The sequence below is a fragment of the Pedobacter mendelii genome (genome assembly GCF_014635725.1).
Taxonomy (GTDB): Bacteria; Bacteroidota; Bacteroidia; order Sphingobacteriales; family Sphingobacteriaceae; genus Pedobacter; species Pedobacter mendelii.
Map to the genome: position 1 here is coordinate 692,057 of NZ_BMDJ01000001.1, position 57,671 is coordinate 749,727.

General features: G+C 35.0%; 52 protein-coding genes (2 of these 52 running past the window's edge). 25 read left to right on the top strand and 27 right to left on the bottom strand.

Going from position 1 to position 57,671, the window contains the following annotated elements:
* The 9 genes from IEV50_RS03145 to IEV50_RS03185 all read left to right on the top strand — a co-directional run.
* Positions 1-867, top strand: partial view of a tagaturonate reductase gene (locus IEV50_RS03145; RefSeq protein WP_188411780.1) — the 3' portion only. Its footprint begins 645 nt before the window's first position; 867 of the gene's 1,512 nt are visible here — the last part of the coding sequence; its start codon lies off the left edge, out of view; its stop codon occupies positions 865-867.
* Positions 868-869: 2 nt separating this feature from the next.
* Entirely contained in the window at positions 870-2,516 is a 1,647-nt protein-coding gene (locus IEV50_RS03150; protein WP_188411781.1) for a UxaA family hydrolase, read from the top strand.
* 78 nt (positions 2,517-2,594) lie between these two features.
* The gene (gene uxaC / locus IEV50_RS03155) at positions 2,595-3,995 is read left to right on the top strand and encodes a glucuronate isomerase (RefSeq protein ID WP_188411782.1); all 1,401 of its coding nucleotides are present in this window, start codon (positions 2,595-2,597) and stop codon (positions 3,993-3,995) included.
* Positions 3,996-4,124: 129 nt separating this feature from the next.
* Entirely contained in the window at positions 4,125-5,174 is a 1,050-nt protein-coding gene (locus IEV50_RS03160; protein WP_188411783.1) for a sugar kinase, read from the top strand.
* Positions 5,171-5,833, top strand: a complete 663-nt coding sequence (locus tag IEV50_RS03165) for a bifunctional 4-hydroxy-2-oxoglutarate aldolase/2-dehydro-3-deoxy-phosphogluconate aldolase (protein ID WP_188411784.1) — start codon at positions 5,171-5,173, stop codon at positions 5,831-5,833. The genes IEV50_RS03160 and IEV50_RS03165 overlap by 4 nt, the downstream gene beginning before the upstream one ends.
* 19 nt (positions 5,834-5,852) lie before the next feature.
* Positions 5,853-7,292 carry an MFS transporter gene (locus tag IEV50_RS03170; protein WP_188411785.1) on the top strand — a complete coding sequence of 480 codons (1,440 nt, stop codon included), beginning with the start codon at positions 5,853-5,855 and terminating at the stop codon, positions 7,290-7,292.
* A 116-nt stretch (positions 7,293-7,408) separates the two neighbouring features.
* The gene (locus tag IEV50_RS03175; RefSeq protein WP_188411786.1) at positions 7,409-9,034 is read left to right on the top strand and encodes an NADP-dependent glyceraldehyde-3-phosphate dehydrogenase; all 1,626 of its coding nucleotides are present in this window, start codon (positions 7,409-7,411) and stop codon (positions 9,032-9,034) included.
* A gap of 137 nt (positions 9,035-9,171) precedes the next feature.
* The gene (locus IEV50_RS03180) at positions 9,172-10,179 is read left to right on the top strand and encodes a LacI family DNA-binding transcriptional regulator (RefSeq protein ID WP_188411787.1); all 1,008 of its coding nucleotides are present in this window, start codon (positions 9,172-9,174) and stop codon (positions 10,177-10,179) included.
* 104 nt (positions 10,180-10,283) lie between these two features.
* On the top strand, positions 10,284-11,468 hold the full coding sequence (locus tag IEV50_RS03185; RefSeq protein ID WP_188411788.1) for a class I SAM-dependent rRNA methyltransferase: 1,185 nt from the start codon (positions 10,284-10,286) through the stop codon (positions 11,466-11,468).
* An 85-nt stretch (positions 11,469-11,553) separates the two neighbouring features.
* On the opposite strand, the gene IEV50_RS03190 is transcribed toward IEV50_RS03185, so the two are convergent.
* A complete protein-coding gene (locus tag IEV50_RS03190; protein ID WP_229746599.1) occupies positions 11,554-11,799 on the bottom strand; it encodes a DUF6814 family protein in 246 nt (81 codons plus the stop codon).
* 15 nt (positions 11,800-11,814) lie between these two features.
* Positions 11,815-13,338: an MFS transporter gene (locus IEV50_RS03195; protein WP_188411790.1), complete on the bottom strand. Its 1,524-nt coding sequence runs from the start codon at positions 13,336-13,338 to the stop codon at positions 11,815-11,817.
* Between the two features lie 132 nt (positions 13,339-13,470).
* On the opposite strand from IEV50_RS03195, the gene IEV50_RS03200 reads away from it, so the two are divergent.
* Entirely contained in the window at positions 13,471-14,361 is an 891-nt protein-coding gene (locus IEV50_RS03200; RefSeq protein ID WP_188411791.1) for a bestrophin family protein, read from the top strand.
* On the opposite strand, the gene IEV50_RS03205 is transcribed toward IEV50_RS03200, so the two are convergent.
* The 5 genes from IEV50_RS03205 to IEV50_RS03225 all read right to left on the bottom strand — a co-directional run bounded on the left by IEV50_RS03205 (position 14,362) and on the right by IEV50_RS03225 (position 18,394).
* Positions 14,362-15,138 carry a TerC family protein gene (locus tag IEV50_RS03205; RefSeq protein ID WP_188411792.1) on the bottom strand — a complete coding sequence of 259 codons (777 nt, stop codon included), beginning with the start codon at positions 15,136-15,138 and terminating at the stop codon, positions 14,362-14,364.
* An 83-nt stretch (positions 15,139-15,221) separates the two neighbouring features.
* Positions 15,222-15,779 carry a TlpA family protein disulfide reductase gene (locus IEV50_RS03210; RefSeq protein WP_188411793.1) on the bottom strand — a complete coding sequence of 186 codons (558 nt, stop codon included), beginning with the start codon at positions 15,777-15,779 and terminating at the stop codon, positions 15,222-15,224.
* A 69-nt stretch (positions 15,780-15,848) separates the two neighbouring features.
* Positions 15,849-17,150: a hypothetical protein gene (locus IEV50_RS03215; protein WP_229746600.1), complete on the bottom strand. Its 1,302-nt coding sequence runs from the start codon at positions 17,148-17,150 to the stop codon at positions 15,849-15,851.
* A 166-nt stretch (positions 17,151-17,316) separates the two neighbouring features.
* The gene (locus tag IEV50_RS03220) at positions 17,317-17,844 is read right to left on the bottom strand and encodes a hypothetical protein (RefSeq protein ID WP_229746601.1); all 528 of its coding nucleotides are present in this window, start codon (positions 17,842-17,844) and stop codon (positions 17,317-17,319) included.
* On the bottom strand, positions 17,837-18,394 hold the full coding sequence (locus IEV50_RS03225; protein WP_229746602.1) for an RNA polymerase sigma factor: 558 nt from the start codon (positions 18,392-18,394) through the stop codon (positions 17,837-17,839). The genes IEV50_RS03220 and IEV50_RS03225 overlap by 8 nt, the downstream gene beginning before the upstream one ends.
* A gap of 227 nt (positions 18,395-18,621) precedes the next feature.
* Between IEV50_RS03225 and IEV50_RS03230 the strand changes: the two genes are divergently transcribed.
* Positions 18,622-19,014: a nuclear transport factor 2 family protein gene (locus IEV50_RS03230; protein WP_188411794.1), complete on the top strand. Its 393-nt coding sequence runs from the start codon at positions 18,622-18,624 to the stop codon at positions 19,012-19,014.
* 7 nt (positions 19,015-19,021) lie between these two features.
* Here IEV50_RS03230 and IEV50_RS03235 read toward each other — a convergent pair whose 3' ends face one another.
* Both IEV50_RS03235 and IEV50_RS03240 read right to left on the bottom strand, forming a co-directional pair.
* Complete coding sequence (locus tag IEV50_RS03235; protein WP_123207667.1) at positions 19,022-19,378, bottom strand: helix-turn-helix domain-containing protein; 357 nt, start codon at positions 19,376-19,378, stop codon at positions 19,022-19,024.
* Positions 19,378-19,704 carry a type II toxin-antitoxin system HigB family toxin gene (locus IEV50_RS03240; RefSeq protein WP_188411795.1) on the bottom strand — a complete coding sequence of 109 codons (327 nt, stop codon included), beginning with the start codon at positions 19,702-19,704 and terminating at the stop codon, positions 19,378-19,380. The genes IEV50_RS03235 and IEV50_RS03240 overlap by 1 nt, the downstream gene beginning before the upstream one ends.
* Before the next feature lie 133 nt (positions 19,705-19,837).
* Here IEV50_RS03240 and aspS point away from each other — a divergent pair, with 133 nt between their 5' ends.
* Positions 19,838-21,583, top strand: a complete 1,746-nt coding sequence (aspS, locus tag IEV50_RS03245; RefSeq protein ID WP_188411796.1) for an aspartate--tRNA ligase — start codon at positions 19,838-19,840, stop codon at positions 21,581-21,583.
* A 163-nt stretch (positions 21,584-21,746) separates the two neighbouring features.
* On the opposite strand, the gene IEV50_RS03250 is transcribed toward aspS, so the two are convergent.
* The 7 genes from IEV50_RS03250 to IEV50_RS03280 form a co-directional block, all read right to left on the bottom strand.
* Positions 21,747-22,157: a hypothetical protein gene (locus tag IEV50_RS03250; protein WP_229746603.1), complete on the bottom strand. Its 411-nt coding sequence runs from the start codon at positions 22,155-22,157 to the stop codon at positions 21,747-21,749.
* 13 nt (positions 22,158-22,170) lie between these two features.
* Complete coding sequence (locus IEV50_RS03255) at positions 22,171-22,551, bottom strand: phage holin family protein (RefSeq protein ID WP_188411798.1); 381 nt, start codon at positions 22,549-22,551, stop codon at positions 22,171-22,173.
* Between the two features lie 46 nt (positions 22,552-22,597).
* Complete coding sequence (locus IEV50_RS03260; protein ID WP_188411799.1) at positions 22,598-22,864, bottom strand: YtxH domain-containing protein; 267 nt, start codon at positions 22,862-22,864, stop codon at positions 22,598-22,600.
* A 64-nt stretch (positions 22,865-22,928) separates the two neighbouring features.
* Positions 22,929-23,978, bottom strand: coding sequence for an AI-2E family transporter (locus tag IEV50_RS03265; protein ID WP_188411800.1), 1,050 nt, complete (start codon positions 23,976-23,978; stop codon positions 22,929-22,931).
* Between the two features lie 54 nt (positions 23,979-24,032).
* A complete protein-coding gene (locus tag IEV50_RS03270; protein WP_188411801.1) occupies positions 24,033-25,448 on the bottom strand; it encodes a sigma-54-dependent transcriptional regulator in 1,416 nt (471 codons plus the stop codon).
* Between the two features lie 102 nt (positions 25,449-25,550).
* Positions 25,551-26,330, bottom strand: coding sequence for an enoyl-CoA hydratase/isomerase family protein (locus IEV50_RS03275; RefSeq protein WP_188411802.1), 780 nt, complete (start codon positions 26,328-26,330; stop codon positions 25,551-25,553).
* Positions 26,331-26,333: 3 nt separating this feature from the next.
* Entirely contained in the window at positions 26,334-26,753 is a 420-nt protein-coding gene (locus IEV50_RS03280) for a cobalamin B12-binding domain-containing protein (protein WP_188411803.1), read from the bottom strand.
* Between the two features lie 161 nt (positions 26,754-26,914).
* Here IEV50_RS03280 and IEV50_RS03285 point away from each other — a divergent pair, with 161 nt between their 5' ends.
* Positions 26,915-28,570 (top strand): glutamine--tRNA ligase/YqeY domain fusion protein, encoded by a 1,656-nt coding sequence (locus tag IEV50_RS03285; protein WP_188411804.1) that lies wholly within the window; start codon positions 26,915-26,917, stop codon positions 28,568-28,570.
* A gap of 161 nt (positions 28,571-28,731) precedes the next feature.
* Here the strand turns inward: IEV50_RS03285 and IEV50_RS03290 are convergent, their stop codons facing one another.
* A complete protein-coding gene (locus IEV50_RS03290; RefSeq protein WP_188411805.1) occupies positions 28,732-29,565 on the bottom strand; it encodes an N-acetylmuramoyl-L-alanine amidase in 834 nt (277 codons plus the stop codon).
* Between the two features lie 114 nt (positions 29,566-29,679).
* Between IEV50_RS03290 and IEV50_RS03295 the strand changes: the two genes are divergently transcribed.
* Both IEV50_RS03295 and IEV50_RS03300 read left to right on the top strand, forming a co-directional pair.
* Positions 29,680-31,362 (top strand): DUF8614 domain-containing protein, encoded by a 1,683-nt coding sequence (locus IEV50_RS03295; RefSeq protein ID WP_188411806.1) that lies wholly within the window; start codon positions 29,680-29,682, stop codon positions 31,360-31,362.
* A gap of 266 nt (positions 31,363-31,628) precedes the next feature.
* Positions 31,629-34,070, top strand: coding sequence for a TonB-dependent receptor (locus IEV50_RS03300; RefSeq protein WP_188411807.1), 2,442 nt, complete (start codon positions 31,629-31,631; stop codon positions 34,068-34,070).
* Positions 34,071-34,650: 580 nt separating this feature from the next.
* On the opposite strand, the gene carB is transcribed toward IEV50_RS03300, so the two are convergent.
* Complete coding sequence (gene carB, locus IEV50_RS03305; protein ID WP_188411808.1) at positions 34,651-37,488, bottom strand: carbamoyl-phosphate synthase large subunit; 2,838 nt, start codon at positions 37,486-37,488, stop codon at positions 34,651-34,653.
* 209 nt (positions 37,489-37,697) lie between these two features.
* Positions 37,698-38,018: a carboxypeptidase regulatory-like domain-containing protein gene (locus tag IEV50_RS03310; RefSeq protein WP_188411809.1), complete on the bottom strand. Its 321-nt coding sequence runs from the start codon at positions 38,016-38,018 to the stop codon at positions 37,698-37,700.
* 452 nt (positions 38,019-38,470) lie between these two features.
* Here IEV50_RS03310 and pnuC point away from each other — a divergent pair, with 452 nt between their 5' ends.
* The 6 genes from pnuC (at position 38,471) to IEV50_RS03340 (ending at position 44,591) form a co-directional block, all read left to right on the top strand.
* Complete coding sequence (pnuC, locus tag IEV50_RS03315; RefSeq protein WP_188411810.1) at positions 38,471-39,088, top strand: nicotinamide riboside transporter PnuC; 618 nt, start codon at positions 38,471-38,473, stop codon at positions 39,086-39,088.
* Positions 39,072-39,602: an AAA family ATPase gene (locus tag IEV50_RS03320; protein ID WP_188411811.1), complete on the top strand. Its 531-nt coding sequence runs from the start codon at positions 39,072-39,074 to the stop codon at positions 39,600-39,602. Before pnuC ends, IEV50_RS03320 begins: the two co-directional genes overlap by 17 nt.
* A 550-nt stretch (positions 39,603-40,152) precedes the next feature.
* Complete coding sequence (locus IEV50_RS03325; protein WP_308785470.1) at positions 40,153-42,594, top strand: TonB-dependent receptor; 2,442 nt, start codon at positions 40,153-40,155, stop codon at positions 42,592-42,594.
* 234 nt (positions 42,595-42,828) lie between these two features.
* Positions 42,829-43,467, top strand: a complete 639-nt coding sequence (locus IEV50_RS03330; RefSeq protein ID WP_188411812.1) for a thiamine phosphate synthase — start codon at positions 42,829-42,831, stop codon at positions 43,465-43,467.
* A 72-nt stretch (positions 43,468-43,539) separates the two neighbouring features.
* On the top strand, positions 43,540-44,100 hold the full coding sequence (locus IEV50_RS03335) for a thiamine pyrophosphokinase (protein WP_188411813.1): 561 nt from the start codon (positions 43,540-43,542) through the stop codon (positions 44,098-44,100).
* Positions 44,097-44,591, top strand: a complete 495-nt coding sequence (locus IEV50_RS03340; protein ID WP_188411814.1) for a GNAT family N-acetyltransferase — start codon at positions 44,097-44,099, stop codon at positions 44,589-44,591. The genes IEV50_RS03335 and IEV50_RS03340 overlap by 4 nt, the downstream gene beginning before the upstream one ends.
* A gap of 141 nt (positions 44,592-44,732) precedes the next feature.
* Here IEV50_RS03340 and IEV50_RS03345 read toward each other — a convergent pair whose 3' ends face one another.
* The 3 genes from IEV50_RS03345 to IEV50_RS03355 all read right to left on the bottom strand — a co-directional run bounded on the left by IEV50_RS03345 (position 44,733) and on the right by IEV50_RS03355 (position 49,809).
* Positions 44,733-46,040 (bottom strand): M20/M25/M40 family metallo-hydrolase, encoded by a 1,308-nt coding sequence (locus IEV50_RS03345; protein WP_188411815.1) that lies wholly within the window; start codon positions 46,038-46,040, stop codon positions 44,733-44,735.
* 294 nt (positions 46,041-46,334) lie between these two features.
* Complete coding sequence (locus IEV50_RS03350) at positions 46,335-48,167, bottom strand: M61 family metallopeptidase (protein ID WP_188411816.1); 1,833 nt, start codon at positions 48,165-48,167, stop codon at positions 46,335-46,337.
* A gap of 517 nt (positions 48,168-48,684) precedes the next feature.
* On the bottom strand, positions 48,685-49,809 hold the full coding sequence (locus tag IEV50_RS03355) for a DUF4407 domain-containing protein (protein WP_188411817.1): 1,125 nt from the start codon (positions 49,807-49,809) through the stop codon (positions 48,685-48,687).
* Positions 49,810-50,044: 235 nt separating this feature from the next.
* Between IEV50_RS03355 and IEV50_RS03360 the strand changes: the two genes are divergently transcribed.
* Together IEV50_RS03360 and IEV50_RS19570 are read left to right on the top strand one after the other, a co-directional pair.
* Positions 50,045-50,362: a rhodanese-like domain-containing protein gene (locus IEV50_RS03360; protein WP_188411818.1), complete on the top strand. Its 318-nt coding sequence runs from the start codon at positions 50,045-50,047 to the stop codon at positions 50,360-50,362.
* A gap of 106 nt (positions 50,363-50,468) precedes the next feature.
* Positions 50,469-50,666: a DUF6358 family protein gene (locus IEV50_RS19570; RefSeq protein WP_229746604.1), complete on the top strand. Its 198-nt coding sequence runs from the start codon at positions 50,469-50,471 to the stop codon at positions 50,664-50,666.
* Here the strand turns inward: IEV50_RS19570 and IEV50_RS03365 are convergent.
* Complete coding sequence (locus tag IEV50_RS03365; RefSeq protein ID WP_188411878.1) at positions 50,632-51,675, bottom strand: dipeptide epimerase; 1,044 nt, start codon at positions 51,673-51,675, stop codon at positions 50,632-50,634. The two genes, IEV50_RS19570 and IEV50_RS03365, sit on opposite strands and share 35 nt — an antisense overlap.
* Before the next feature lie 313 nt (positions 51,676-51,988).
* Here IEV50_RS03365 and IEV50_RS03370 point away from each other — a divergent pair, with 313 nt between their 5' ends.
* Positions 51,989-52,972, top strand: coding sequence for a hypothetical protein (locus tag IEV50_RS03370; RefSeq protein ID WP_188411819.1), 984 nt, complete (start codon positions 51,989-51,991; stop codon positions 52,970-52,972).
* On the opposite strand, the gene IEV50_RS03375 is transcribed toward IEV50_RS03370, so the two are convergent.
* From IEV50_RS03375 to IEV50_RS03385, 3 genes are read right to left on the bottom strand one after another with little or no spacing between them, the layout of a single operon-like run.
* Positions 52,955-53,569: a rhomboid family intramembrane serine protease gene (locus IEV50_RS03375; RefSeq protein ID WP_188411820.1), complete on the bottom strand. Its 615-nt coding sequence runs from the start codon at positions 53,567-53,569 to the stop codon at positions 52,955-52,957. The genes IEV50_RS03370 and IEV50_RS03375 overlap by 18 nt on opposite strands.
* A 6-nt stretch (positions 53,570-53,575) precedes the next feature.
* A complete protein-coding gene (locus IEV50_RS03380) occupies positions 53,576-55,315 on the bottom strand; it encodes a M14 family metallopeptidase (RefSeq protein WP_188411821.1) in 1,740 nt (579 codons plus the stop codon).
* Positions 55,316-55,342: 27 nt separating this feature from the next.
* Complete coding sequence (locus IEV50_RS03385) at positions 55,343-56,056, bottom strand: outer membrane beta-barrel protein (protein ID WP_188411822.1); 714 nt, start codon at positions 56,054-56,056, stop codon at positions 55,343-55,345.
* A gap of 77 nt (positions 56,057-56,133) precedes the next feature.
* On the opposite strand from IEV50_RS03385, the gene pepT reads away from it, so the two are divergent.
* The gene (pepT, locus tag IEV50_RS03390) at positions 56,134-57,387 is read left to right on the top strand and encodes a peptidase T (RefSeq protein WP_188411823.1); all 1,254 of its coding nucleotides are present in this window, start codon (positions 56,134-56,136) and stop codon (positions 57,385-57,387) included.
* A gap of 50 nt (positions 57,388-57,437) precedes the next feature.
* On the opposite strand, the gene IEV50_RS03395 is transcribed toward pepT, so the two are convergent.
* Positions 57,438-57,671 carry the 3' portion of a hypothetical protein gene (locus IEV50_RS03395; protein ID WP_188411824.1) on the bottom strand. It continues 93 nt past the right edge of the window, so the window shows 234 of its 327 coding nt (coding positions 94-327); the start codon falls outside the window, past its right edge; the stop codon is at positions 57,438-57,440.

Here is a 57,671-nt window from a genome sequence, read left to right on the forward strand (position 1 = left end):
CATTTCTGTAAAACCTTGGTGGATAGGATTGTTCCCGGCAAACTTCCTATTGAAAAGCAAAAAGCAATTGAAGCGCAGCTCGGTTATACTGATGAATTAATGATCATGGCTGAACCTTTCAGGCTTTGGGCAATAGAATCATCTAGCGAAAAAGTAAAAGAAATTCTTTCTTTCGAAAAGGCAGATAAAGGTATCTTAATTGTACCGTCAATAAATAAATTTAAAGAACTAAAACTTCGTTTGCTAAATGGAACGCATACTTTAAGCTGTGGTTTAGCCATATTATCTGGCTTTAATACTGTAAAGGAAGCAATGGCTGATGAAGTCTTTGCTAAATATGTTTCTGCCTTAATGCAGCAGGAAATTGCTAATTCTTTAGAAAATGATGAAATTACTTATAAAGATGCTGTTGATTTTTCCCTTAGTGTAATAGATCGCTTCAGCAACCCTTTTTTAGAACATCAATGGCAAGCAATTACGCTAAACTTTACCTCAAAAATGCAGATGCGTAACATGCCTTTAATAAGAAAATATTATAGCCAGAAAAACCAAGTACCACCACTTATTGCCCTTGGACTTGCGGCTTACATAATTTTTATGAATACAACAAAAGATGGCGAAAATTATGTAGCAAGTGCAAATGGGAAAAAATATCCTGTTCAGGATGAATTTGCAGAGATTTTATATAAATACTGGCAAAATCCTGAAACTGCAATTGATAATATTTTAGGAGACAGGCGCTTATGGGACAAAAACTTAAACAACTATCCGGGTTTCAATCAGGCAATAAAAAATAATGTTGTTTTATTACAAAGTATAGGTGCAAAAGAAACAATGACTAACTTGCACACAGAAAGAATAATTTAAAAATGGTTACAAGAATTTTAAAAATTCATCCGAACGATAATGTATTGGTTGCCTTACAAGATTTGGCAAAAGGCGAAACTATTATTCACGATGGAAATGAATATGTTTTACAAGATAATATTCAGGCTAAGCATAAATTTTTTATGCAGGATATGAATATTGGTGACCCCATAATGATGTACGGTGTTTTAGTTGGAAAGGCTCAGCGCTTTATTCTGAAAGGTGGTTTAATGGATACAGAAAACACCAAACATGCATCAGATCCGTTCGAATTTCGCCCATATCACTACGAGTGGCATGCACCTGATGTAGCTAAATATGAAGGAAGAACTTTTAATGGATATATTCGCAGCGATGGCCGCGTTGGTACGGCAAATTATTGGTTATTTATACCAACTGTTTTTTGCGAAAACCGAAATTTAGATGTAATCCGAGAAGCATTGCATAATGAATTAGGATACGCGGTAACGGATAAATATAAAACATATACACATCATTTGGTTGATGCCTATAAAAATGGAGAAAGTTTAGCAGAGGCTGATCCAGCTTCAATTGGCCAGGCTAATCCGGCAGCAAACCGAATCTTTAAGAATGTTGATGGAATAAAGTTTTTAAATCATCAGGGTGGTTGTGGCGGAACTCGCCAGGATGCAGCCGTTTTAAGTAAATTATTAGCGGCTTATGCAGATCATCCGAACGTTGCAGGGATTACTGTTTTGAGTTTAGGATGTCAGAATTTACAGGTTCAGGATTTTATGGATGACCTGAAACAACGCAGTCCTAATTTTGATAAACCATTATTTATTTTCGAACAGCAACAATCGCAAAGCGAAGAACAACTAGTTAAAGAAGCAATAAGAAAAACTTTTATCGGTTTAACACAAATTAACGAGATAGAACGCCAACCGGCTCCATTGAGCAAATTAGTTTTAGGCGTAAAATGTGGTGGTAGTGATGGTTTTAGTGGTATTAGCGCTAATCCTGCTGTTGGCTATACTTCTGATTTATTGGTTGCTTTAGGCGGAACGGTTTTACTTGCAGAGTTTCCTGAACTCTGTGGAGCAGAACAGCAATTAATTGACCGTACAAAAGATGAAACCGCAGCAAGAAAATTTATCCAGTTGATGACCTCTTACAATCAGCAGGCAGAAAATGTTGGTTCGGGTTTTTATATGAACCCATCGCCAGGTAACATTAAAGACGGCTTAATTACCGATGCGATAAAGAGTACGGGCGCTGCAAAAAAAGGTGGCACATCACCAGTTGAAGATGTTTTAGATTATACAGAACCTGCGACAAAACCTGGTTTAAATTTAGTTTGTACGCCAGGTAACGATGTAGAAGCAACGACTGGAAAAGCAGCCTCTGGCGCAACCTTAATTTTGTTTACAACAGGTTTGGGTACACCAACAGGAAACCCGGTTTGCCCTACCATAAAAGTTTCTACAAATAATGCCCTCACAAAACGTATGGGTGACATAATCGATATCAACTGCGGGCCAGTTATAGAAGGTTTAAAAACCATAGAAGAAATGGGTGAAGATATTCTGGAATATTGCATTAAAGCAGCCAGTGGAGAGGTAATTCCAAAAGCAGTTTTGCTTAATCAAGATGATTTTATTCCATGGAAGCGCGGAGTAAGTTTATAATTTGCCTCGTGATTACGATAAAATAAATATTTAAAGCGAAGACATTGGTTGCAAATCGGATGTCTCAAATCACATAGAATGAAATCTTTTTTAGACGAAAATTTCCTGCTGGAAACTAAAACAGCGCAAACGCTTTACCATGATTTTGCAAAAGCGATGCCGATTATTGATTATCATAATCACTTAATTCCGGAGCAAATTGCAAACAATGTTCAGTTTTCAAACATTAGCCAGGTATGGCTCGCAGGTGATCATTATAAGTGGAGAGCAATGCGTGCAAACGGCGTTAATGAAAAATTCATTACCGGCAATGCTTCTGATTTTGAAAAATTTCAAAAGTGGGCAGAAACCGTTCCTTATACTTTGCGCAATCCACTTTACCATTGGACACATCTAGAGCTACAACGATATTTTGGCATTAATGAAATACTTTCTGGCAAAACTGCTCAAAAAATTTATGATGAATGCTCATCGAAATTGCAAACATCAGATTATTCGGTAAGAGGTTTATTGTCGAAAATGAACGTTGAAGCGGTTTGTACAACTGATGATCCGTTAGATAGTTTAAACTTTCATCAGCAACTGGCTAATGAAAATGTTAACCTAAAAATGTTACCGGCTTTTCGCCCTGATAAGGCGATGAATAGCGATGATCTTATTGGCTTGAACGATTATATTGATAAGCTAGAAAAGGTGGTAAACTCTACCATTAGCAGCTTTCAGGATTATCTAGCTGCATTAAAAAATCGACATGATTATTTTGCATTAAACGGATGTTCTGTTTCAGATCATGGCTTAGAACAAATTTATGCTGAGGATTATACAGAAGCAGAGATAACATCAATTTTCGATAAAATAAGAACAAAATCAGTAATTTCTTACCAGGAAAACCTTCAGTTCAAATCGGCAATGCTGGTTTATTTTGCAGAATGGGATCATGAAAAAGGCTGGGTTCAACAGTACCATTTAGGCGCCTTAAGAAACAACAATACCCGAATGTTAAGTCAGTTAGGACCTGATACAGGCTGGGATTCTATCGGTGATTTTAGTCAGGCAAGAATGCTTTCTAAATTCTTAAATCGTTTAGATACGCAAGATAAATTAGCCAAAACCATTATTTACAACCTTAATCCTGCAGATAACGAATTAATCGCAACAATGATTGGAAACTTTAACGATGGCTCAATTGCAGGCAAAGTACAATTTGGTTCGGCCTGGTGGTTTTTAGATCAAAAAGATGGAATGATAAAACAGTTAAATGCACTATCGAACATGGGCCTTTTAAGCCGTTTGGTTGGCATGCTTACTGATTCGCGTAGTTTCCTTTCTTTTCCTCGCCATGAATATTTTAGAAGAATAGTTTGTAACCTTTTTGGTAACGATGTAGAGCAAGGTGAACTGCCAAATGATTTGGAATGGATTGGAAAAATAATACAAGACATTTCGTATTTTAACGCAAAAAATTACTTTAAATTTTAATCAATTTGTAGTTTAAACACCTCGGTCTGTGTCCTCACAGACAGAAATAAAGCAAGTGATGGTCTGTGGGTAAGCGGATGATGTAAATAAATAAAACACAAAAATAAATTAGCCTGATAAAACCAATAAATGAGCAACCAAATTTCATCCTCATTAGAAAAAGGAAAAAAAGTTTTAAGCTTTGGAGAAATTCTTCTTCGCATCTGCCCGGATATGGATGGCCATTGGCTTCAGGAAAATAAGTTACCTTTTTACATTGGTGGTGCGGAATTAAATGTTGCAACGGCTTTAGCCCTATGGAATGTACCCTCTGCATACTTATCGGCAATGCCACAAAATTCTGTTACCGAAGAAATTGCCGATTATCTAAATAAAAAAAATATTGATACATCGCCCATCGTATATAGCGGAGAACGTTTAGGTTTATACTATCTACCAAAAGGGAAAGATTTAAAGAATGCGGGTGTAATTTATGACAGGGCAAACTCATCTTATGCCGATTTAAAAGTTAGCCAGATAAACTGGGATAAAGTTTTTGAAGGTGTAAGCTGGTTACATTTTAGTGCGATTTGCCCGGCAATTAATCAATCAATTGCTGATGTATGTGTAGAAGCACTAAAAGCTGCGACAGAAAAAAATATCACCATTTCTTTGGATTTAAACTACCGGGCCAAACTTTGGAAATACGGTAAGGACCCATTAGAGATTTTACCCGAACTTGCTAAATATTGCACCCTAATTATGGGAAATGTTTGGGCGGCAAATAAAATGCTGGGTACTGCGCTTCATGATGATTTAAAACTAGCAGAAGGTTATGCAAAGGAAACGTTACTGCAACAGGCAATCGATACCTCAAAAGAAATACTAAGTTTGTCTCCATCGTGCAAAGCCGTTGCAAATACTTTCAGGTTCGATAACGGTAAAGGCATTAGATATTACACAGCACTTTATACAAATGATAAATTAACGGTTTCGCCCGAATATGTATCAGAAGAAATTTTAGATAAAGTTGGTAGTGGCGACTGCTTTATGGCAGGTTTGATTTATGGTTTCTACAATAATTTAAGCACTGAACAAACATTAAACTTTGCTACCGCAGCAGCATACGATAAATTATATATTCCAAGCGATGCAACTACGAGTACAGTTGCAGACATAGAAAAAAGAATAATACGATGATAAGCAATAAGCATAAAATTTTAGATGCTATTTTAGAGCAAGGCATGTTGCCACTTTTCTATCAGGATAGTGAGGAAGGCAGTATAGAAATACTTCGAACTTTATACAAAGCAGGGGTACGTGTTTTTGAGTATACGAACAGGGGGAAATCGGCTTTGCCAAATTTTAAAAAGCTTAAAGAAATTCGCGATGCTGAAATGCCAGATTTATATCTGGGTATTGGTACCATTAAAACTCCTGCAGATGCAAACGCATTTATCGAAGCCGGAACAGATTTCATCGTTGCGCCAATTGTTAATCCTGCGGTAGCAGAAATCGCAAATAAAATTGGAATGCTTTGGATTCCTGGTTGTATGACACCAACAGAAATTAGCATTGCGCAAGAGCATAAAGCCATGCTAATTAAAATTTTCCCTGCCAATATTTTAGGCCCTGAATTTATATCATCAATTAAAGATTTATTTGCCGGACAATTATTTATGCCAACTGGCGGTGTAGAAATTAATGCAGAAAACTTAAAAACCTGGTTTAAATCAGGTGTTTGTGCAGTGGGTATGGGCAGTAAGTTAATTAGTGCAGCTGTTATGAGCAAAGGCCTTTACGATGAACTTTTTGATAACACAAAATTAGCGCTTGAATTAATTCAGCAGAATAAATAAAAAGAAACAACCTAACCAAATGAACCAACTAAAAACAAGCAAATACAGATGGACAATATGTTTGCTTCTGTTTCTTGCTACCACAATAAATTATTTAGATAGGCAGGTACTTTCTTTAACATGGACTGATTTTATAAAACCAGAATTTCATTGGGATAATAATGATTATGGAAATATAACAGCTTTGTTCTCTATTTTTTATGCCATATCTATGCTTTTTGCAGGCAGATTGGTAGATAAGTTGGATACAAAAAAAGGATTCTTATGGGCAATTGGTGTTTGGTCTGTTGGTGCATGCTTACATGCTTTTTGTGGTATCGCAACTTCAGGCGTAATTTCAGGCAATTGGTTAGTAAGTTTTGAAGGTGCAAAAGAAATTATTGCTGGCATAAATAATACCGGAATGGTTGTGTCTGTAAGTGTTACTTTATTCATCTTCGCCAGGTTTGTTTTGGCCGTTGGAGAAGCAGGAAATTTCCCCGCAGCAATTAAAGCAACGGCAGAATATTTCCCTAAAAAAGACAGGGCATTTGCAACCAGCATTTTTAACGCCGGGGCAACAGTGGGCGCACTTGCTGCACCAATTACAATTCCATTTATTGCTAAAGCTTACGGCTGGGAAATGGCCTTCCTCATTATTGGTGCATTAGGCTTTGTATGGATGGGGCTGTGGGTGTTTGTGTATAATAAACCCGAATTGCACAAAAGAGTAAGTGCTGAAGAGTTAGCCTACATTCAACAGGATGTAATAAATGATAGAAAACTTGCTGATTATGTGGAAGAAACCAAAGAAAAAGTATCGTTTATAGATTGTTTTAAATACAAACAAACCTGGGCATTTGCCTTTGGTAAATTTATGACCGATGGTGTTTGGTGGTTCTTTTTATTTTGGACACCAGCTTATCTAAAGTCTGTTTACGGAATGGATTCTACTCAAAGTGCACTTCCATTATTTGTACTTTATATGATTACTTTACTATCAATAATTGGTGGTTGGCTACCAACTTATTTTGTTGATAAAAAAGGAATGAACCCTTATGAAGGTAGAATGAGAGCCATGTTAATTTTTGCGTTTTTTCCCCTTTTAGCTTTGGCGGCGCAACCTTTAGGCCATATTACTTACTGGATTCCGGTAGTTATTATTGGTATTGCAGGCGCCGCACACCAAGCCTGGTCGGCTAATATTTTTTCTACCGTTGGCGATATGTTTCCTAAAAAAGCAATTGCAACCATTACCGGAATTGGGGGTATGGCAGGTGGCATAGGTGCTTTCATCATCAATAAGGGTTCTGGGGTACTGTTCGATTATACAGGCAAAAGTAAAATCTTATTTATGGGCTTTAAGGGTGAAGAAGCTGGCTATTTCATCATATTTTCGATATGTGCTGTTTGCTACTTAATTGGCTGGACTGTAATGAAAACCCTTGTACCAAAATATAAAGTTATCGAACTAAAATAATTATCGATTACGACTGAGTATTTCGCTCCCCAGTTGTAATCATCTTGTAATAAACCACAAAAACCTATACTTAACCGATAGATTAACAATAATTATAAACCCTAAAACAAACTAAATTGAGCACAACTTTAAATCTCGAAAGTATTTTCGTTGATGAAAGCCAGATTCCAGATGAATTTAGGCTCCAGAAAGAAATCGATCAAAAAGAATTTCTTTCTAACGGCGAAATGAAAATCTGGAGTGGCCCTTTTAATGAAGTGTTTTCTCCTGTATGCATAAAAACTGCTGATGGTCTAAAACGAAAGCGCATTGGAAGTTTTCCTGTTTGTACTGAGAAAGAATCTACAGAAGCATTAGATGCAGCCGTTGCCGCTTACGATAATGGTCGTGGCCAATGGCCAACCATGAGTGTAGCCAATCGCATTAGCTGCGTAGAAAGCTTTACGCACAAAATGATTGAGCAAAAAGACATTGTTGCTAAATTAATTATGTGGGAAATTGGTAAATCTTATGCTGATTCGATAAAGGAGTTCGATCGTACAGTTGAATATATTTACGCAACAATTGATGCATTAAAAGATATTGACAGGCAATCATCTCGTTTCGAAATTGAGCAAGGAATTGTTGCACAAGTTCGTCGTTCGCCGCTTGGTGTGGTGCTTTGCATGGGGCCGTTTAATTATCCTTTAAACGAAACTTTTACAACGTTAATTCCTGCTTTAATCATGGGCAATACGCTTTTATTTAAACCACCTAAACATGGTACATTATTACATTATCCTTTGCTTGAGGCTTTTCGTTCAAGTTTTCCTAAAGGTGTTGTTAATACCATTTATGGTCGTGGAAATACAATTGTGCCGGGTTTAATGAAATCAGGGAAAATTAATGTACTTACGTTAATTGGTTCGAGCAAGGTTGCAAATGAACTTAAAAAGCTGCATCCAAAAGTTAATCGTTTAAGGGCAATTTTAGGTTTGGATGCAAAGAATGCGGCTATTATCACTAAAGATGCTGATTTGGATTTAGCAGTTTCTGAAACTGTTTTAGGTTCGCTTTCTTTTAATGGACAACGCTGTACGGCCATTAAAATCGTTTATGTGCACCGCAGTTTGGCACAAGAATTTTTAAAACGATTATCTGCTGAAGTGGAAAAACTAAAATTTGGCATGCCTTGGGAAAAAGGCGTTGCTTTAACACCACTTCCTGAATTAAATAAACCTGAGTATTTAAAAGAATGCATTGATGATGCAATAGCAAATGGTGCTAAAGTGATAAACAAAAATGGAGGGCAAACCTTAGAAACTTTTGTTTATCCTGCTATTATTTATCCGATAAATGCTAATATGAAATTGTATCGTGAAGAGCAATTCGGCCCTGTTATTCCGGTTGTTCCCTTTGATGATTTGGAAGAACCTATTGAATATTTAATTGGTTCGCCACATGGCCAGCAGGTAAGTATTTTCAGTAACAATGCTGCAGTAATTTCTTCATTGATTGATCCTTTGGTAAATCAGGTTAGTCGTGTAAATATTAACTGCCAGTGCCAACGAGGACCTGATGCTTTTCCTTTTACAGGCAGAAAAGATAGTGCAGAAGGAACACTTTCTGTTGTAGATGCGCTACGTTCTTTCTCTATTCGTTCGTTGGTTGCAACCAAACTTACCGATAATAATAAAAAACTCTTAAATGATATTGTTAGCGGAGACGATTCGAATTTTTTAAGCACAAAATATATTTTTTAAACAGGCTCTTAGCTTTGACAACTTTTTTGACTTACCGTATTAAAGTTGTCAAGCTTTAAATAAACAAAAAAACCATCTAAAAAATAAGCCAATCCTATCAAAGAAATATTTTTGTAACTTGGATGCAAGTTCACAAAATGAGATTTGAAACATCAACAATAAAAGATATTGCTAAAGCCCTCGGACTTTCTACTTCTACAGTTTCTAGGGCTTTAAGAGACCGTTACGAAATTAGTGCTAAAACAAAAAAGATTGTTTTAGCATATGCAGAGCAGGTAAATTACAAGGCAAACCCCATTGCCCGCAGTTTAAAAGAAAGAAGAAGTTATTCTATTGGCATTATTGTAAGCGAAATTGCAAATAACTTTTTTTCACAAGTAATAAATGGTATCGAATCCATCGCTTATGATAAAGATTACCATGTAATTATTTCTCAAAGCCATGAATCTTACAAACAGGAAAAACTGAATGTTGAGCACCTTGCATCACGTTCTATTGATGGTTTATTAATTGCCCTTTCATCAGAAACCCAGGATATAAATTATTTGAAAGATTTATACGCCAAGGGTTTACCGATTGTTTTTTTTGATCGTGTACCCGATAATTTCGAAACTCATAAAGTTATTGCAAATAATTTCAAAGGCTCATTCGAAGCAACTGAACATCTTATTTATTCCGGAAAACGAACGATTGCACATCTTACAAGTTCCGAAAACTTATCTACTACAAAAGAAAGATTAGAAGGATATAAAGCTGCATTAGCTAAACATAATATTGAGTTTAATCCACAGTTGGTTAAGTTTTGCCAGCATGGTGGAATGCACAGCGAAGAGTTGGAACAAGCTGTTAAAGCACTTCTACCATTAAACCCTGATGGGATTTTTATATCAGCCGATCGACTTACAACAGGTTTTATTATGGCTTTGAAAAAAACAAACCCAGAACTAGCACATACAATTGCAATCGCAGGCTTTACAAATTCTAATTTGGTAGAACTTTTTAGTCCGTCTTTAACATCGGTTAAACAACCCGCCTTCGAAATTGGCCAGGTCGCTACAGAATTACTTATCTCTATGATTGAGGCAAAACGACCAATTACAGAATTTGAAATCAGAATTTTAGATACAGAATTGGTGAGTACGTAGAAAACTTTCAAGTAACGTGTTTCTTAAATTTTTAAGTACTTCATGCATAAACTTGTTTAGATTGACTCAATACCATACTAAAAACTAATTATTACCTTTGCGCTATGGTAGAAATCATATTAAAAAAAGGTAAAGAGAAAGCAGCATTACAAAGGCATCCTTGGGTATTTTCGGGTGCTTTAGAAAAAATCAAGGGTAAACCCGAAGATGGCGATGTTGTAAAAGTATTTGCTTTTGACAACGAATTTCTAGCCTATGGCTATTTCAATGGCAATTCTCGTGTTGCAGTTCGACTTTTAGAATGGGATGAAACTCAAACCATTGATAAAAACTGGTATCAAAATCGGTTAAAGCAGGCAATTGCTTCCCGTAAGTTTATTTTATCAGCTGAAACAAATACTTGCCGATTAGTCTTTTCAGAAGCAGATTTCTTACCTGGCTTAATCGTTGATAAATATGCTGATTTCTTATCGCTTCAGATATTAAGTTCGGGTATAGAAAAAGTAAAAACGGAAATCGTTGAGCTTTTAAAAGAAGAATTAAACCCTAAAGGGATTTTTGATAAAAGTGACGCAACAGCCCGTGGTCATGAAGGTTTACCAATAGAAAACGGTTTGCTTTGGGGCGAGAATCCACCTGAATTTTTAGAGGTTAAAGAAAATGGAATTGCATACCATATTAATATCGCCGAAGGTCAAAAATCGGGTTTTTATTGCGATCAGCGTGATAACAGAAAGATTTTAGCGAGCTATACAAATGGCAAGAGTGTTTTAGATTGTTTTAGCTACAGCGGTGGTTTTAGCTTAAATAGTTTAGCAAACGGTGCTGCAAGTATCACAAGCGTTGATAGCTCTGCTCTGGCATTAGAAACATTAAGGCAAAATGTAGAATTGAATAAATTCGACGTAAATAAAGTTTTGGCAATACAATCTGATGTAAATAAACAGCTTAGGGTTTTTAAAGAATCAGGAGAGTTGTTCGATGTAATTATTCTAGATCCACCAAAATATGCACCTTCCCGTTCGGCGTTAGATAGAGCAGCAAGAGCTTATAAAGATTTAAATCGATTGGGTATGTTGTTGTTAGAAAAAGGTGGTTTACTTGCAACATTTTCTTGTTCAGGAGCAGTTGATATCGAAACCTTTAAACAAATTGTTGCTTGGGCTGCGCTTGATGCGGGTAGAGAAGTTCAAATTATTAAACAATTTTGCCAACCTGAAGATCACCCTGTTCGGATTTCCTTTTCGGAAGGTGAGTATTTAAAAGGTTTATTATTGAGGATTCTGTAGCATCATAAATAGCCACAAAAACACAGAATCGAAGAAAATGATGGTAAATTCCGTGCTAATTAGTGTTTAGTGGTAAACCAAAACTTTAAACGCCATGCGAATTTTCCGGTAGTTTTTCATATTCACCCTTCCATGCGTAAAAACCAAAAATCATTAAACCCAAACTAATAGGAAAGAAAATAAAAAGTATAATTCCCCATTGCAAAATTGTATTCGTTCGCTCAATATCCGTATGGGTTAAGCCAACTTTTTCAATCGCATGCATAAATAAAAAAGTCATCGCTATCGGGCCTAAAGCCATCCATGCCAAGCCTAAATATTTCTTTATCATATTCATAATTTACAATTAATCATTAATACTTTCATCTCTTTTGTTTGATAAATAAATCGTTCCAATCACTAAACTCAATGCTGCAACACCTATCGGATACCAAAGCCCTGAAAGAGGATTGGACCCTGAGAAACTTGCAATTAAAGTTGCAATAAAAGGAACCAGACCACCGAAAACACCATTACCAATATGATAAGGAAGCGACATAGAAGTATATCGAATTTTTGTTGGAAAAAGTTCGACTAAAAATGCAGCTATAGGCCCATAAACCATGGTTACTAATAAAATTTGGAAAAAGATTAAACCAACAAATTTCCAAAAAATTGGCTTTGGCAATATTTTATCTTTAAGCATACCTGGTGCAGATATAACACCTTTAGTGGCCGAAAGTGTATCCATTTGAACTTTAGTATAACCCGTACCATTTGTAAATAAAATTTTCGTTTCTAAGCTTCGTAAACTATCAACCTGATTTGCTAATGGTGTAATTATGGGAAAACCCTGGCTTGATGAAAACAACTCATTCTTGGCAAAATTTTCTTCACTGGTATCGTTTAAAAATGTTCTGTAAATCGGTCGGTAAAAAATTATACCCAGCAACATTCCCATGAGCATAATCCATTTACGCCCAACCTTATCACTCCATGCACCAAATACAACAAAAAATGGTGTAGCAAAGGCAATTCCCCAAAGCAAAATGTACCTTGAGTCGTTGAAATCAAGTTTGCAGGTATTCTCTAAAAAAGATTGCGCATAAAACTGGCCTGTATACCAAATGACACCTTGCCCCATGGTTGCACCAAATAATGCCAGCAAAACCATTTTAAAGTTTGCCTTATTATTAAAACTTTCTTTTAAAGGATTTTTAGAAACCTTTCCTTCTGATTTAAGTTTGGTAAACATTGGCGATTCGTGCATTTTCATGCGTATATAAATTGAAACACCAACCAATACTATCGAAAGCAAGAAAGGAACACGCCAGCCCCAATCGGCAAAAGTTTCAGCACCTAAAAAGTTCTTTGTAATTACAATTATCCCAAGGGAAAGGAATAGCCCAAGTGTTGCTGTAGTTTGAATCCAACTGGTAAAAAAACCTCTTCTATTTTTCGGAGCATGCTCGGCCACATAAGTTGCTGCGCCACCATATTCGCCGCCCAAAGCCAAACCTTGAATTAATCTCAATATTAAAACCAATATCGGGGCAGCATATCCAATAGATTTGTAAGAAGGAATTAGGCCAATTAAAAAAGTGGAGCCACCCATTAAAACAAGTGTTAAAAGGAAGGTATATTTCCGGCCAATTAAATCGCCCAATCGTCCGAAAACCAATGCTCCAAAAGGGCGAACAATAAAACCAGCTGCAAATATTGCCAATGTATTTATCAAGGCTGAAGCACCTGCATCGGCAGGAAATAATTGATGACCAATAATAACTGCAAGACTTCCAAAAATATAAAAGTCATACCATTCTATCAGCGTACCTAAAGATGAAGCGCCGATAACTTTAAAAATATTATTCTTTGGTTGTATTTCGATCATAACAATTAAGAAGATTTGGTTTTCTAAGATAAACATTTAAGCTGCAAAACGATAAACCCCCTTTAGACGATTTAAATTGTTACAAATAAAACATTTTACCTTTAGTTTTGTAGTTTACGAAAAACCAAATTTATGCTTTTAATACAGAACATTAGATTATCAAGAATTTTAAGAAATACATGGCATGTTGATTTAATTATGATTGCATCCTGCACCGCTGCTTACTTGGTTCGTGAATATTTAATTGCTCATCATTTCGAAATCCCATCAATTATTCCAACCGTATTAGGTACTGCGATTGCATTTTTTATTGGTTTCAATAATAATCAAGCTTACGATAGATGGTGGGAAGCAAGGAAAATTTGGGGTGCTTTGGTTAATGACTCTAGATCTTTTACCAGAGCGTTAATAAACTATGTTGATAATGACAATATTACGGTGAAGAAAATGATTTACAGGCATATTGCATTTTTATATGCTTTAAAGGCAAACTTACGTGGAGCTGTTGATGAAATTTACATTAAATATCTTACAGAAGAAGATTTAAAAGAAATTGAGCTTCATAACAATGCGCATAATGCAATCTTAAATATTCAATCTAGAGATTTGCAAAAACTTTCGAAATCTGGCGATATTGATGGTTTTAGATTTATAGAAATAAATGAAATGCTAACGCGATTCTCTGACTCAATGGGTATGAGCGAACGCATAAAAAACACTATTTTCCCTACAACCTATACCTATTTAACAAAGGTTTTTATATGGCTTTTCGTTGTGACATTTACGCTTGTAATAAGTCAATCTGCAGGAATTGCTTCAATTTTTCTTGGCTGGCTAATTGGTTTTGTATTTGTATCAACACAAATAAATGGAATGAGTCTGGTTAATCCTTTCGAAAATAATTCTGCAGGCGTTCCTTTAAATCAGATTACTCGAACCATAGAAATTAACCTATTGCAAATGCTTGGTGAAAAAGATATTCCGGAACCTATAAAACCCATTAATGAAGAGTATATTTTATAATTAGTTTTTGATATTATTTCTCAATTTAATAGGTTTCTTGCTATTCTTTTTCATTTTAAGATTAAGCATTTCTACCAATACAGAGAAAGCCATTGCAAAATAAACATAACCCTTAGGTATATGCTGGTCTAAACCTTCGGCTAGCAATGAAACACCTATTAACAATAAAAAGGAAAGTGCAAGCATTTTAACGGTTGGGTGATTATTAACAAATGCACTGATAGCACCGGATGAAAACATCATGATTATTACGGCTATAATAACCGCAGCAATCATAATTTCGATATGCTCTGCCATACCAATTGCTGTAATAACAGAATCTAAAGAAAATACTACATCAAGTATAAGAATTTGGATAATGGTAGTCCAGAAGGAATGAACTTTGGTTTTCCCACTTTCATCTTCCTCTCCTTCTAATTTATCGTGTATTTCATGTGTACTTTTATAAATTAAAAATAAACCACCACTTATTAAAATTAAATCGCGCCCAGAAATTGCAAGCTTTTCGAACCAATCGCCACTATTAATTCCTATCCAACTACCAATGTTAAAAAGCGGAGATGTAAGTGTCATTATCCAGCTTAGAGAAAGTAATAATAATACTCTGGTTATCATGGCTAATCCCAAACCTAGCTGCCTTGCTTTCTTTTGTTGATTTTTAGGGAGTTTTCCAGAAAGAATTGAAATAAAAACGATATTATCTATACCCAGAACAATTTCTAAAACGGTTAATGTTAATAGTGAAATCCAGGCTTCGGGTGTGCTTAAAAAATCCATAAGTTAATTTATCTGATAGAGCGAAGATATAAAAAAGACGTTTGAATTTATTGACTAGATTATTAGTGTTTTAGTTGGAATAATTACATGGCAGATTTTAAAATCTCTGTTTTGAGTTTTTCTTCAAAAACCAATGTTCTTTCTTTTACTGAGGGGATTTCATTAGTAAAGGATATAGAACCAACAGCTTGAATTATTTTCCCGTTTTTGCCGATTAATACATTCGAGGGAAATCCATGATTAATATTTAACTTTCTAATTTCATCATGTGTTAAACAAATCACTTCATATTTATAACCAACTTTTTTTTTAAATTTCTTAGCTCGATTAGGTAAATCATAAGTTATTGCAATAAATCTGATTCCTTGATTTTCATATTTATCAACCAATTTATTCAACTCGGGAATTTCTTTAACACAAGGCGGGCATTCTTCAAACCAAAAGTTAATTAACACAATCTGATTGTTCAAATCTTGTTTTGAAAAAGATTTTCCGTTTAATTTTTGGCCTCGAAAATCAGACAATGTTTTACCTACTAAATCTTCAAAAAAAGTTTCTTGGTTGGCCCATTTTACAGGCGAAGTTTGAGCTTTTGATAGAACCGATGTAACCAGTAAAAAGAGAAATAAATAGTTTTTCATCACAGGTTAAATATAAATAAAAGTCCTGCCAAAGAATGACAAGACTTAAATCTATTTGGCATTTAATCGTTATTTAAAAGTTATTGCGCCGTATTCCGTTTTAATTGCAACGTTAGCAGTGCCTCCGCTTCCGATTTTACCTGCATATCTTTTATTTTCATCCTCATCGCTTATTAGTTTCGCTGATACATTTGAACCATATTTAAAACCCGCATAAGTTGTAGAAAGATTAAAGTTAGCATTATAGTTAGCACTAAAACCTAAACCAACACTTGCATATTCTCCAGTTAAGCCAAAGTTTTTACAGGCTGGGGTAATTTCGCTAACGGTTAGCTGGTTGTAATCCATATCAATCATGGCATCGCCATTTAATGTTCCAAGTGTAACATTTGTATATTCTGTTCTAAGCGAAAGCTTGCCTACACTTGCAATTGTAAGGCTACCATATCCTTGTTTAATTACCGTATTGCCCTTAATGCTATTGATGTTTACTTTTGCATATTCACTGTTTAACAGTAAATTACCTGCTATTGAGCCAACTGTTAAACCAGAACCATATTGAACTTTAATATCAGCAGATTTACGAATTGTGTTAATATTTACCGGAACATATTCTGCATTTATTTCAATCGTACCAACCGAGCCTATACTAACACCTCCTCCGTATTCATGTTTAACAACTGCTGAATTTAAATCCTGAATAGTCATTTTACCATATTCTACATAGAGATAATTATTACTGTTACTTAAACTTCCGGCAATTAAATTTCCATATTGAACCTTAAATGATGTAGGCCCAGCGAAATTACCGATTTCTATACTTCCATATTCTTGCTGAGCACTTAGCGCATTTACTGCAGGCATGTAAACAACATAATTTACTTTAATTTCTCTTCTCCAGGTAGTAACCCCATTTTTAAGTTTTCTGCCAAAATTGCCCTCTCTATCGCTCATATTTGTTCTTACAGAAACCTGGTCACCTGATTTAGATGCATCGATACTAACCTCATCAATCAATTTTTGAACGTCCTTATCCGAATTACTGAAAGCTTTAATTTCCACATCTACTTTAACTTCTTTTCTATCCCAGGTTTTAATTAATATAGCACCATATTGGTTGTTTAAGCTAATTTTATCTCCGTTATCCACGCTAAAAGTTTTACTAAACGATTTTGACCGTTCTGCATCACCACCATATTGAGTGGAACTTACAATGGTAATATTAGGATTTAGAGATGCATTAACTTTGGTATTTGTTTGAATGTTAATTGCATAATTTTCTGTTGAGCTAATTGTAGCAGGTATTTCCTGCGCATAACTCTTTACGGCTATCAAAGCCATAATGGCTAAAAATAATTTCATCGTTTTCATGTGTTGTTAATTTTTAAACATTTTAACTACTTAAAACCTGCCGACCAATTCTAAGCAATATAATGTGGTGAGCGCATGCTGGTAATATTGATAAATATCAAGTATTTAGATTAAGACCATTTAGCTAATTTTGGGTATGCTTTGTTTTTCAAGCTTTTACCCTTATTTATATCTGATTAACTCTTTTATAATCGTCAACCTGGTTTATAATTAATAACTGTTGTTTTAATAAGTTTAACTGAATTTCACGATTTTTAACCATTGCCTTAACCACAAAAAGTTGGTTTGGTGTAGTTGGCAATTCAGCTTTTAATCTTTCGTAATCTTCGTCCAGTTTCTTTAAATCATTGGTAAATTTTTTATACAAATCTGGATTTGCCGATGCAAAAATTGCTAGGCTATCTCTTTTTTCCGTAATTAAGCTAGCAAACTGAATTTCTTTTTTTGCCGCTGCAGCATTAACATCAGCGATTTCTAAATCGCGATTTCTTGATCTTCCTGCGTAAAGCCAAACTAAACCGAAAACTACTACTATGGCTGCTGCTGCACTCATCCATAAGTACAGCTTTATTGGCTTTTTTTCCTTTTTGCTATCCAGCCCTTTTTCAATTTTTGCCCAAAGGCCTGCCGATGGTTCAAAAAAATCAAAATCCTTTCGATTTTCCTTAACAAAGGTTTCTAATCTATTATTCATCTCTCATCCCTTTCAATTCTAAAATACTTTTTAATTTCTTTTTTGCCCGCATATATTGTGTGCGGCTTGTGTTTTCACTTATTTTTAAAATATGTGCAATCTCTTCATGGTCATAACCTTCTAAAAGATATAAACTCAAAACCACTCTGTAACCATCGGGCAGCTTGGTAATGGCTTTTCTAATATCATCAGCCTGTAATTGCATCTCATATTCATCTGCACTAACTTCATCTGGAACTTCAGAAACTTCATCGGTACTAACAAACTCAAATTTGCGCTTGCGGAGATAGTTAATAGATTTATTTATCACAATCTGCTTTAACCAAAGTCCGAAAGTAGTTTCCTGCCTGAAATCAACAATCCTGGTAAATGCATCTAAAAAGGATTCCTGCAAAACATCTTCAGCCTCTTCTTCATAATTTAAAATGCGCAATGCCACATTATACATGGCTTTCGAATACAATTTGTACAACTCAAACTGTGCTGCCCTGCTGCCACGCATGCATTCTTTTACAAGTTCCAGATTTTTATCAACGTAAATGGCTTCCAAAATTTTGATGATTCTGATTATAAGACATAGGGGATTTTAAAACGTTGCATCAAGGTAGAAAAAAATTTAAATAAGTATTAACCAGTTTGTTTACACAATCGGTTTGTTAGTGATAAGTAGTTGTATTTGTGAGCAAAACTTTGTTCTATGGAAATAGTTATTATAGAAAAAATTGCTCTATTCATCATAAATTTGAAAACGCTGAAACAAAGAATTAACTTCATAGCATGGAAACCGACTTAATTAATGACATTCATAAACGAGCCAACGCAGCTTTAGAATCGAAAGATTCAAAAGTATTTGAAAAGATTTTTGATAAAGATTTAGAATACATTCAGGCTGATGGGAAAATATTAAGCAAAGCAGAATATATTGATGAATTAGAGAAAACTTTTAAGAAGGTTAAATCGATTCAAACCAGTCAATACAGAATTAAATCTTCTTTTGAGCACGAAATATTTACAGAAAAGATTGCTCGCAAATCTGTAATAATCAAACCAAAAATGATATTCTTAACGGATAAACAAACCATCCAAACAGAGGAGATTTTCCAATGGAAAATAATAAATGGCGAATGGAAAGTAATTAAAGTAGAGGTGGTTTTAGAAGAGAAATATTAAATTTATGTTATGCAGAGTGAAGAAAAACTTCGGCTGGAATTTTAAAATAATTTTTAAGCTTTTGAGCCATTTTTAAAGTTATATCTCTTTTTCCTGATAAAATTGCCGATACATGACCTTTGCTGCCAATAATTGGTTCTAAATCTTTTGCTTTAATACCCATTTCTAGCATCTTCAGTTTAATCACTTCAAGAGCATCTAATTCTGGTAAATGATGGTGCTTATCATCATAATCCTTTACTAATACTATTAATAAATCCAACTCATCACTTTCAATAGTATTTGGTTCTGCATGGAATATTTCCATTAGCCTCATTGACGCCTTGGCATAGTCCGTTTCTGTTTTTAATACTTTCCAGTTCATTATATTTTCTTATTTAAGATATTAACATCGAATGGTACAGTTTCAACATCAATTTTATCATATTCTTGGTGCGTACCAAACCAAATAACATAACATGCTTGCTGTAAAAAATTAATTGATACAACTAATCGAAAATCATTTCCTTTAATATTAAAAACAACACGGTTATTAGCAATAATACTTGCATTCTTATACACACTTTTTAATTGATTGAAGTTATTAAATTCCTGTTTAGAAAATTCGTTAAACCAAGTTGTAAGCGAGGATGATCCTAATTGGTAAGTTTTTGCATAATACAATACGGTCTTCTTTACCAAAATTTTCATCAATCAAAAGTAAGTAAAAGTTTTCAAAATGCATACTTTTGTGGTTTTATAAGATCGTTTTAAAAACCGCTATGCATATAAGTAATTTTAAAACAAAATCGGTATTTTTGCCGCTTAATTTAGAATTACAAATATGTTAAGAACAGTAACTTGCGGTGCATTAAGCCTTGATAATTTGGGCAACAGTGTAACCCTGTGTGGTTGGGTACAAAAATCAAGAGATTTAGGCGGTATGACTTTTATTGATATTCGCGATCGTTATGGTATTACTCAACTGGTTTTTAACATGGACGATAATCATGCGCTCTGCGAAGCTGCACGTACATTAGGTCGTGAGTTCGTAATAAAAACAACTGGTATTGTTGTAGAACGTAGTAATAAAAACCCTAAAATGTCAACCGGTGATGTAGAGATAAAAGTTTCTGCTTTAGAGATTTTAAATGCTGCAAAACTACCTCCTTTCATGATTGATGATGAAACCGATGGAGGTGACGAGTTGCGTATGAAATATCGCTACCTGGATTTACGTCGTAATCCGGTTCGCAATAACCTGGTTTTACGCCATAAAATGGCGCAATCGGTTCGCCGTTATTTAGATGCTTTAGATTTTATCGAAGTAGAAACACCTGTTTTAATTAAATCTACACCAGAAGGTGCAAGAGATTTCGTGGTACCAAGCCGAATGAATGCCGGCGAATTTTATGCTTTGCCGCAATCGCCCCAAACTTTTAAGCAATTGCTTATGGTTTCCGGCTTCGATAGGTATTTCCAGATTGTTAAATGTTTTAGAGATGAAGATTTAAGAGCTGATCGCCAACCTGAATTTACCCAGATTGACTGTGAAATGTCTTTCATTGAACAAGAAGATATTTTAAACACTTTCGAAGGTTTAATTCGCACGTTATTTAAAGAAGTTCGCAACTACGATTTGCCCGAAGTTCCTCGAATGCAATACGTGGATGCGATGCGTTTATACGGATCGGATAAACCTGATACTCGTTTCGAAATGCAATTTGTAGAGCTAAACGACTTGGTAAAAGGAAAGGGTTTCCCAGTTTTTGATAATGCAGAATTGGTTGTAGGCATTAATGCTAAAGGTGCTGCAAACTACACCCGTAAGCAATTAGATGAGTTAACAGATTTTATAAAACGGCCTCAAATTGGTGCAACCGGCTTAATTTATGCTCGCCACAATGATGATGGAACAATTAAATCTTCAGTAGATAAGTTCTTTAATGAAGAAGATTTGAAAAAATGGAGCGAGGCTTTTGCATCAGAAAAAGGGGATTTAATCTTAATTCTTGCTGGTTCTATGGATAAAGTTCGTAAGCAATTGAACGAGCTTCGTTTAGAAATGGGTAACCGTTTAGGTTTACGCGATAAAAATACATTCTCGGCACTTTGGGTATTGGATTTCCCACTTTTAGAATGGGACGAAGAAACTGAACGATACCACGCAATGCACCATCCATTTACATCTCCAAAACCCGAAGATATTGCTCTGCTAGATACTGATCCTAAAAATGTTCGTGCTAATGCTTATGACATGGTTATAAATGGAACAGAAATTGGTGGCGGTTCGATTCGTATTCATGATAGAGCTTTACAAGCATTAATGTTTAAACATTTAGGTTTCACTGCTGAGGAGGCTCAAAAGCAATTTGGTTTCTTAATGGATGCGTTTGAGTTTGGCGCACCACCTCATGGAGGTATTGCATTTGGGTTCGATCGTTTAACTTCAATTTTCGCAGGCTTAGATTCAATTAGGGATGTTATAGCTTTCCCTAAAAACAATTCGGGAAGAGATGTGATGATTGATAGTCCGAGTACCATTGATGACAAACAATTAAAAGAATTAAAAATTAAAACTGATTTGTAGGTCATTAAGTTCACTGGCCATTGGTTTATTGTTCATGGAGTATATGACATGATTCACAAGGCTAAGCGTATATGACAACAGCATTAAATAAAGAAAGCCTCAGAATTTTTTTAAATCCTGAGGCTTTCTTATGATTCATTTTGGCATTTTGCTTACCAATGAACTAATACGTTTCACTATCTGGTGGAATTCCGTAATCGATGAATTTCTTATCTTTTTTCTCTTTTTTCTTACTGAAAAAACCTTTCACAGAATTGAATATTGCAGATATGTGTTCAGCATCCAAAGATTTTCCAACTTTTCCAGAAACCAGACCGACAGCTGCCTTAGTTAAAAATCCTGCTCCTCTAAATAGGGTTTTGTTCATAAATATAGGCAACAATAAAGACATTGCCGTTCCACTTAAATTCAGTTTATCATCTACCTTAAATAGGTTACTTGGAGTGGCAAACTTTTTAATTAAAGACCCTAAAGAAAATTGATGGATAAAATTTTTAGTATCCACTTTAAATATACTTTGTTTAAGCGTGTATTCAACTTTCAACTCAAGTTTTTTGGCCTGCAAATCTTCCAAAGTCCTGATGTTTTTATAATTTCTCATCGTCTTCCTCCTTATCTGCTAGCTTATCAAAATATTTTCTAATGGCAACATTTATAATCGCCTTTTCAATATATTTATCTTTAGTTAAATAAACAATTACTGCCAATAGAATATAGATTAGAGAGACGCATCCAAATCCACCTGCATAACTACCCAAAACATCAGATAGATAAAGGGCAAGCGTTACTGAACCAAATAAAAATGCAAGTATAAAGCATACTATAACGGCAGTACTGGTTACTAAATCGGCAAATATTTTTGAGGCTTTTTCTACAAGGTAGAGCCTTGTGTATTCAGCCCTGGCTTCTAAGAAACCTTTGGCATCATCAACAAGATCTTCTATGCTTTTATCTTTATTTTCCTGCATAATTCAGATGAGGTTTAACCGGGCTTATACACCCGGTTATATTATTTTATGCGTGTTCTACGTCGTCGCTATATTCTTCTTCAACACTTCTCAATTTTGTTTTAATTGAGCTTACCACTTTTTCTTTTAAGCTAGATAAATTATTAATTTCATCTGCAGCTTTATCTCTTATCGAATCGCCTAAATCTTTCAGCGATTGACTTAATTTATCACGAGTTTCATCACCTTTTTCTGGTGCAAATAAAATTCCTAAAGCGGCTCCAGCAGCTAGTCCCGCTAAAAGGGCAACTACAACTTTTGAGTTATCATTCATAACAATGTATTTTAAGGGTTTAACATTTACAATATAACTGTGCTATATTATTATTAAGTTATGTTTATAACTCATTATGCTCATTATTTGTTTTAATTCTTTCCAATCTTTCTGATGCCAGCGTACTGGTTTCGTAAATTTTAACAAGCAATATAAAATAAGATAACAGCAGCGGGCCAAAAACCAAGCCAAGTATTCCGAATAATGGAATACCAATAATTACGCCAATTACCGTAATTATAGGATGGATGTTGCCAACTTTTTTTGCTATTATAAATCTAAGAACATTATCGATATTAATTATAACTACAAATCCAAAAATTAACATTGCCCAGCCTGCAAAATTATTTCCATTTGCAATTTGTAAAATTGCTGCCGGCACAAATACTAAAGGTGGCCCTAAAACAGGCACAAATGATATAAATGTAGTAATTACTCCCCAAAAAACAGGATCTTCGTAGCCTAAAACGAAGAAAGATAAACTTAATAATGAACCTTGAACCAGACAGATTAATCCCTGCCCCAAAACATTCGCATAGGTTGTATTACGCATTTCGTTTCCAAAACGCAAGGCATTTTGTTCTCTGAAAGGCGCATACTTTATCAATGAAAGTTCAAATTTTTTTCTTTCGATTAGCATAAAGTATAGTAAAAAGAACATTACCAATAAGCTAAGTATAATATTTACGGCACTCGAAATAAGTGAAGGAAAAAGCTGTGTTGCCCAATTGCCGATTCTATTTATCCCATCCTGAATTAAACTTTCATTTATTTTAACAGGAACAAGATGTTGTAGTTTTACTAAAAGGTTTTTAAAAAAGATTTCATTATTTCTAAGCTCAGATATTTTACTGATAACCATGCTACTTAAAGCATAAAAGGGTAGTACAATTAAAACAATACAAATCACAATCATCAATATTGCAGTAAGCCTTTTATTCCATTCTTTTATTTCGGCCAAATAAATATAGCCTGGGCGCATAATAGTATATAAAACGAGCGTGCTTAAAATGGCGCTGAAAATTCCTTGTAATGAATATGCAATTAATAGCCCAAGCGCTATTATAATAACAAGATTTATGTTGTTGCGTTGCTTATAAGAGAATACCGACATATATGATTGCTTGGTATTAACTTAATAGCAAAAAAGAGTATATTGTTTTGTTTTTTATTCTGAACCTTCTATTTTTATTCCTTTAAATTTATTGTAAAGGGTTTTACGATCGATTTTGAGTATTTTTGCAGCTTTTGTTTTATTAAAATTAACTTCTTTTAACACACTTAAAATTGTGTCGTACTCTGCTTCTTGTGCAGCACTTTTTAAATTCTTTGGCTTATCGACAAATTTACTTTTAACCTGATCGAGTATTTTTTCTTTATCGTAATCTTTTGCATAATTTGCAAGTTCGAGAGGCAAAACATCTACCTGAATTTCATTACCATCAGATAATAAGGCAACACGTCTGATTACATTTTTTAATTCCCGAACATTACCGGGCCAAGTGTAATGTAAAAAGCAATTTTTAACCTCATTAGAGAAGCCTTTTATGTTTTTATTTAATTCTTCATTTGCAGTCGCCAAAAATTTATCTGCAAAAACCAAAATATCAGCTCCGCGTTTTTTTAGTGATGGGATGTGAATTGAAAATTCATTAAATCGATGGTATAAATCCTCTCTGAAGGTTCCTTTTCCGATATTTTCAACTAAATTTTCATTTGTTGCAACGATAATACGAACATCTAAATCAATTTCCTTTATACTTCCAATACGTTTTAATTTACGCTCCTGAACAGTTCTTAGTAGTGTTGCCTGAATTTCATACGATAGATTTCCTATTTCATCTAAAAACAATGTTCCTCCGTTAGCCTGCTCAAAATGACCAATCTTTGTATATAAAGCACCAGTAAAAGATCCTTTTTCATGTCCGAAAAATTCGCTCCCAGCAAGTTCTTTAGTTAAAGAGCCACAATCCATAGCAATAAAAGGTTTATCTTTTCTTAAGCTGTTTAAATGAATCGTTTTAGCCACGTACTCTTTTCCTGTTCCACTTTTTCCTGTTAAAATAATGCTGTACGATGTTGGTGCGATCAATTGTATCTGCTTCAATAAAGTCGAAGAAACATCGCTTATCCCCTCTACATAATCAGTATGATTAATATATTCGGACTCTGACTGTGAATTAATTTTATTAGCTGAACTTATATTTTCATTAAGTGCCCTTTGAGTTTCTAAAGCTTTATTAATTGTATTTAAAATTTCATCCGGATACAATGGTTTTGTAATATAATCGTAAGCGCCAAGCTTAATTAACTGGACAGCTAATTTTATATCAGAATAACCTGTAATAATGATTACTCCTGTTTTTGGGTAATTATCTTTAATTTTTATCAGTATTTCTTTGCCGTCCGTATCATCTAATCTGTAATCACAAAGAACTAAATCAAATGTATTTTTAGCCATAATTTCCATCGCAGAATTTCCTGTTATGGCATTTTCAATATCGAAACCATTTCTCGTTAAAAACTTTGATAATAAAAGTCCAATATTTACTTCATCATCTATTATGAGTATCTTCTTTTTCATTTAATAAGAATTGATTTAAACATAAGTAAGCAAAAAAAACTGAAATGGGAAATTTTTTCTACACTATTATAAATTATCTCTCGAATTAATTAGACAAAAAGATTACCTTCCTACAAACACTGATTTTCTTTTTTCAACGAATGCTGCAACACCTTCTTTAAAATCTTCCGTTTCAAAGCACTTACCAAATTCTTCTATTTCAGTTGTATAACCATCAACTTCATTTATTGATGCAATAACGGCCTTTATCGCTGCGGCAACAGCTAAAGGCGCACGAAGTTTAATCGTATTTAATATTTCTTCAGCTCTGCTAATTAAGTCTGTCTGCGGAACAACATAGTTTACTAATCCAATTTTTTCTGCCTCAATAGCGTTTATCATGCTGGCCATTGTAATCATCTCTATTGCTTTTCCTTTACCAACCAACTGTGTTAATCGCTGTGTTCCGCCATAACCTGGAATTAAGCCAAGCGTAACCTCTGGTAAGCCCAATTTGGCATTATCAGAAGCGATGCGCATATGGCAAGCCATGGCCAATTCCAGTCCTCCGCCTAAGGCAAAACCATTTATAGCCGCAATGAAAGGTTTCGGGGAATTTTCTATTGCATTAAAAACTTTATCATGACCTAAGCTGGCAAGTTCTTCGCCCTGTTTTCCGCTATAATCAGAAAACTCTTTAATATCTGCACCTGCAATAAAAGCTTTTTCACCTGCACCTGTTATAATTACGCCTCTCACTTCAATACTTTTACCTGCGAAAGCAATTACATCCGCTAATTCGCTAAGTGTATCTTTATTTAAAGCATTTAATGCTTTTTCACGATTTATGGTAATGTAAAGTATATTTTCTTTTACCTCTGATATTAAATTTTGATATTCCATCACTTAAAAATTTCTGTTTTCAATAACCCATTTCTTAATGTATTCTGTAATGCTTGCCATTGTTGTTCCTGGAGGAAATAACTCTCCAACACCTAATTCAGCAAGTTTAACGCGGTCTGCCTCAGGAATAATTCCACCTCCGGTTAACAATACATCGTCCATCTGCTTTTCTTTCATAAAACGAATAATTTTCGGAAAAACAGTCATGTGCGCTCCAGAAAGGATAGAGATTCCAATGGCATCAACATCTTCTTGCAAGGCTGTATTAACCACCATTTCGGGGGTTTGGCGAAGTCCTGTATAAATAACTTCCATACCTGCATTACGCAATGAGGTTGCAATTACTTTCGCACCTCTATCATGCCCATCCAATCCAACTTTAGCCACTAAAACACGTATTGGCCGATTTAATGTTTTGCTCATAAAGAATATTAAGTTGATGTAAATGTATAGATTTTTGTAACGTTTTTCGTTGCCCAGCAAGCCGGAAAAGAAAAACAAGAAACTGACGGCCAATTAACCAATAATCATTACATAATTACGCTCAATCTTTTTACCTTTGCAATCCTAATTTACAGGTTTTTATGAGTGAAGAGAAGTCATTAAACTTTATCGAAGAAATTGTTGAGAACGACTTGAATAGTGGCAAGTATGAAACTTTGGTTACGCGTTTCCCGCCTGAACCTAATGGTTACCTACACATTGGCCATGCTAAAGCGATATGCTTAAACTTCGGACTAACACAAAGATACGGTGGTTATACTAACCTGCGTTTTGATGATACCAACCCGGTAACAGAAAAAACAGAATATGTAAACAGCCAGCAAGAAGATATTAAATGGCTAGGTTTTAACTGGAAAAATGAATTGTATGCATCAGATTATTTTGATGAACTATATTTATTCGCCATCAAACTAATTGAAAAAGGTTTGGCTTACGTTGATGAAAGTTCCGCTGATGAAATTGCTGCTTTGAAAGGTACACCAACAGAACCTGGTCTGGATAGTCCGTATCGAAATCGTAGCATTGAAGAGAATTTAGAGATTTTCACTAAAATGAAAAATGGTGAATTTGCTGATGGTGATTATATTTTGAGGGCTAAAATCGATATGGCCAGCACAAATATGTTAATGCGAGATCCGATTATTTATCGCATCAAGCATGCAGAACATCACCGTACAGGTAATAAATGGTGCATTTACCCAATGTATGATTTTGCCCACGGACAAAGTGACAGTATAGAGAACATCACTCACTCAATTTGTACTTTAGAATACGTATCGCACCGTGAATTGTACGATTGGTTTATAGAGAAACTAGAAATTTTTCCTTCTAAACAATACGAATTCGCCCGTTTAAACTTAACTAGCACGGTTATGAGTAAACGGAAGTTGCTTCAATTGGTTAATGAAAATTTAGTTAGCGGATGGGATGACCCACGTATGCCCACAATTTCGGGTTTACGCCGAAGAGGTTTTACGCCAAAAAGTGTACGCGAATTTTGTGAACGAATTGGTATTGCTAAACGCGAAAATTTAATAGAATTAAGTTTATTAGAGTTTTGTATCCGGGAAGATTTAAATAAAACTGCAAAACGCGTAATGGCAGTTTTAGACCCGATTAAATTAATTATTACCAATTACGAAAAAGGAACAGAAGACTTAATTGGCGAAAATAATCCTGAAGCAGAAGACGGTGGTGGCACACGCATTATACCTTTCAGCAATGAACTTTGGATAGAACGTGAAGATTTTATGGAAGTTCCGGCGAAGAAATGGTTCCGGTTAGCACCCGGGGCAATGGTTCGTTTAAAATTCGCTTACATTGTTAAGTGCGAAAATTTTGTAAAAGACGAAAATGGTAACGTAACCGAAATTCATTGTACTTACATTCCAGAATCGAAAAGTGGTAACGATACCAGCGGTATTAACGTAAAAGGAACCATTCATTGGGTAAGTGCACAACATGCTAAAACTGCAGAAATTCGTTTGTACGACCGTTTATTTACATCAGAAACGCCGGATGCCGAAGAAGGAGACTTTAAAGATTATTTAAATCCTGAAAGCTTAACCGTATTGCCTAACGCTTATATTGAGCCTGCTTTGGCTGATGCTGATTTAGATGGCCGCTATCAGTTTATTAGAAAGGGATATTATTGTTTAGATAGAGATTCTACTCCTGAAAAATTGGTTTTCAACAGAACAGTAACATTAAAAGATACTTTCAAGAAACCGAACTAAATAATTTATAGTTCTTTTACAAACACGGATAAATTAATTTTATCCGTGTTTTTTTATACTCGAAATTAGTGTTACAGGAAACATAATTTTATATTAAATCTCACGCAGATTATGTGCCACGCTACTCTGCGGGACATAAAACATTAGGTTATGCTTAAAGATTAATACTTCGTATAAACATTATACAGCACCAAAATATCAACAGGTGTAAGCTTCGGTGTAATATCGCTTTGTATGAAATGACGTTTAAAAGCGGTTATTGCTGCCCCCAAATCACTAGTATCATATCCAATAAGCCTTAATGCATTAGTTGTGTCGAAATCAATAGGCGGATTTTTTAAAACATCATCATACCAATATCCAAAACCTTTTAATGCAAGTTTCTTCCAAGGAAAATGATTTGGATCAGGCTTACGTTTTGGAGCAATATCGGCATGCCCAATAAAGTTTGCAGTAGGAATATTATAGGTTTTCTTTAAAGTTGCTAACAACTTAACTAAGCTAATTATTTGTGCTTCAGGCCATATATCTGTTGTTCCGTTATTATCTAGTTCAATTCCAATTGAAGAAGAATTCAAATCGGTATCTTTTCCCCACTTACCTATTCCGGCATGGTTAGCACGTAAATAATCGTTAACCATGTGCACAACTTTACCATCACGACTAATAACATAATGTGCACTGGTTGCTGCTTTGGTTGAATGAAAAGTTTTTATGGTTTGTGCTAAGCTATCCTGCGCTGTATGATGAATTATTACAAAATTTGGTTTACGAATGCCAAAATTTACTGATCCAATCCACTGCTGGTTTGCAGCATTTATCGAATCGTACAATTGCCCTTCTGGAGGTGTAGCCAATATAATTTTTGAAAAACCTTTAGCCTTTTCTTTATAAATCTTTTCTGTAACTGCATATTTATTTGAGGTACAAGCAGAAATAAAAAGTGCGAATGCTAAGAATACAGCTTTTGGTTTTACAGTTTTTATTAATGACATATTGTGTTTATTTAATGCAATGAAGGTACAAAGTTATGTTAAAGTTCATCCTTTGCATCAAACTTTATACAAAGCCTTCAAAATTTACTAATTTAGTGCCGATATACCTAAAAAATGAAGAAATTATACAAAGCAAATATACTTTTCTACACACTCGCAATATCCGCAGGGCTACTCTCAGCTTGCACAAATACAACAAAACCATCCGATGGAAAAACAACTAATGTTGTTCAAAAAGATAGTTTAATAGGATATGTTGCTGCACGTTTACCAATCTACGAACGGGTAAAGTTAACAACAAATCTAAATCAGTTAAGTGTAAACGATCGTAAAATATTGCCTTTATTAATTCAAGCAGCAGAAATTATGGATGAGCTTTATTGGAAACAAGCTTACCCACAAAGAGATAGTTTACTGGCATCAATTAAAGATGAAAAAACCAGAGATTTTGTAAATATTAATTATGGCCCGTGGGACAGATTGAATAACGATAAACCTTTTGTTGCAGGTGTTGGTGCAAAACCAGAAGGTGCATCATTTTATCCTTACGGGATAACCAAGGAAGAAATAGAGAAATCTACTTTGGCAGATAAATTCGGTGCTTATTCGATAATACGGAAAGATAGTTTAGGGAAGCTAAGTGTAGTTCCGTATCATGTTTTATTTGCTTCAGAGTTACAAAAAGCCTCATCATTACTAAAACAAGCGGCTTTAATTGCTGAAGACGAAGGGTTAAAAAAATACTTAAATCTGAGAGCCGATGCTTTAGTGACCGACAATTTTACCGCTAGTGATTATGCCTGGTTGGATATGAAAAACAATGGCTTGGATCTTATCATCGGACCAATAGAAAACTACGAAGACAAACTGTTTAATGCTCGTACTAGTTACGAGGCTTACGTATTAATTAAAGATAAAGAGTGGAGCAAGCGACTGGCTAAGTATGTTAAACTGCTTCCTGAATTGCAGAAAAACTTACCCGTGCCTGCAAAATATAAAACAGAAAAACCAGGAACAGATTCTGAATTAAATGCCTACGACGTTGTTTACTATGCTGGAGATTGTAACGCTGGTTCGAAAACTATTGCTGTAAACTTACCAAACGATGAAAAAATACAGCAAGAAAAAGGCACTCGCCGTTCGCAGTTGAAAAATGCAATGCAGGCTAAATTTGATAAAATTTTAATTCCAATTTCAAAAGAACTGATTGATGCAGAACAACAAAAACACATTAAATTTGACGCCTTTTTTGCCAATGTAATGTTTCATGAAGTCGCTCACGGTTTAGGCATCAAAAAAACAGTTACTGGAAAAGGCTTTGTTCGTGTTGCTCTGAAAGAACAATACAGTTGGCTGGAAGAAGGCAAAGCAGATGTTTTAGGCTTATACATGGTTACAGGTTTGCTTAAAAAAGGCGAATTACAAGGTGATATAAAAGATTATTATACCACATTTATGGCTGGCATTTTACGCTCGGTACGTTTTGGTGTATCAGAAGCACATGGAAAAGCCAATATGCAATGCTTCAATTATTTTAAAGAAAAAGGGGCCTTTGAACGTACAGCAAAAGGAACTTATAAAGTTAACTTCGACAAATTCGCAATGGCAATGAATGATTTAAGTGCTTTCATTATTACCTTGCAAGGCAATGGTGATAAAGCTGCTGTTGAAAAAGCTCAAAAAGCAATGGCGATTATTCCAGCAGAATTACAATCAGATTTAGATAGATTAACCAGAAAAAATATTCCTGTTGATTTAGTTTTTGAACAAGGGGTTGATGTACTCGGAATGAAATAGAAATCTCAGCAAAAATAATAGCAGCCACAGATTTTTTTCAGATTTTAACTATCTGAAGGTCTGTGGTTTTTTTATGTCTCATTCAGATTTCAAAAAAATCCTGTAACCTTTTTAGAAAACGGTCGTCTTACCAATAACTAAAAATCGGGAACCGTTCGTTGCCGAAAACTAAGCTTTAAATAATAATGCAATATTGATTGAAATGCACGAATGTGCGTTATTGGAATCGTTTTGCATAAATTTTTTAAACAATAACACCTTAACCAATGAAAAATTTTTATAAAATATTACTAATTATTACTGCCGTTTTCTCTTCATTGAGCATGTTTGCACAAACATCACCAAAACCAAATATTACAGGAATTATCATCGATGAAAATAAAAAACCAGCCGATTATGTAACCGTTGTGCTTATGAAAGCTGCTGATTCAAGTGTGGTAAAAACAGGCTTTACAGACCAAAATGGAATTTTCGGATTTAAGGTATCTGTTAAAGGCGATTACTTCTATAAAGCCAGCAATATGGGTTACAAAACAATAAAAAGTAAGATCGAATCACTTGCAGATGTTAACCAAAAAATAGATTTTGGTTCTGCACAATTGATTTCTACATCTCAAAACTTAAAGGAGGTAAGCATCGCTATAACTAAACCTTTAATCGAAAGAAAAATGGATAAAGTTGTTATGAATGTTTCTAGCAGTTCCATCATGACTGGCTCAAATGCACTTGAAGTTTTACAAAAAGCACCTGGTGTTTCAGTGGACCAGAATGATAATATTTCTATGCAGGGAAAGCAAGGCGTTTTAATACAACTTGATGGCAAACAAACTTATATGAGCAGCGCAGATGTAGCTAATTTACTTAGAAACATGCAAAGCTCTGAGATTGAAACTATAGAATTAATAACCAATCCTTCATCAAAATATGATGCAACAGGGAACTCAGGAATCATTAACATCAAAACCAAAAAAAGTAAAAATGGTGGCACAAATGGAAGTATAAATGCAACAGCAGGTTATGGTAAAAACTTTAGAGGAAACGCTGGTTTAAACTTAAATCACAGAACTCAAAAACTTAATTTTTTTGGCAATTATAATTACGGTAGAACGGAGCGTGTAAATACGATTTCAATTGATCGTATATCAAACGGAACGCCTGATACTTATTTCATGCAATCGGGTATAAGCAGAAGAAAACAACAGAATAATAACTTTAAAGCAGGTGTAGACTATTTTATTGATAAGAAAAATACGATAGGCTTACTTATTAACGGTTTTTTTAACAATGGAACGGAATATGCCACAAACAATACTTTTATTGGTCCATCGTTTCAAAAAGTAGATTCTACATTGGCTTCTACAAGTTTGCAAACCAACAAGTATAATAACATATCCTATAACCTTAACTATAAATCAGTTTTAGATACTGCCGGTTCTGAAATTTCTGCCGATTTTGATTATTCGAAGTATGATGGTAATGATGGCTCAGATTACACCAATGATTATATGTTTGCCAACGGGAATAGAATCCGTCCGATTAATTATACCAGGAATAATACGCCATCTAAAATTGATATAAAAGCTTTTAAGGTAGATTATAATTTTTCGTTAAATAAAACAGTAAAGCTTGAGGCTGGTGTAAAAAGCAGTTGGGTAAAAACCAATAACGATTTGCAGGCAGAAGAACTTATAAATAACATTTGGCAAAATGATATTCGAAGAAGCAATCAATTTATATATGATGAAAACGTAAATGCAGCCTATACAAACCTGAATAAACAGTTTAAAAATACAAGTATCCAGCTTGGTTTAAGGGTAGAACAAACCAATTCTAAGGGTAATTTAATTACAACAAATACGATTGTAGAAAGAAGTTACTGGGATTTCTTTCCAACATTATTTGTTCAGCAAACTTTAAACAAAAACAATCAGCTAGGTTTTTCTTACAGCCGTAGAATAGACCGCCCTAGTTATGATGCCTTAAATCCTTTTATTTATTATTTAGACCAATATACCTACAATCAAGGAAATCCGTTTTTGAAACCACAGTACACAAATAATTTAGAATTGAGTTATACTTTTATGCAGAAGTATATGCTATCTGTTGGCTATAGCCGTACAAGCGATGTAATTACCGAGGTTTTACTGCCTAATGAAGCTCAAAAAGCATTATATCAAACCAATGCTAACCTGGCAAAAAACATTAGCTATAATGCAAATTTGAATATCCCGGTTAAGGTTGCAAAATGGTGGTCGTTGAATAATAATTTAAATGTGTTCTACCTAAGTTTCGAAGCACCAGATTTAGCCGGACAAGCACTAAAAACAGGCAAAACATCATTTCAGTTTAAGTCTCAGCAAAGCTTTACCATCGTGAGTGGTTTCACGGCAGAATTAAATGGCAGTTACGAATCACCATTAGATTATGGCACTTTAAAACTAAAAGAAAGATATTCTATTGATGCTGGTTTGAGTAAATCGCTAATGAATAAAAAAGCAAGTTTAAAGCTGGCTTTATCAGATATATTTAACACTTATAAAAATAATTTATCGAGTGGTTATCCTGGTTTAAAATACGAGGTTCGCCAGAAAAACGAAAGCCAGATTGGCCGAATAAGTTTCACTTATCGCTTCGGTAAAAACGAGATAAAACCAGCCCGTCGTCGTTCTACAGGTACAGAATCTGAGCAAAACAGGATGAAGAATTAGTGCATTAGTCCGCGGGGCTGAAGCTAGATTGCCATCGAAGTTACTATTTAATAATCTTTAGGCTCTCTCAGAATTAATTTTGAAGATTTGTTAGCAGAATAATATTTCGAAAAGTCGTCATTCCCGTGAAAAAGGGAATCTTAATGCGATAGAAAGGTTACTAAATAAGTCCATACTAAAGCATTAAGATGCCCAGTCAAGCTGAGCATGACGACACCGCCAAATTTAATTCTTTTACAATTTCTGAATTTGTTATTCTGAGAAAGCCTCATTTTTATTTTCCAGATTCACGATTTATCTTAAAATAGAATATTTGGTTTTAGTAAGTAAAAATGTCATCTCTACTATAGCGAAGAAACTGTTTAAATCCATTTACTTCTGTTACATGTCAGTCTGAGTTTATCGAAGACCTTTTATTGACTGTGCTTCGACAAGCTCTGCATGATAAACTGTAAATTTATTCATTAAATTAAAAATAGCTTTTAAGAACTCTTCCAAATTAAAAAACTATCAATCAAGATTAAAAATCTCAACAACCCCATAAAACAAAAAAGGGCGATGTTTCCATCGCCCTTTGCTATTATTTACTCAAATACATTGATTTATCTTTGTAAAGCTTGCGGAAATATGGGTCTTCCAAATCCTTAATAAAACGAATCGCCTCACCTGTAGATTTCATTTCCGGACCTAACTCTTTCGTAACTTCCGGGAATTTCTCGTAAGAGAAAACAGGTTCTTTAATGGCATAACCTTTAAGCTTACGAGTAATTGTGAAATCTTTCAATTTCGCTACACCTAACATAACTTTCGCTGCAATATTGATGTATGGAACATCGTAAGCTTTCGCGATAAAAGGAACCGTACGTGATGCTCTTGGGTTTGCCTCGATTACATAAACTTTCTCATCCTTTATGGCAAATTGGATATTCAATAAGCCGATTACATTTAAAGCTTTTGCAATTTTAATAGAATATTCTTCCATCGATTTCGTAACAGATTCAGGTAAACTGAATGTTGGTAAAACCGCGAATGAATCTCCAGAGTGAATACCCGCTGGCTCAATATGCTCCATCATACCAACAATGTGAACATCATCGCCATCAGAAATTGAATCAGATTCTGCCTCTTCCGCCCTATCTAAAAAATGGTCGATAAGCACTCGGTTGCCTGGTAAATCGCCTAATAATTTAACAACCGCTTTTTCAAGGTCTTCATCGTTAATTACTATACTCATTCCCTGTCCTCCTAAAACGTAACTCGGGCGAACCAAAACCGGATAACCCACTTCATTTGCTACAACAATGGCTTCCTCGGCATTTTCTGCAACACCGTAACGTGGATAAGGAATCTCTAATTCTTTTAATAAATCAGAAAAACGACCACGGTCTTCGGCAATATCCATGTTCTCAAAAGATGTTCCAATAATTTTGATACCTCTTTCGTTCAATTTCTCTGCCATTTTCAACGCTGTTTGTCCACCCAATTGAACAATAACGCCCATTGGTTTTTCCAGCTCGATTATCTCACGAACATGTTCCCAGAAAACCGGCTCGAAGTATAATTTATCGGCCATATTAAAATCTGTAGAAACTGTTTCAGGATTACAGTTAATCATAATGGCCTCGATACCCGACTCTTTAGCAGCCAATAAACCATGCACACAAGAGTAATCAAACTCAATACCCTGACCAATACGATTAGGGCCAGAACCTAAAACGATAACTTTTTTCTTATCAGATGGAATAGATTCATTCTCTTCATCGAAAGATGAGTAATAATATGGTGTTTGCGCAGGAAATTCCGCGGCACAAGTATCAACCATTTTATAAACTCTGTTTATGCCCAAAGCTTTACGGCGGTCGTAAACTTCATCTTCAGTAACATTTCCTAATAGCCATGCTATCTGGATATCAGAGAAACCTTTTTGCTTCAAGGTTATGAAGAAATCCTGCGGAATATTGTTTAATGAATATCTTTTTAATTCAACTTCCAAAGCAACAAGTTCCTGAATCTGGTTTAAAAACCATTTATCAATTTTGGTTACCTTACGGATAGATTCCAGAGGTACGCCCATTGTCATGGCATCTTTTATCAAAAACAAACGATTCCAGGAAGCATGCTCCAAGCCATGCATAATATCTTCTATATTACGAACTTGTCTGCCATCTGCGCCTAAACCTGCACGGTTTATTTCCAAACTCTGACAAGCTTTTTGCAGTGCTTCGATAAAAGTACGACCAATGGCCATTACTTCACCAACAGATTTCATTTGTAAGCCCAACTCCATATTTGCTCCTTTAAATTTATCGAAATTCCAGCGAGGAATTTTAACGATAACGTAATCTAAAGTAGGCTCAAAATATGCAGAAGTTGTTTTTGTAATTTGATTCTCAATTTCATCTAAGTTGTAACCGATAGCAAGTTTTGCTGCAATTTTAGCGATTGGATAACCGGTTGCTTTACTTGCTAATGCTGATGAACGGGATACTCGAGGGTTAATTTCAATTGCAATAATTTCATCATTAGCAGGATTAACAGAAAACTGAACATTACAACCACCAGCGAAGTTACCTATGGCACGCATCATTTTTATTGCCTGGTTGCGCATATCCTGATAACATCTATCAGATAATGTCATTGCCGGCGCAACAGTGATTGAATCGCCGGTATGGATACCCATTGGGTCGAAATTTTCAATCGAACAGATGATAATCACATTATCATTGCTATCTCTCAATAACTCTAACTCGTATTCTTTCCAGCCTAAAACAGCTTTCTCTACTAAAACTTCGTGCGTTGGAGAAGCCTCTAAACCACGTTTAAGTGCTGCATCGAATTCTTCTTTTTTATGAACAAAACCACCTCCATAACCACCTAAAGTATAAGATGGGCGAATTACCAATGGATAACCGATTTCTTGAGCAGCCTCTTTACCTTCTAAAAAGGAATTTGCAATTTTCGACTGCGCTACACCAACACCAATATCAACCATTAACTGGCGGAAACATTCGCGGTTTTCAGTTTTCTCAATAGCATCAACATCTACTCCTACAACTTTTACTCCGTATTTTTCCCAAACGCCGCGCTCCTCTGCTTCTTTACAAAGGTTCAAAGCCGTTTGTCCACCCATAGTAGGTAACACGGCATCAATTCTAGGCAAATCAGGAGAATCTATATGTTCTTGTAAAATAACTTCAATTGAATCAACAGATAGCGGACGAAGGTATACATGATCCCCAATAACTTTATCCGTCATAATCGTAGCCGGATTCGAGTTAATAATGGAAACAGTTATTCCTTCTTCTTTTAAGGATAGTGCTGCTTGCGAACCAGAGTAATCAAATTCGCAGGCTTGGCCAATAATAATTGGTCCTGATCCTATAATCAATACTGAGCGAATGGTGGTGTCTTTAGGCATGATAAAGCTTAATACAATAATAAATTTCTAAAGTGTAAGTTCTTGTAAGAACCATGAAGCAAGAAGGTTTTTTGCTTTTATAAGAAGAAAATCCCAACTGTTCTGTCGGGATGCAAAGATACACGTTTCGAAGTATTTTAAGCCGATTTTTTAAAAAATAAAAAAGAGGATTTATTATCCCCTCCTTTTAAATTTTTCTTTTGTAAAAACTATTGCTGCTGCAATTTTATTTCGCCTAAATCTGTTGAAGCGCTATCTTTTACTGCAACGTTCTCAATGGTTGCATCTTTATAAGGCGCATTGCCTTTAATCCAAACTTTATAAACACCCTCTTTGAGGTTAACAAAAGTGAATGTTCCATTACTCATTTCTGCCCTAAGTGTATCCGTTCCTGCAACCAGGGCAACAGCAGATGCACCTTCTGGTGGTGTAATTTTACCAGTAATACCACCAAGTCGGATATTTGTGAATGAGACCACTATAAGTGAAATCATTACCATTGTAATCAGTATTATATTAAACTTTTTCATAACACAATATATTTTGATTGATAAATTTAAAAACTATTATTATGCGAACGTTAAATAGTGTTAAATATAAACCCTTAAAACGAGACAAAGTTTGATAAAATGAACATTTATTTAAAGATTGTACTACATGATGGACAATAAAACATACATAATAAAAGCATTTAGGCCTACATTTGACATAGAAAAGGGTTTGTCTCCCTTAAATTTTGCTCAGTGGTCATGTTTACGTCACGAAATCGTTATGATCGAATCATTGGCAATAATGTTGTAATAAGCTGAACGTATTTGCGTTTTGTAAATACTTTAGTTCAATCTAAAGCTTCCTCGCGGAGTAGTTAACCGCAATGAGGATTTCTTCATAAATAGTTTGTTTGGTTTATTATCCGGTCAGAGGAGCCCTCCTCGACCGGATTTTTTCTTTAATCACCTTTTTGTTTCTATTTTTGAATACAATGATATTAACAGCAAGCTCTTTTCTGGAATTTTTAATCAACCAATTCGAACACACCTCATGGCTCGAATGGATAGCAGTTATTACGGGGTTTATTTGTATTTATTTAGCAGCAAAAGAAAGCATCTGGAACTGGCCTATATCATTAATTAGCGTAACTGCCTACGGTTTTCTGTTTTTTAAAGAAGCCATGTATGGCGATATGACACTTCAACTATACTTCCTTTTTACAGGGTTTTATGGCTGGTATTTTTGGTTAAGCAAGAAAACAGAAGCGAACAAACCTATAACTTTATTAACAAGAAAAGGGTGGAGTATTGCAATTGCTTCTATAGTTATTTTAAGTTTATTATTAGGTTGGTTTATGGCAAAATACACCAACAGTACTGTGCCATATGCTGATGGTTTTTGTACATCGGTAAGTTTTATTGCTCAAATTTTACTAACCAGAAAAGTTCTTCAAAATTGGTTATTGTGGGTTTTTGCAGATATCTGCTATGTACCCTTATTTATTTACAAGCATTTAAATTTAAGTGCCATTTTGTATTTTGTGCTCATCGCAATTGCCTATAAAGGTTATTTAGATTGGAAAAAAACTTGCCATGAACAAATCAATTAAAAAAATAGCAATTGTTGGACCTGAAAGTACAGGCAAATCTACCATGTCTCAGCTTTTGGCCAAATATTATAAAGTTTCGTGGGTACCCGAATATGCCCGTTATTATTGCGAAAATTTAGTAGCGCCATACACACTGCAAGATGAAGTGAATATGTATTATGGGCAGATTGCTTTAGAAGATGCAATTTTAGTTACTACACAAAATGATTTAATTATTTGCGATACAACATTTGTAACCGTAAAAATCTGGAGTGATGAAATGCTTGGAGAAACCCCGCAAATTGTTTTAGATGCGCTACCCAAAAGACCATACGATCTCTATCTTTTAATGGATATTGATTTACCCTGGCAAGATGATCCTCTACGAGATTTCCCAAATCAAAGAGAATATTTTATAGAGGTTTGGCACAAAGAGTTAAAAGCCTTAAATGCGAATTATAAAGTGATAAGCGGTTTGGGTGATGTTCGTGTACAACATGCAATAGCAGCAATTAATGAGTTTTTGGCTCTATAATTTTTTTTGGAAAGCAATTGCAGTAATTCTTATTAAAGTTTCTTCCCGCCCCCGCTTTTGCCCCAATGAAAAAATTGGTGGCATCTCGCTTTGGTCGGGTTTATGTAGCTAAAATAGCAGTACTATTTGGGGTAAAATAAACCCGATTGAAACGGAAAACAAAAGCTTTTTCTGCTTTTTTTCAAGTATAAAGCGGGACATAAATTCACCGATAAATGTACAAAACTGCTTTTTTAAAATAAAAAAGCATCAATATATTTTTTCTGCTGTATTGTTAAAATATTTTCTACATTTGCCACATCATTAGGGGTGCCTTGTTTGTTATAAACACAAAAACGGGCTGAGATCATACCCATTTTACGGTGAAAGGTAAAAGGTGAAAGGTAAAAGGTTCTGCAAATTGCAAAAACCCTAAGCCCTAACCCTCAAAACCCTAAACCTTAAATGCACCTGATCCGGGTAATGCCGGCGTAGGGATTGGAGTTATGGAAGTTTAACTGAAATCGGGAGTACCCCTATTTCCGATGGGTTTAACTAAAAACAATTAAAATTGAAAAAATTACTTTTTGCGGTTATCACTGCAATGCTGCCATTCTTTGCTTTGGCGCAAATTTCTGTCACCGGAAAAGTGACAGATAACAATCAAAAATCTTTACCTGGAGCAACCCTTAAAATTAGAAATCAGAAAACAGCGGTATTAAGCGATGCCGATGGAAATTTCACTTTATCAAATTTATCTGCAGGGAAGTATGTTATAGTAGTCAGTTATTTGGGTTATAAATCAATAGAAAAAGCCATTGACCTTACCCAAAATCAAACCACAAATTTTATTTTAACTCCGCAAGCTTTCCTGGCTGATGAAGTTATTGTTCGTGCTACAAGGGCAAATGAAAAATCGGCTACAACCTATAAAAATATTAGCAAAGCTGAGATTCAGGAAAATAATTTTGGCCAGGATTTACCTTTTATTCTTCAAAATACGCCCGGCGTAGTTGTCAATTCGGATGCAGGTGCAGGCGTTGGTTATACCGGTATTCGCATCCGTGGAAGCGATAATAGCCGGATTAATGTAACGGTAAACGGCATCCCTATTAACGATAGCGAAAGCCAGGGAACATTTTATGTAAACATGCCCGATTTTGCATCGTCTGTAGATAATATTCAGATTCAGCGTGGTGTTGGTACTTCAACAAATGGAGCGGGTGCTTTCGGTGCAAGTTTAAACATTCAAACAACCGCCAGCGAAATGGAGCCTTATGCTGAAGTAAATAGCACTTACGGAAGTTTTGATACCTGGAAAAATACCATTAAAGTTGGAACAGGCTTAATCAACAACCGCTTTAGTTTTGATGGCCGCTTATCAAGAATAAGTTCCGATGGTTACGTAGATAGAGGCGCATCACTTTTAAAATCTTATTTTATGTCGGGCGCTTACCATGGCAATAAAGACTTGTTGAGAATAAATGTTTTTGCGGGTTCAGAAAAAACTTACCAATCATGGAACGGAATACCAGAATCGAGGCTGAACAATGATGTTGCAGGTATGCAGGCTTACATCGATAGAAATGGATTAAGCCAGGCAGACGCTGATAATCTTTTAAATTCAGGCCGAACGTATAACAGCTTTTTATACAATAACCAAACCGATAATTACACTCAAAATCATTATCAGCTACTTTATGTAAGGCAATTTTCTGATAAGTTCTCTTTCAATGGTGCATTGCACTATACACAAGGAGAAGGCTATTACGAAGAATACAGAGTTCAAAATGATTTGGCCGATTACGGATTACAACCTGTTACAATTGGAGGAACAACCATTAATAAAACCGATTTAATCCGCCGCCGCTGGTTAGATAATGATTTTTATGGTGTAACCTATGCATTTAATTATGTGCCAGAAAAGAACCTGAATTTTACTTTGGGTGGTGCTTATAACGAATATAAAGGTGCACACTTCGGACAAATAATTTGGGCGCAATATGCATCGAATGGAAATATAGACAGGCATTATTATGATAACGATGGTTTTAAAACCGACTTTAACATTTATGGAAAAGTGAATTATAGCCCAATTGAAAACCTAAGTTTATTTATGGATTTACAATACCGCAGGGTTTATTATGATATTGCCGGAACAGAAAACAAGCTGAACACTTTAGCCATTAACGAAACCTTAAATTTCTTCAATCCTAAATTTGGTGCAACTTATTTTATAAATCCAGAAAGCAATTTATATGCTTCATTTAGTGTAGCTAATAAAGAGCCAAATCGCGATGATTATACGGATGCAGCTGTAAGCGTTTTTCCAAAACCAGAAAACTTAAATGATGTAGAATTAGGCTATCGTTTTAAAAATAAGCAATTCAATTTAGGTGCAAATGCTTATGGTATGTTCTATAAAAATCAACTGGTTGTTACTGGAAAAATTAACGATGTTGGAGGGAATTATCGCCAGAATGTGGATAAAAGTTATCGCTTAGGTATTGAAATTGATGGTTCGTACATCATTAATAAATCATTTGCCTTAAACGCAAATGCAGCACTTAGCAGAAATAAAATTAAAAATTTTACCGAGTATTATGATGATTACGATAACGGCGGGCAGGTTATAAATAACTATTCGTTAACTGATATTTCATACTCACCCGCAGCAGTTCTTTTTGGCGAGTTGGTATATAAACCTATCGCTGGTTTTGCAGTTGCTTTACAGAGCAAATACGTAAGTAAACAATATTTAGATAACACTCAAAATAACGACAGAACCATAAATGGTTATTGGGTTAGCAATGCTCGTTTGGGCTACGATTTTAAATTTGCAGGTGTTAAAAATGTAAACCTTGGCTTGCTTGTAAATAACCTATTCGATAAGAAATATGAAAGCAATGGATATACTTACGGCTATTTATCTGGCGGAAGCAGGGTTACCGAAAACTTTTATTATCCACAGGCAGGCACCAACTTCTTACTAAGTTTAAATGTTAAATTTTAAATTAAGGTAAAAGGTGAAAGGTATTAAGCTAGAAGGATAAAGATCGTTAGAAAAAATATAACACGTTTATTTTGAGACTTAGTGTTGTATAATTGCAAAGCACGAAGCAATCTTAATGATTACAAGATTGCTTCGTACCTCGCAGTGATGAGTTTTGAGTTTAGCTGAAACTTTATTTGATTACTTTTAATCCTGGCCATCTGTAAATCTTTATAATCCTATTCAAATCCTAGCATGAAATACATCGAAAAGTTACAGTATATAACACACGACATACCACATTTAACACATGTAGAACAAGCTCAAAATGCATGCGAAGCAGGTGCAAAATGGATTCAATACCGTTGTTTAAGTAAAACTGATGAGGAGCTTTTGCAAGATATCAACGAGATTGCAGGCATTTGTGATGACTGGGGAACAACCCTTATTGTAACCAATCATATTCATTTAAATGAAAAGGCTGATATTCAGGGATTTCACATCGAAGATATGGATGCAGATTTTAACAAACTTCGCACGCAGGTTGGTGATGATATAACTTTAGGTGGCTCGGCAAATACCATTGATAACTTAATCCGTTTGGCCAAACAAGGTGTAGATTATGCCGGTTTCGGACCTTTTGCTGTAACAGAAACTAAACCCAATAATTATCCCTTTATAACGCTAAGTCAATACAGAAACGCAATTAAAGAATTAGAAAATCAAAACTTAAACCTTCCAATTTTAGCGGTTGGCGGCATAACCAATTACGATGTTGAAAGTTTAATGCAAACCGGAATTTATGGCATTGCCGTTTCTGGAGCAATAAATTTTGCTGATGATTTTACCCAAGCCTATCAGGATTTTTACGAGGCAGTAAAACTTTTAAGTTAGCAGTTTTCCGTTCTCAATTCCCAATATCAACGTTAACATCGAATCTTCTCACTATTTTTTTATATTCGCAAGATGTCTTCACACCATATTGTAAAAGAAAAACAAGAGCCAGCCTTATATATTGATGAGCTTGGAAATTTTAATGAGGAACTTTTAGGTCAGCTATTAGAATGGAGCCCAACGCTTTTAGTAAGTGGCGAGCACTACGAGAAAATTATTTCTTTAGGTTTAAAAGTAGATGTTTTAGTTAACGGCAAAGAAACTGGAACCCAGGAAGACACTAAATTTGTTCATGGTTTGGTCGATGATTTAATGGTTGCCATGAACTATCTATACGAAGAGAAATTTCCTGCGGTTAATGTGATAACAACTAAATTCGACCTCGAAAAATTTGCAGGTTTTGAAGACAAAATTAACCTCGTTGTTTTTACCGAAAAAGCCAAACACTATCCAATTAAATCAGGTTTTTCTGTTTGGAAACCTGCAGGAAGTGAATTTTTAATCCACGGCAACCGTTACCTGGAAGTTACAAATCTTACCCAAAATGAGGATGAAGTTTTCGAAGTTGTTAACGATGGTTTTGTAGAATTCACATTCTCAGGCCAGCCAATTTTTATTAGCGAACCATTATGATTACGCTTAGAAAAGGAAAAGAACAGGACATAGAATTAATCCAGGAAATTGCCACAGCAACCTGGCCATCAACCTATCTCGACATTATCGGTCAGGCACAAATTGATTATATGCTTGATAAAATGTACAGCAAAGGCGAATTGCTTAAGCAATTAATGGATGGTCATACCTTTATTATCGCCGAGGATGGCTCAGAAAGCTACGGCTTTGCAGGTTACTCCATCGTTGGGCATGAAGAAAGAATTTACAAATTGCATAAACTCTATGTTTTACCTTCTGCACATGGCAAAGGTGTTGGAAAAATTCTAATGAATGAAGTATTTAATCAGGTTAAAGAAGCCGGCGCATCATCTTTAGAATTAAATGTAAACAAGCATAATAAAGCCAAAGATTTCTACCTAAAAGCTGGTTTTATCGTTAAAGAATCTGTTAAGCTAGATATCGGTAATGGATATTTTATGGATGATTATGTGATGGAGTATAAGTTTTAACGAACCAGCTCAAATCGTCCTTTCGAGCGAAGCCGAGAAATCTTTGAACCATATATTTAACCAACAGAAAGCCACAGATTTACAGATTAACATAAAAAATCTGTAAATCTGTGGCTTTTATATTTAAAACCAATCGACTAATTACTGCTTCAATTTAGGGATTCTTGTTGGCGTATCAGTTCCATTGATAATAGAAGTTGCACTTTTAGCAATCGCCTTAATTGTAGATAAGATATTTTCTACATCTAGTGAGCTATATTCATCCTTTACTGTATGGTATAATTTATCAATATCAATTTTATCGGTACTAATTGTGTGCGCCGGAACACCTAATGCGGCGAGTGTTGCATTATCACTGCGATAAAATAAATTTTGCTCCGGATATGGATCAGGGTGGAAAGTAAACTCCGTTCCCGTTAAGTTTTTCTGCAAAATTTTTCCAAAATCAGAACGCTCATAGCCCGTAATAAAGGCGGTATTCTTACCAAACTTCGAATCCTTTCCAATCATTTCGATGTTAAACATGGCTACAACATCATCAGGATTTAATTTTTCTGAGAAATATCTTGCACCAAAACCACCAATTTCTTCTGCCGTAAAAGCAACAAAAATTAAAGTACGCTCATTATTTTTTTGAGCTTTGTAATACTTCGCTAAAGCAATCATTGCGGTTGTGCCAGAAGCATCATCATCCGCACCGTTTGCAATACTATCTCCATCAACAGATTTAGTAATGCCTAAATGATCGTAATGACCAGAAAAAACCACCAATTCTTTTTCTTTCGATTTACCGGGAATCATTCCTGCTACATTGAAAAGCGGCAATTTCTCTGTTCTATTCTTTACTTCGACATTAAATTCTTTCGCTTCATTTACACCAAGTACAAATACCATGGCATCCTGCGTAGGGTTTTGCATATCCTTTTCATCTAACATAGCACCACGACCAGCAAACGATTTATAGCGTTTAAAATCAGCAGCAAATTTTTCACTAACTAAAACAACTTGCTTTTTCCCAGCACGACTTAATGTACGATACTGAGCTATAAACGTTTTCGAAGTATCTAACTTCACAACGCCATCACCGTTAGTTTGATTAAAAGCTACCATTGGCGATTTACCTATAACCAAAATGTTTTCCTGAGGAATGGTTTGTCCATCAACAACCAATTTTGTAGGTTCTGGTGTAAGTTTGATTTTATAAAAACTCTGACGAAATGATGCCTCACCTGCTAAAGGTTTTAAACCTATTTTTTTAAACTCAGATTCTATAAAAGTTGCGGCTTTATCAATGCCTGGCGTAAATGTACCACGGCCTTGCATATCATCAGCACTTAAGGTTTTAATTAAATGGTCGGTATATTCGCGGGTTATAATTTTATCGATATTTTGAGCGCTTAACTGCAAAGTTGCCATACTGGCCAGCGCAAAAAAGAAAAGTTTTTTCATCTGTTTAAATTTTATTTTTTATTTGTAAAAGTGGCTGTCTCAAAAATGATTTTTCAGATTTGTTAGCAGAATAAATATTTCGACTGTCCGTCATTGCCGTAAGAACGGGAATCTTAAAGCAAAAGAAAGGTTAATCAATATGGCCCAACTAAAGCATTAAGATGCCCAGTCAAGCTGAGCATGACATAACCGCCAGATTTAATTCCGATACAAATTTCGAATTTGCTATTCTGAAACAGCTACTTCATTAATTATAAGTTTAAGTTGTGCTAATCTAAGCTTTTGGTTTGATTATTATTTCAATTTAACCTGGGTATTTAACCAGTTATCTCTAAAGGTTTGCATATCCTCTGTTAAACTTCCGCCTGTTTTCTCAATGGATACAATTTCCAGTGCAGGATTTTCGGCGAAGGTAAGTTTTGTTGATTTTGCTTCACCGCGATAAGTATATGTTACATCTACAACATCTCCGGGTTTGTGTGCTTCAGTTACTTTAGTTAATGAAGCCTGATCTTTTATTTCAACACCATCTAATGTTAACAGTACATCACCAACATCCAAACCTGCCTGATAAACAGGTGTTCCGACAGTGCTTTGTGGTAAAGTAACTTTTCCATTCTCAAAAGATAAGCGCATTAAGCCTGTGTAAGCTTTGCCAGGATTTGCTTTGCGCAATACAAAGCCTGCGTTTAGCAATAGTTTTACGTAATCACTCTTCTCTGTTCCGTAAATATATCTTTTAAAGAAATCGGCAGCAAAGCTTGGGTTTTTGGTTAAAATACCTAAAGTTTTTTCCAAATCGGGAACAGTGTAAGCAATTTCTGGCTTACCATAAGTTTTCCATAAAGCCCGCATATAATCATCAAGTGTTAGCTTAAAATCTGCCCGTAACCGAAGATCTAAAGCCAGCGCTGTAGCAGCACCATAAGTATAATAGGAAAGAAAAATATTGCCTTTGTTCGTTTGATCAATCGCAACGCCTGCATCAGCAAAAACTGCGTAGCGACTTGCCTGTATTGGCGAGTAATTTTTAGCACCTGGAGAATTCAAAACTGCATTGACCAAACCGCTAAAGGTTTGCGCTGCATTATCAACCGTTTTAAAACCAGCTCTGGTTAATAATAAGGCACCATAATATTGTGTAAATCCTTCAGCCAGCCAAAGTTCGTTACTCATGTTTGAGTGAGTAAAATTGAAAGGCTCAAGCGTTTTTGGCCTTAATCTTTCAACATTCCAGCTGTGGAAATATTCATGAGAAAATGTACCTAACAAATTGGATTCGTAACCATCAATTTTTGGTGTACGCTGAACAATTATAGTCGAGTTTCTGTGCTCCATTCCATCTCCTGCATTATCAGGGTAAACATCATGAAGGAAATAATAATTGCCATAATCATAATTCGGAAATTCGCCCCAAACCGCTAAATGTTCATCTACCATTTTTTTCAGCATCACAGCATAGTTATCAACGGTTTTTTGATCGTCGTTTGAATGTGAAACCAAATGAATAGTCTGCATTTTCCCATCCGTATTTTTTACTTGCCAGCTTGCGGTTTTATAGTTTGCAATTTCTGTTGGGCTATCCATAAAATACTGAAGATTGGCAGCATAATAGGTATCGTTACCCATTGGTTTTAATTGAGTAGCGACTTTCCAATTTTGTTTTTCGCTATGGTTAAATTTCACTAAGCGGACACGATTGTCCATCCCAATTGGGAAGGCAAAAGTTGCCGGAATATTCATGTGCGCATGAGTTTCATCAAAACCTGCATAAGTACCATCAATCCAGTTACCAAAAATTGTATAGGTTATTTTGACGCTTTTACTGTGATTAGAGATTGTATAAACATCGCCTTCAAATTGATTTAAGGCTAATTCTTTCCCCGAACCATCGAAAGCTTTAAGGTTGTAAACGTTTTTGCCGAATTCATGTGTAGCATATCTTCCTGGCGATGAGCGGCTCATCCTAACCGTTAAAGTTCCAGCCGGAACATTCGGAATTTGCATAGTTATTTCTGCCTCATGATGAATGGCGTTGGGAAAAGAAACGGTATAACTGATTTCATTTTGAGCAAAAGCGCCTAAAGACAATAACATTGCCGCAGCGGTTCCAAGAATTTTCTTCATAAAAAGGTTTTGATGGCGTTAAATTACATAAAATTCAATGTAAGATGTAATTATGGGTGATGTAATGATGTAAGATGGTTGATGTAATAAAGACTAAACCAGAATTGAAGGATTTACATGGCATTACATTAATAACTTGAGTTCGATTATTAATTTTCCTTTACATCATTAATAAGCTGCTTTTTTTAGTTTACGTCGAGGCTCTATGACAAATCAATTTCTCCTTGAATTTTGTCACGTTGAGCTTGTCGAAACGCCCCAAAAGACAGTTTTTACAAGTCCTTCGACAGGCTCAGGATGACATTTTGTATTTATAATATAGCCTCCTTCTTTGCAGGAAAGATGCTGAAATAAATTCAGCAAGACGTGTCGTACAAGCAATACGACGATGACATAGCAAAATATTACGTTTAAGAATCGGACTCAGGTTAATACGCCCATTTCCCTTCTTACCTTTTCCATCACCCATCATCCATAATTACATCTTACCTTTCCATCTTACATCTTACCTTTTCCATCACTCCTTATCCCAATCGTACTGCTCTAAATCGCGATATGCTTTACCCTTTAAAATTTCCTTTTGCTTTGATGACTCCGAATCAACCCGGGTTTCGTGAATGTTATCGGCCACCTCGAACCTGAAATCTTTATTTTTTTTCGATTCGTAAATGGAAACCTCATCGCCGTCGGCGATAACGTAATCGTACGGTCCGCGGGCACTCATTAATTTAACAAACACAGGTAAGCACTCGAAGAAAATGAATAATAAGCCAATAAAGGTAACCGCCAGCGCCGTATTGTTATCTCTTGTGCCGTCGGCATTAAATTTCAGCTGACCTAAAGCCCAGTTTCTATCGGCAAAACCGGCAATATTTGCCAAACTATCTAACTGTTTATCGGTGAAAAGTTTGGCGGTAAAAAGGCCATCAAATTCCTTGCGTTTATCAATAAAAGATTCTGCCTTATTAATATTTGATTTTAAGCTATCTAACTCAGAAGTTCGTTGTTGTATCTCGGCTTCCTTACGTTTTGCAAATGGTCCGTAACCCAATACACCAGAAGTTTCGGTCGTTTTATTTCCAAAAATTTCGAAATTGAGTTTCTGCCGGTCGGCCTTAATGCCTTTTTCCAAGGAATCTCTCGTTGCTTTTTGTTGATTCAATCTGCCGAACTCCACCTGATATTTGTTTTCGAAAGCTTTGTTAAGTGTATCTATTTTGGAGCGTTGTCCGTTCAGGTAACTCACTTTTAAACGCTCTTTAATTTCCTTGTCAAAAATTTTCAGTTCAATAGGGCGGGAGATTACAATACCAATCATAATCGCAAGCAAGATACGTGGTGTAGCTTGTAAAATTTGTTTGTTTGTCGAGGCGCTTTTGTTAATGCTTGATACGATGTATCTATCCATATTAAAAATGGCGGCACCCCATAAAAAGCCAAAAATGATGGCGAAAACAACAGCTAAATCATCTCCTTTAAAAACGAAATACATGGCATAGCCACCAGATAGAGCAGCAAATAGGCCAGTAAAGAAGATGGTGGCACCAATGCCAGTATATTTATTTTGTTCTGAAGAATACTTTTCCAGTGTAGAGATGTGAGCACCAGAGCAAAACCAAAAAAAACGGTTCAGTTTATCCATTTATAACTATTTACAATTAAACGCCTGAAGGGTTGATATGTTACAGATTTGGCTAAAATATTTGCGATTACCCTTATATATTGACCCATTAAATTACACATCGACAGTTATTTACAATCTTTGCACTTTTAAAGAATAGCATTTTGACAAATGAAAAACGAAAAACAGTAATAGGGTGATTAAGTAAACATTATCCGTTAAGTGTTTTTTGTATATTTGAAAAAATATATTTTACATGAAAGAAATATCGGTACAAGAACTGAAAGAGAAAATCGACAATAAAGAAGATTTTCAATTAATTGATGTTCGCGAAACATTCGAATATGAAGTTTCTAATCTTGATGGAGAAAACATTCCTTTAGGCGGAATTTTAATTGAAGCTGATAAGGTTGCCAAAGATAAGCCTGTAATTATGCAATGCCGCAGTGGCAAAAGAAGTGCTGCTGCAGTTATGCAGTTAGAAGCACAATATGGTTTTGATAACTTATATAATTTAAAAGGCGGTATTTTAGCCTGGCAAGAAGCTTACGACCCGAATATGCCGGTTTACTAATAATAAATAATTGAATTTTGAATGAATGGATGATTGAATTGGCTAACTGCTGGTTACATTCACTCATTCAAAATTCACTCATCCTCTCATTCAGTCATTTCCAATTGTGGGTAAAAAATTCGCATTAAATATCTTCTACAACTTAGGTATTATACTTTCTGTTTTCGGAATAATATGGTGTTATAACAATGGAAAGTACATACCCGCAGCTTTTTTAGTTGGAACAGCGGCTTGTCTTTTTTACTTTAAAATACAACTGATGAAAGAAATCAGGAAATCGTATAAGGAAAAAGATCCTGATTAATCCCTTCCAAACCTAAGCCAGGTAAATTTTTTAATACATACTTTCCGTTTTCGAATGGAGGATTTGCGAAAGGATTATTCTTGGTTAACCATGGTCCATCTATATCTGCCCAATTACACAAAGGTGCCAAAGCTGCTGCTGCTAAAGTAGCGCAACTAGTTTCGCTCATACAACCGATTAAAACTTTCATTCCGAATGAGCGGGCCTTCAAAATCATTTGATGACCCTCGTACATCCCGCAGCTTTTCATTAGCTTTACATTTATACCATGATAAACATCTTTAAGTTTATCCATGTCGGCCAAACGTTGTACAGCTTCATCAGCCAATAATGGAACCGGACTTCTTTCTGTTAACCAGGCATTTCCATCAGGATTATTCTTATCCATTGGTTGCTCAATTAACACTACACCTTTACTATGCAGCCAATAAATTAAATCAATTGCCTTTATTTTATCAGTCCAACCTTGGTTAGCATCAACATAAAGGGGAACTTTAGTCATGCTGCGAATCGTTTCAATTATCTCTTTATCATTATCACGGCCAAGTTTAACTTTTATTACTTTAAAAGCTACCGCGTCGTTTAGCTTTTCACGAATTATTTCAGGTGTATCAATACCAATTGTATAAGAAGTTACTGGCATTTTAGCTAAGTCTGATCCGTAAATCTCATAACATGGTTTGTTTAAAATTTTTCCATTTATGTCATTCAATGCAATATCGATAGCGGCTTTAATTGCAGGCTGACCGTTCGCCAAACTATCCAGGTAAGAAATTATTTCCTGGAAGTTAAACGGGTATTGAATTTTATCCCAATCTATTCCATTTAAAAAAGCATTCGCAGTTTCATAACTTTCGCCCATATAGGGCACCATAGATGCTTCTCCATAACCAATAAAATCCTGGTATTGGATTTTTAAAAGCATTAGCGGCGTACTGGTTCGAGTAAATTTTGATATTGAGAAAGGGTGTTTTAACTCTAATTCAAATTGCTTACAACTTATTTTCATCATCAATCTTATTAAATATATAGGGAAGATTTTCGCGGTACTAAAGTATATTTGTTTGAGGCCAACTAGTCCTGTCATGAAAAACATTTCAAGATTACGGTATTTTATTTATTTATCCTTAATAATTATTTTAAGATCTATCAGCGAAAAAAAACATTTAAAAATTTGATTTTGATGCTCACAATTCTTGTTATTTAAATAATCTACTCAATTTATATATACGAACATTTTCGATGGGAAAAGTTTTTAACAACTTACAATTTCGTAATCCCAAGGTTAAAATAAATCATCATTACTAAGCCCTTAAAATATTATGGTTAATATTGTGGCAATGAATAACGGCTTATACAATCCATTCCAAAACTTCGATTTCTTATATAAAACCTGTTTTTTAAGTGGAAATACTTTTAATTCTCCTGTGCTTCAAGTTCCATTAATTCCAAAATGGCTATTAGAACTGGCAGGGCTAACGGGCGAAGAACAAATTCAGTTTTTAGATGAAAGTATCCGTGCTTATAAAACATTGGTTATTCCTGTAAATAGCGAAGTGAATGAACAATTTTTAAATCCATTGGAAGAAAAAATTGAGGCTGCATTTTTAGGTGGTTATCAATCTATTTCCGCTTTAAATGAGTTGGACTTATTCAACTGGATTGGCAAATTTTTATATGGATTTATTTACATCGAAATGCATTCTGCTTTACGAAAAGAAATGACTGCCGACGGTTTAAATATGTCGCAATCTTTGATGATGAAATTCGCAAATCTGAACTTCATGATGCAAAATTTGTACACTAGTTTAGAATTTGAAGATTTTAAACCATGGTCTATAACCATTGTAAAGCTTGAAAATAAGGAAACACCTTTCAGTTTTCGTGACGAAATAAATACTCTTACTTTCTCTTTAAAGATGAAAGATTTCGGAATCATTGTATGTTTACAAGATAATGGAACTAACAAGCGTTACCATCAGGAAATTATTAATGAAGTTAAAGGAAAAGCAATAACGGCCGAACAATTCGAAGAACTAACAGCACGTTTTTATTATTCTGCTTATCTATTTAACCGCTTGCCTGAATATACTTTTATGCCGGTTGAAGGCACAATTTATATTGAGGCAATGCCATTACGAGGAAATATGAGTAAACCACTTTTTGATGTTTGGCAGCATAAAATATATGCACATGTTTTAGAAACCTTCTGGAAGCCATGGGGCTATGTAAAATTCGAAATCATTAAAAATCCAGACGAACCAATGAGCTTTTTCGAAAAACCTTGCTTACCTGCCTCCGGTTAATGCAGCTATAAAATTTTGAATAATACCGGGAACAAAAATTATTGTAAAAATTAATCCTGTTAGTGCGCCGAAAAAATGAGCATCATGGTTTATATTATCTCTTGAATTTCTTGATGCATAGGCGCAATAAATCAAGTATAAAAATCCAAAAACTACAGCAGGTATCCCAATCGGAATAAACATAATGTATATTTTAGACATTGGGTTAAACAAAATGTAGCTAAAAAGCACCGCACTTACTGCTCCAGAAGCACCTAAACTATTGTAATGAAAATTATCCTTATGCTTAAAAACTGTTGGTAAATCACTCAAAACCAAACCCAAAAAATACAGTAAACCGAATTGCCAGCTACCCATTAATCTTTCTAATGTAAACGCAAAAGCATAAAAGGTAAACATGTTAAAAAACAGGTGCATCCAATCGGCATGGATTAAACCACTTGTAATTAAAGTATAAACATTTTGCCCTTTCGAAACGCTATAAGGATGCAGCATAAACTTACCATAAATGCTGTTATCGTAAAAAGCATAAAGGCTTGTAATGATGGTAAAAACAAAAATAACTGAAGCAACAGGTGCTATGTTTAGGTATTCCATTTGATATTATTTTAAATCGAGTTTGATGTTTGACATTAAGCGTGAAACGGGGTAACGATTGTTCGTTTTTTCGTAATAATCAGAATTTTTATACACAAATTCTAATTGAGCAGAACCACTTTTTGCAAAAGCAGTATCAGCAGATTTTTTTTCTTCAAATTTAGCTTGTAAAGCTGGGTTATTTTTTAATAATTCTGCTGCGGTATCTTCAAAAACATAAGCAGAGTAATGTTCCTTCATATCCAATACAGAATCGAAGAAATTCCAGTTAAAATATGAATCTATTGCCTGGGGTTCTAATGTTTCTATAATATAACGATTGCTTGCCTGGTTTGCATATATAACATAGTCGCCTGCATAATATTGCAGCGTTTGTTCAACAGGGCTTACCTTAAGGGCAGAATGCAAATAGTGTCCTTCATAAGGCCTGGTTCCAGTTTTAAAATCGCCGATATAATAACTTTCAACTTTAATTTTAACATCAGCCTTTAGTTGTTTAAGTTTAACATTATTCAATTTTAGCAAAGTAATTGCTTTATCCCAAGCCTTTGGAATGATGTAAGCAATAGGTTTTTGAATACTTATTGAAGGCTCAAAATTATTCCATTGTTTTATGGTTTTAGTAAATGGCTTACTTCTGTCGTAATACAATCTATCAACTCCGCTAATGGCACTTGGTTTTTTCCCGGCTTCAAAACCTTTAAAAGGAATACTATCTCCTTTTTTTCTATTCAATGTCCATTCCAAAGCAAATTCTTGTTGAGTAGCAACAAATTCATCTGCTTTGTGTTTATTTATACCTATTATTTTTGCATCACGCTGCACAATATCGATGTAAGTTAGCAAGAGTTTATAAGTAGCATCTACACGTAAATCAAACGGTTTTAACATGTGTGTTTCGGGCATAAAACCAATTGAGTTGTGTAAAGTTGTGTATCCGGTAGAATAACGTGGTGATTCGATAAAACCTGTTATACCAGTTTCGGGTGTTTGGCCGATAGCGTTTACATAAGGAATCATTGGGTATCCTCTTTTTTCCATTCCTTTATATAAATCAGGGACTAAAGTTTTGGTTAAGTATGCAGATAAAATTGAATTTAACTTATCCTTTTGAGTTGGAATAAGCGTCATTACATATTGATAATCTGCACCATTACTGGTATGTGTATCGACAAAAATTTCTGGCTTCCAGGTGTTAAAAATTAGCTGAAAAGCGGCTGAGTTTTTTGAATCCGTTTTAATGAAATCGCGGTTCAAATCAAGATTCTTACTATTGCCTCTAAAACCATAAGCTACAGGGCCGTTTTGGTTAGCTCTCGATGTTCCGCTTCTGTTAAAACTTCCGTCAATATTGTAAAGCGGAATAATGCAAATTACAACATCTTTTGGTAGGTTGTTTCCTTTAAGTAAATCTCTTGCAAGCATCATCGAAGCATCGATACCTTCAGGCTCTCCGGGGTGAATCCCGTTGTTTATCAATAAAATTCGTTTGTTATTTTTTCTGATTTGAGCAGGATCAAAAATCTTATCTTTTGATAAGACCATCAAATGCAATGGTTTTCCGAAATCTGTACTTCCGTAGGTTAACAGTTTAGCTTGAGGGTAAGATTTCGCTAAAGATTCATAATAAGAAATTGCGGCACCATAAGTTGTCGTTTCTCTTTTACTGCTTTTCTCATAAGGAGTTTGTTGCGCTAAAGCATGCAAAGTATTCAGTAGCAGCAAAAACACGAAGATTTTATTCATGTAACAATTAAGTAATTAAAGAAATGATTAAAGTGTTTTGCGGTAAACTTTAATGTTACCGAAATAGTACTTAAAGCCGATGCTATAAACATTGTAAGTATCCGGATCGTAGTTTTTAAACCTAGTTTCCGGATCGTTATAACCATCTAACCCTTCACCAAAAGTAAAATTACTTTGCGCATTTATATTAATAACATAACGCACATAACCCCAACCATCATTCATATAAAAATTTATACCCAAATTTATCGGAACCCATAAATTAACACTTTTATCTTCGCCTGGAAAAGGACCATAGCCAGCATCATAAGCAAAGCTAGGTTTAATACGTACAATATCCGTAATGTTATTATTTATTGCGCCAATACCAATTCCAGCATATAATCCCCTAATTTTGTATAAAAAATTGGTTTTATTATAGTTTGTAAATTCGCCAAGCATAAATTTCACATTGGCATTAATACCTGTGTATTTATTTACGAACTGTCTATTATTTGGGTCTGTGTAAATATCCCCACCCTGTACCATACCGTACTGGCCTTCTAACCCCCCTGTTATAAATGGTGTAAAATTATAATCGATATTACCACTAATGGTATGGCCCCAATTACCTTTAACAACATCTGTTTTAGAATAATTTGCACCTGCACCAAAACCATAAGACCATTTAAAGTAATTAGATTGAGCATTAGAGAACAAAACAAGAAACAATAAGAAAAGTGTTACGAATGTATGTTTCAAATGCTTATAATTTATACTGCTTTTTTTTACAAAAATAATATGTTTATTCAATATCTATAACTTTTACCTTTGGAATTATGATGATGTACCAAAACTTTAACAAATCTTTAGAGAATAGATTTATCAAGTATGCTAAAATTGATACCCAATCTAACCCTGAATCTCCGACCTGTCCATCAACTGAGAAGCAAACAGGCCTTGGCCTGGAACTTACAAAAGAGCTTTTAGCATTTGGAATTGCCGATGCAAGTATGGATGGTAACGGTTATGTTTATGCTACAATTCCTTCAACAACGAATAAAGCTGTTCCTGTAATTTGTTTTTGCTCACACATGGATACTTCGCCCGACTGCAGCGGGGAAAATGTAAAGCCTATAATTCATAGCAATTATCAGGGTGAAGATTTAATTCTGCCAGATGATGAGTTGGTAGTTATAAAACGCTCAGAGCACATAGATTTACAGTATCAAATAGGCAATGATATTATAACCGCAAGCGGAACAACTTTACTTGGTGCGGATAATAAGGCTGGTGTTGCGGAAATAATGGAAGCAGCAAGTTTTTTAATGAAGAATAAGGATATAAAACACGGCACCATAAAAATTCTTTTTACACCAGATGAAGAAATCGGGCGAGGAGTTGATAAGGCTGATTTAAAAAAATTAGGAGCAGATTTTGCATACACCGTTGATGGCGAAACTTTGGGTTCTATTGAAGATGAAACCTTTTCTGCAGATGGCGCAACATTAACAATTAACGGTGTTAGTAGCCACCCTGGCTTTGCAAAAGGTAAAATGGAAAATGCCATAAAAATACTTGCCGAGGTTTTAGACAGTTTACCAAAAGATAAATTAACACCCGAGACTACCAGTGGAAAAGAAGGTTTTATCCATCCTGTTGGAATTAAAGGACAAGCAGAGCAAGCCGAAGCTCAATTCATTATCCGCGATTTTACTGATGCAAAGTTAGTAGAACACGAAAGCTTGTTAAGACAAACTGTAGATGCTGTAATAAAAAAATACCCAAATTCATCATATCATTTAGAGGTGAAAGCACAATACCGAAATATGAAACAGGTTTTAGATCGTTATCCGAAAATTGTAGAATACGGTGTTCAAGCCATAGAACGAGCTGGTGTAAAAGCTAAAAGGCAAAGTATTCGTGGTGGAACTGATGGTTCAAGATTATCTTATATGGGCTTACCTTGCCCGAATATTTTTGCTGGTGAGCATGCTTTCCATAGCAAGCAAGAATGGGTTAGCATTCAGGATATGGAAAAAGCTGTGCAAACCATTATTAATATAGCTTGTATTTGGGAAGAGAATAGTTAATCAACTTTCAGTTGGTAATTAAGCAGTTACCAACTAAAAACTGCCAATATTTAATTGAACTGACCGATATCCAACCGGTTTATTTTACCTGCTTTATTAATCTGGAATTTAAAAAAGGCTTTAAAATCTCCCCACTGGTTAGAGTGAAAATTTCCGTAAACATCCAATCCGTTATTATCTACTTTATCAATGCTGGTAAACCTTTCGTGGCCTAAGGCTTTTTTAAAAAAGTTGTTAAATTGCATTTGATTTCCATCATCGTAAAACATCACATCAGCAGAAAA

Bases quoted from the DNA above. Each gene is read 5' to 3' on its own strand.
- IEV50_RS03150 (WP_188411781.1), top strand. From the start codon at position 870: ATGGTTACAAGAATTTTAAAAATTCATCCGAACGATAATGTATTGGTT.
- uxaC (WP_188411782.1), top strand. From the start codon at position 2,595: ATGAAATCTTTTTTAGACGAAAATTTCCTGCTGGAAACTAAAACAGCG.
- IEV50_RS03160 (WP_188411783.1), top strand. From the start codon at position 4,125: ATGAGCAACCAAATTTCATCCTCATTAGAAAAAGGAAAAAAAGTTTTA.
- IEV50_RS03165 (WP_188411784.1), top strand. From the start codon at position 5,171: ATGATAAGCAATAAGCATAAAATTTTAGATGCTATTTTAGAGCAAGGC.
- IEV50_RS03170 (WP_188411785.1), top strand. From the start codon at position 5,853: ATGAACCAACTAAAAACAAGCAAATACAGATGGACAATATGTTTGCTT.
- IEV50_RS03180 (WP_188411787.1), top strand. From the start codon at position 9,172: ATGAGATTTGAAACATCAACAATAAAAGATATTGCTAAAGCCCTCGGA.
- IEV50_RS03185 (WP_188411788.1), top strand. From the start codon at position 10,284: ATGGTAGAAATCATATTAAAAAAAGGTAAAGAGAAAGCAGCATTACAA.
- IEV50_RS03190 (WP_229746599.1), bottom strand. From the start codon at position 11,799: ATGATAAAGAAATATTTAGGCTTGGCATGGATGGCTTTAGGCCCGATA.
- IEV50_RS03195 (WP_188411790.1), bottom strand. From the start codon at position 13,338: ATGATCGAAATACAACCAAAGAATAATATTTTTAAAGTTATCGGCGCT.
- IEV50_RS03200 (WP_188411791.1), top strand. From the start codon at position 13,471: ATGCTTTTAATACAGAACATTAGATTATCAAGAATTTTAAGAAATACA.
- IEV50_RS03205 (WP_188411792.1), bottom strand. From the start codon at position 15,138: ATGGATTTTTTAAGCACACCCGAAGCCTGGATTTCACTATTAACATTA.
- IEV50_RS03210 (WP_188411793.1), bottom strand. From the start codon at position 15,779: ATGAAAAACTATTTATTTCTCTTTTTACTGGTTACATCGGTTCTATCA.
- IEV50_RS03215 (WP_229746600.1), bottom strand. From the start codon at position 17,150: ATGAAAACGATGAAATTATTTTTAGCCATTATGGCTTTGATAGCCGTA.
- IEV50_RS03220 (WP_229746601.1), bottom strand. From the start codon at position 17,844: ATGAATAATAGATTAGAAACCTTTGTTAAGGAAAATCGAAAGGATTTT.
- IEV50_RS03230 (WP_188411794.1), top strand. From the start codon at position 18,622: ATGGAAACCGACTTAATTAATGACATTCATAAACGAGCCAACGCAGCT.
- IEV50_RS03235 (WP_123207667.1), bottom strand. From the start codon at position 19,378: ATGAACTGGAAAGTATTAAAAACAGAAACGGACTATGCCAAGGCGTCA.
- IEV50_RS03240 (WP_188411795.1), bottom strand. From the start codon at position 19,704: ATGAAAATTTTGGTAAAGAAGACCGTATTGTATTATGCAAAAACTTAC.
- aspS (WP_188411796.1), top strand. From the start codon at position 19,838: ATGTTAAGAACAGTAACTTGCGGTGCATTAAGCCTTGATAATTTGGGC.
- IEV50_RS03255 (WP_188411798.1), bottom strand. From the start codon at position 22,551: ATGCAGGAAAATAAAGATAAAAGCATAGAAGATCTTGTTGATGATGCC.
- IEV50_RS03260 (WP_188411799.1), bottom strand. From the start codon at position 22,864: ATGAATGATAACTCAAAAGTTGTAGTTGCCCTTTTAGCGGGACTAGCT.
- IEV50_RS03265 (WP_188411800.1), bottom strand. From the start codon at position 23,978: ATGTCGGTATTCTCTTATAAGCAACGCAACAACATAAATCTTGTTATT.
- IEV50_RS03270 (WP_188411801.1), bottom strand. From the start codon at position 25,448: ATGAAAAAGAAGATACTCATAATAGATGATGAAGTAAATATTGGACTT.
- IEV50_RS03275 (WP_188411802.1), bottom strand. From the start codon at position 26,330: ATGGAATATCAAAATTTAATATCAGAGGTAAAAGAAAATATACTTTAC.
- IEV50_RS03280 (WP_188411803.1), bottom strand. From the start codon at position 26,753: ATGAGCAAAACATTAAATCGGCCAATACGTGTTTTAGTGGCTAAAGTT.
- IEV50_RS03285 (WP_188411804.1), top strand. From the start codon at position 26,915: ATGAGTGAAGAGAAGTCATTAAACTTTATCGAAGAAATTGTTGAGAAC.
- IEV50_RS03290 (WP_188411805.1), bottom strand. From the start codon at position 29,565: ATGTCATTAATAAAAACTGTAAAACCAAAAGCTGTATTCTTAGCATTC.
- IEV50_RS03295 (WP_188411806.1), top strand. From the start codon at position 29,680: ATGAAGAAATTATACAAAGCAAATATACTTTTCTACACACTCGCAATA.
- IEV50_RS03300 (WP_188411807.1), top strand. From the start codon at position 31,629: ATGAAAAATTTTTATAAAATATTACTAATTATTACTGCCGTTTTCTCT.
- carB (WP_188411808.1), bottom strand. From the start codon at position 37,488: ATGCCTAAAGACACCACCATTCGCTCAGTATTGATTATAGGATCAGGA.
- IEV50_RS03310 (WP_188411809.1), bottom strand. From the start codon at position 38,018: ATGAAAAAGTTTAATATAATACTGATTACAATGGTAATGATTTCACTT.
- pnuC (WP_188411810.1), top strand. From the start codon at position 38,471: ATGATATTAACAGCAAGCTCTTTTCTGGAATTTTTAATCAACCAATTC.
- IEV50_RS03320 (WP_188411811.1), top strand. From the start codon at position 39,072: ATGAACAAATCAATTAAAAAAATAGCAATTGTTGGACCTGAAAGTACA.
- IEV50_RS03330 (WP_188411812.1), top strand. From the start codon at position 42,829: ATGAAATACATCGAAAAGTTACAGTATATAACACACGACATACCACAT.
- IEV50_RS03335 (WP_188411813.1), top strand. From the start codon at position 43,540: ATGTCTTCACACCATATTGTAAAAGAAAAACAAGAGCCAGCCTTATAT.
- IEV50_RS03340 (WP_188411814.1), top strand. From the start codon at position 44,097: ATGATTACGCTTAGAAAAGGAAAAGAACAGGACATAGAATTAATCCAG.
- IEV50_RS03345 (WP_188411815.1), bottom strand. From the start codon at position 46,040: ATGAAAAAACTTTTCTTTTTTGCGCTGGCCAGTATGGCAACTTTGCAG.
- IEV50_RS03350 (WP_188411816.1), bottom strand. From the start codon at position 48,167: ATGAAGAAAATTCTTGGAACCGCTGCGGCAATGTTATTGTCTTTAGGC.
- IEV50_RS03355 (WP_188411817.1), bottom strand. From the start codon at position 49,809: ATGGATAAACTGAACCGTTTTTTTTGGTTTTGCTCTGGTGCTCACATC.
- IEV50_RS03360 (WP_188411818.1), top strand. From the start codon at position 50,045: ATGAAAGAAATATCGGTACAAGAACTGAAAGAGAAAATCGACAATAAA.
- IEV50_RS03365 (WP_188411878.1), bottom strand. From the start codon at position 51,675: ATGAAAATAAGTTGTAAGCAATTTGAATTAGAGTTAAAACACCCTTTC.
- IEV50_RS03370 (WP_188411819.1), top strand. From the start codon at position 51,989: ATGGTTAATATTGTGGCAATGAATAACGGCTTATACAATCCATTCCAA.
- IEV50_RS03375 (WP_188411820.1), bottom strand. From the start codon at position 53,569: ATGGAATACCTAAACATAGCACCTGTTGCTTCAGTTATTTTTGTTTTT.
- IEV50_RS03380 (WP_188411821.1), bottom strand. From the start codon at position 55,315: ATGAATAAAATCTTCGTGTTTTTGCTGCTACTGAATACTTTGCATGCT.
- pepT (WP_188411823.1), top strand. From the start codon at position 56,134: ATGATGATGTACCAAAACTTTAACAAATCTTTAGAGAATAGATTTATC.